Source organism: Pseudomonas sp. RL_5y_Pfl2_73 (assembly GCF_963970515.1).
Classification (GTDB): domain Bacteria; phylum Pseudomonadota; class Gammaproteobacteria; order Pseudomonadales; family Pseudomonadaceae; genus Aquipseudomonas.
In genome coordinates this window covers 1-42,029 of the sequence record NZ_CAXAPD010000039.1, presented here as the reverse complement: position 1 = coordinate 42,029, position 42,029 = coordinate 1, and the positions used below count along the sequence as shown (strand labels likewise).

Sequence of the window (42,029 nt, the reverse complement as noted above, 5' to 3'; positions counted from 1 at the left end):
CGCGGGTGCTGACACACCAGTGATAGCTACGGCCTCTTTCCCCGCGCGCACCCAATCTTAAGCCGAGCACTTGTTTGCTGCGCGACAGCGCAGCGTCGAAGACGCGGCGGGGACTCCCTCGCCACAATGAATCGAACAACTTCCCGCACGTCGGGCCTGTCATTGGCTGGGCGCTAAAGCCACGTCTCCACCACCCGCCGGTCCAGCTCCTCCCAATCGGCCATGCCCAACACCCGAGTGGTGTTCAGCCCGCGCAAATAGCCGCGCAGTTGATTGGCCGTGGCGCGCCTGAGTTCCGGGTCGGGTTCGGTGCTGCTCAACAGCACGCTTTCGTACTGGATCAGGTAATCAGCCACCCGCTCACGGAAGTCGGGCAATACCGCGTCGCGAATCAGATCAAACGTTCTCATGGCTATACCTCATCAATCTTTCTCGGCTTGCAACTATTGCTAGGAGTAATAGTGACCATTACCAAATGCAAGTTTTGCTTTGCCAGCAATCATTGGAAAATCAGCGCCATCGAACACGCAGCCCACTCTTTTTATTTTCAGGACCTCGCCCATGCGCCCTTTATTTTTGCTTCCCCTGGCGTTTTCCCCGTTGTTGCTGGCCGGGTGTGTCTCGGCGCCGAACGATCCGACGCTGACCTTGCAAACCAGCAAGACGCCGGCCCAATACGCTGAATGCGTCGTGCCGAAATTGCAGGGCAATGCCTTGAACCCGATGGTCTCGCAGACCCAGCGCAGCTACCGCATCGTGGTGCCGAGCAAAGTCTCGGCGGATAACGTGCTGGAAGCCTACAAGGCCGGCAACGGCGGCAAAGTGTTCATCTACGAGCGGCATTTGCTGGCCTCCAACCTCCTGCCATCGAGTTTTGAACGCGCCGCAGAGGAATGCATCTGACCGGCCCGTAAACGTTTTTCACTGTGCTCCTTTGGTTGGCCGCAACCAACCAATTCCCTTGCCCCGCACCGTCCTCGGTCGTGGGGCTTTTTTTGCCTGCCGGTTTCAGATTGATCCATCATCCGTCCGGATGAACTCGATGAGTGCTTTCAGGGCCGGTGGCACATGGCGTCGGCTGGGGTAGTAGAGAAAAAACCGGCTTGGCGGTGCTTTCCATTGCGCAAGCAGTTCCGTGAGCTGCCCATTGCGGATGTCATCGCGCACCAGCTCCTCGTAGACGTAGGCAATCCCGGCGCCATCTTTTGCGGCCTGGATCATCAGCGCATCGTCTTCAAGAATGAGCGGGCCGGTGACGGACAAGCGCATCGGTTGCCCTTGTGCCTGATACTCCCAGGCATAGAGTTTGCCGCTGGGAAAACGTCGGGCGATACAGGCATGGTCGAGCAAGTCGCGTGGGGCCTGGACGACCCCCTTTGCGGCCAGGTAAGCCTGTGAAGCGACAGTCACGAACGATTGAGGAGGGCCGACAGGGACAGCGATCATGTCGCCGGCCAGGCTTTCGCCAAAACGCACGCCAGCGTCAAACCCGCCGTTCACGATGTCGGTCAAGCCATCATCGGTGACCAGGTCCAGTTGAATACGTGGATACCTGGCCACGAATGGCGCGAGCACTTTCGCAAACACCGCCCGCGCCGCCGGACGCGCCACGTTGAGGCGAAGCTTGCCGGCGGGCACTTCCTGCATTGAGGTCAGTTGCGCCAGTGCATCGGCAACCTGCTGCAGGGTCGGGGCCAGCGTTGCCAATAGCTGGTGGCCGGCCTCGGTCGGGGTAACGCTGCGTGTGGTTCGATTGAGCAGCCTGACACCCAGGCGTGCTTCCAGTGCACGCATCGCGTGACTCAATGCAGAAGCCGAAACGCCACGCTCCTCGGCGGCCTTGCGAAAGCTGCGGTGGCGAGCGACGGCCGCGAAGGCATCCAGTTCGGAAAGATCGGGGTGCTGACTCATGAGTACAGTTCAGTAGTTCAAATACGATTACCCATCTTATCGTCATGAGATCACTCGCGGATACTGGCCCACATCATCTGTGGAGAACTCGCTATGCAAAAGAATCGTCTTGGATCATCGGATCTTCTGATTTCGCCCATTGGCCTGGGAACCTGGGCCATTGCCGGCACCGGCTGGGAATACAGTTGGGGCGCGCAGGATGACGAGGACAGCCTCGGTGCGCTTGAATATGCCGTCGAACGCGGTGTGAACTGGATCGATACCGCGGCGGTTTATGGCTTGGGCCACGCCGAGCAGCTGGTTGGGCAATTGTTGCGTCGGGTGCCAGCTTCACGGCGTCCGTTGGTGTTCACCAAGGGCAGTCTGGTGTGGGACCCGGTCACCAAAGCGATCTCGCACTCGCTGGCGCCTCAATCGCTGCTCGCCGAGGTCGAGGCAAGCTTGCGCCGGTTGCAAGTCGAAACGATCGATCTTTATCAGATCCACTGGCCGGCCTTTCCTGCCGACGGCAGTAGCGAAGGAATCGAGAGTGCGCTATCGGCGTTGGCCACCGCGCGCGAACAGGGGAAAATTCGCGCTATCGGCGTGTCCAATTTCGATGTCGCGCAACTCCAGCGGGCCCAGGCGGTGACCGAGATCGTCTCTCTCCAACCGCCTTATTCAGCCCTGATGCGAGACATCGAAAAGGACGTCCTGCCATTTTGCGAGGAGGTGGGAATGGGGGTCCTGGCTTATTCCACCCTTCAATCGGGACTGCTTAGCGGGAGCATGACGCGCGAGCGCATCGCCCAATTACCCGATGACGATTGGCGCAAGGCCCGAAGCGCGGATTTCCAGGAGCCTCGTTTGAGCGCGAACCTGGCGCTGGTCGAGGTTTTGGCGGGTATCGGTGAACGACACGGGGTGAGCGCGGCGGCAGTCGCCATCGCCTGGGTGCTGCGCAAGCCGGTGGTGACCGGCGCCATCGTCGGAGCCCGCCATCCCGGGCAGGTCGATGGACTGATTGCCGGCGCACAACTGCGCCTCAGCGCCGAGGAAATCGACAAAATTCAACCTTTCCTGCCCTTGGGAATGGGCACGAATGTCCCTGGGGCCGCATGACCTTTATGGTTTGGCCGCCCGCTTGAACGAGCGGGTTTGACGCCTCGCTGCATAAGCGGCACTATTTGCTCGTTTGTGATCATTAGTGCTCGTTTATGCAGGTTACAGCGTCATGACTTCTCCTCACGAAGCGTTCCCCGGCGAACGCCAGCAATTGATCAGCCAGCGTCTCGCCCGATATGGCCGGGTGATCGCGGCAGACCTGGCCTGCGAATTCAATGTGTCCGAGCACTCGATACGGCGTGATCTGGGGGCATTGGCAGCGGCGGGAATGTGCAAGCGCGTTTATGGCGGCGCGATACTCGTGCCCGCTGCCGAAGGACCGATGGAGGTACGCGTGCGCAAAGACCCGGCGCGCAAGGGCAGTCTCGGTCAAGCGGCCGCCGCACTGTTGCGTGCGGGCCAACATGTGTTCATCGACGCCGGGTCGACCAACCTGGCCGTGGCCTGCGCCATCGATCCGCAACTTCAGTTGACCCTCACCACCAATTCGCCGCTGATTGCGGTTCAGTTGATGAAGCTGCCCCGCGCCGAGGTCATCCTGCTGGGTGGCCGCTTGAATCCAATCGCCGGTGGCGTGATCGGGTTGACGGCTGTCCAGCAATTGCGTCAGTTCAGTTTTGACGTGTGCTTGCTCGGTGCCTGCGCCATCGATCCGGACAATGGCGTCACGGCATTTGGCCTGGATGACGCGGAGTTCAAACGCGCGGTGGTCGCGGCAAGCGGGCAGGTGATCGCGGCGGTGACCAACGAGAAACTCTCCAGCGTCGCCCACTATCAGGTGGTCTCCTGCGAAGAAGTCGCCGCCCTGGTGGTGGAGCACGATGCGCCGCGTGAGCGGCTGGAGCCCTTCTTCGGCCGGGTGACCAACGTCGTGACGGCGGCCAGTGAGTCGCGACAGAGCTGAGGTCTTTGCTGCACGGCTGTTGCCCAATTGCGCAGGACAATCGTCTAGATACTGCACGGCCCCATTGTCCGCCGGGCGATTTGCGTCTAGTTTGCTGCCCGATCACAAGTACAAAAAATCAGGAGTCATCGATGCAACCGATTCGTCTCGGGCTGGTGGGCTACGGCAAGATTGCCCAGGATCAGCACGTTCCAGCCATCCATGCCAACCCCGCGTTCCAATTGGTGGCGGTCGCCACGCAAGGGCAGCCTTGCGCCGGGGTGGAGAACTTCCGGTCCCTGGGCGAGTTGCTCGAAAACGGCCCGCACGTCGATGCGATTGCGTTTTGCACACCGCCCCAAGGTCGATTCGCCCTGGTACAACAGGCACTGGCGGCCGGCAAACACGTCCTGGTGGAAAAGCCGCCGTGCGCCACGCTGGGTGAAGCCATGGCGTTGGTGGAGCAGGTTCGCGAGCAAGGCATCAGCGGCCTGTTCGCCTGGCATTCGCGTTACGCGCCGGGCATCGAAGCGGCCCGTGACTGGCTGGCGAGTCGCACCTTGCAGAGCGTGCAGATCGACTGGAAGGAAGACGTGCGCAAGTGGCACCCTGGCCAGGCATGGATCTGGCAACCCGGTGGCCTGGGCGTCTTCGATCCGGGTATCAATGCCTTGTCGATTGTGACCCATCTGCTGGCACTGCCGCTGTTCGTGGAATCCGCCGAGTTGCGCGTGCCGGACAATTGCCAGTCGCCGATTGCCGCCAGCATCAAGATGGCCGACGCGTGCCACCTCGATATTCGTGCGGAGTTCGATTTCGACCATGGCCATGACGAGCTCTGGAGTATCGAGATTCGCTGCGCCGAAGGCGTCCTGCGCCTGGACAACGGCGGTGCGCTGTTGAGCATCGACGGCGTGCGCCAGGCCGTCTCCGAGGAGGGCGAGTACGCGGCGGTGTATCGACATTTCCAGCAACTGATCAACGACAAAGCCAGCGACATGGACCTGCAGCCACTGCGGTTGGTCGCAGACAGCTTCTTTGTCGGCAGTCGGACGGCAGTCGAGCCGTTCTACGATTAACCCAGGGAACTGCAGTTGAACGAATACACATTGTCCATGCGCCTGGAGCGCGTGGCGGCGCATATGCCGGCGGGTGCGCACCTGGCCGATATCGGCTCGGATCACGCTTACCTGCCGGTGGTCTTGCTGCGCCGCGGCGCCATCGCCATGGCGGTGGCTGGCGAAGTGGCGCTGACGCCGTTTCGCGCCGCCGAACGCACCGTGGGCGAGAATGGCCTGGAACAGCAGATCAGCGTACGCCTGGCCAATGGCCTGGCGGCGATCGAGCCGGAAGACGGGATCACGGCGATCAGCCTCTGTGGCATGGGCGGCGAGACGATCCGCGACATCCTGGACAGCGGCAAAGCGCGGTTGAGCGGCCAGGAACGCCTGATCCTGCAGCCCAATGGCGGTGAGCAACCGCTGCGCCAATGGCTGATGGAACACGACTACCGCATCCTCTGCGAGGAGGTGCTGCGGGAAAACCGTTTCTACTACGAGATCATCGTCGCCGAGCGCACCGGGCCGGTGACGTACACCGCCGAGGAGCTGTACTTCGGCCCGCTGCAACTGCAAGCCCGCACCCCGGCCTTCCTGGCCAAGTGGCAGCACCTGCTACGCCAGAAGCAAAAGACCCTCACCAGCTTCGCCAAGGCGCGGCAAGCCGTACCGGAAGAGAAGCTGCAAGACACTGCCCGGCAGGCCCGCTGGATCACTGAGTTGTTGGCTTAAGTCGCTGAGGTGGGCTTTACCGACGTCATCGCGAGCAGGCTCGCACACAAGGGGTTGCGCCAGTCCTTTTTGTGGGGGCAAGTTTGCTCGCGATGAGGCCATCAGCTGAATGCCACGGTCTCCAGCCGCCTGATTATCGACCCACCACCGGGTAGTGCTTGATGCGACACGCATACGAGTTGCCGTCGCCTTTACAGACGCCATCCAGGTAGCGATAGTCGACCTGTAGTGACTGTCCTTTGCGGGGCCATTGCCGGCGGGGCAGCGTGGCTTGGTAGTCCGGGGTTTCCGGGGTGAAGGTCAGCATTGAGCCTTGCGCCGGACACTCCACCAAGGAGGACTTCGGCCTGGCCTTCACGATCTGCGCCTGCAACTGCGGATAGGGTTGTTTCAGGACCTGGACGATACGCAGCTCCAGGTGGCAGATCTGCCACGTCGAGGCCTGGACCGGCTCGCATAGGAAGGCGAGCGTCAAGGCAGACAGTCCGAGGCATGCTGTGTGAGTGTTCATGGTTGCCCTTGTTCGAGGTGCTGACGTTTGCGCGATCATAGCGTGGCATTGCGCCTTTGCCTGGCTCAACCGTCCTCGCGGCGTGGGGCGATCGCCAGGATGATGAGGCGCTGGCCTTTGATCTATTGCTTGCGACTCAAGTGTCTGGGACAAGATCGCAGCCTCGCTTCGCTCGACAGCTCCTACGGACGTAGCCCAGCGGTAGCAGGTTCCCTGGCAATGGTTGTTCCGCGGGTCGGTGCTGAAGGAACAATGTCGATAAAAAGTTTTATTGACTAAAGAATTACATCGAGTAATTATTCTCCTGCATCTGCTTTCACGCAGAGTCATTTTGCAGGGGCAACCCGATGAATCAGAACACCGTGCCTTCACTGGCCAGTCTTTACGTCGAGACTCACGAATCGCCATCTGACGCACGCCTGGCACCTTCCCTCATGCAAGGCTTTCCCGCCGACCCCCAGCGCCGCGTCACCTGGCACAACTGGATGAGCCCGCCGTTCAACCAGTGGGGCTTCCGCAACCTGGCGCGCTTGCGTCCTTCCATCGACGTGCAGGCCGGCAGCGGGCCGGTCAGCGCGTTCAAGCAGGCGCTCCAGCCGCTGGATGCACTGCACTTTGACAGCGAGTGTGGCTTGAGCATCAGCGTGATCGATCACCTGGTCGCCAGCCAGACCGATGCTTTTCTGGTCTTGCAGGGCGACACCGTATTGTTTGAGCGCTACTTCAACGGCCAGCATCCCCAGGACCGGCACATCATGTTTTCGGTGACCAAGTCGCTGATCGGTGCCCTGGGCGAGCAACTGGTCTGCGAAGGCCTGCTGGACCCGATTTTGACGGCGGCCCATTACGTACCGGAACTGACCGGTAGCGCGTTCGGCGATGCGACCGTGCGCCAATTGTTCGACATGGCCGTGGCCGTCGATTACAACGAGGTCTATGAGGATCCGGATTCGGAGAGTTCCCAATACGGCTACGCCTGCGGTTTCCAGCCGGCCCCGGCGCAGTACACGACGTTCGAATCCCTGTACCAGTACTTGCCGTCACTGAGGAAACGCGGCAATCACGGCGGCTTTTTCCATTACGTGACGGCCACCACCGAGGCGTTGGCCTGGGTCATGGAGCGGGCGTCTGGCAAGGCCTGTCACCAATTGCTGCAGGAGGTCTGGAGCCAGTTGGGCTGTGAACGTGACGGCTATTTCCTGGCGGATCCCTGGGGCCGCAGCGTGGCCGGTGCCGGGTTCAGCGCGACCTTGCGTGACATGGCGCGCTTCGGCCGCCTGCTGGCCAACGAGGGCCGTCAGGACGGGCGACAACTGCTCTCGGCCGAGGCCATCGCCGGCATCGCCGCCGGTGCCGACCCCGCGATCTATGGCGCATGCGCCGACTTTTCGAGCTGGACCCCCGGCGCGTCCTACCGCAGTCAGTGGTATGTCTTCAATGACCACAGTCAGGCGCTCATGGCCGGTGGCATCCATGGCCAATACCTGTTCGTCGACAAACCGTCCGGCGTGGTGATCGTCAAGCAGTCGTCCCTGGGTGAGGCCGTCAGCCCGTTCGACGGCGACAGCGTGCGCATGCTGCGGGCCATCGCGGCGCAACTGACGCCCTGACTTCATCCGATAAACACAAGAATTTCGTTCCGCTCACCTGGCCCAGCCAGGTGTTGGCGCGGGTTTGCGCCGCCATTCACTGCCCTGTAACAACAATAATCAACAGGAGCTCCATATGGTTTCCATGATGCGTTTGTCCCGAGCGTTTCTCGTGCTCGGGTTACCCTTGACCGCCCAGGTTGCCTGGGCGGGCTACACCTTCGAGGAGGGCAACCTCAAGGGCGAAGTCAACTTAACGGCCGGTGGCGCAGTCTTGTCCACCCGCAACGTCAACTTTGGCGGCGGCGTGGTGGACATGCGCAGCGGCAAGAATGGCGGCACGAAAATCGACTGGCAGGAGTTCTACGTCAAGCCGGGCATCAAGTTGGAATACGCCGTGCAGCCGGATTTCAGCCTGTTGGCTGGCGGCTCCCTGGTGGGCGCGACCACCTTCGGTGATGGCGATGCCGGTGGCTTCACCCGTAGCTCCGACGGCAAGGTGTCGACCGAAGAGTTCTATGGTGGTTTGCGCGCTGGCGAATGGACGGTCACCGGCGGTCGCCAGAACTACATGATCGGCAACGGTTTCATCGTGATGGATGGCAACCTCGACCAATTGAACGACGGTGCCTATTGGCTCGCCCCACGCACTGCCTTCAAGGATTCGGCGGTGGTCGCCTGGGACCATGGCGCGTTGAAGGTCCAGGGCTTCAGCCTGGGCACCGACAGCGACCTGGGTGACTTTCGCATGAGCGGCGTGAACCTGGACTACAACCTCGACGACCAGGTGACGCTGGGCGCCACCGCGTTGAAGGTCAAGGCCATGGGGCCCAAGGGCAGCACGTTGCCGCGCCGCCGCGATGGCATGCTGGTTTACAACGTCAGGGCGCTGAATGCCAAGCTCCCGGGTATCCCGGACCTGACCCTCAATGCCGAATATGCCCTGGAACGGGGCAGCGGCGAAGGCGTGGACTACGATGCCAAGGCCTGGTATGGCCAGGCGGATTACACCTTCAGCACGCTGCCGTTGACCCCGGTGATCGGCTACCGCTACGCGAGTTTTTCCGGCGACGACAACCTTACAGACAACCGGCAGAAAGCCTGGGACCCGTTGAGCAAGGGCTTCGTCGACTGGAGCACCTGGCTGATCGGCGATGTCGTCGGCAACTACCTGATGTTCAACAGCAACGAAAACGTCCAGCAGTTCTCGCTCAAGACTCACCTCAACGAAACCCTCACCCTCGGTGCGATCCACTACCAGTTCTGGCTCGACGAAAAAAACTACATGGGCACCGCCGTCAGCGACAAACGCTTTGCCGACGAGAGTGTAGTCTTCCTGGATTGGGCGCCTTCGAAGTCGTTGTCCACCTCGCTGTCCTACAACTGGGTCAAGCCCATGGCAGCGGCCAAACAGGTCTTCGGCGACGATCGGAAATTCAGCGCGCTGGAACTCTACTTCACCTACCGCTATTAAGTGCCGCGAGCCTTCGCGGCCGCGCTGGAGTGTTAGATCATGAACATGTTTTTGCGCAACACCTTGCTGGGCGCTGTCGTTTCGATGCTGGTCAGTGGCGCAAGCCTGGCCGAAGAGCGGACGGTGCGAATCTACAACTGGATCGAGTACCTGCCGCCAGAAATCCTCAAGAGTTTCCAGGAGGAAACCGGCATCCGTCCCATCTACGACGTCTTCGACAGCGTTGAGACATTGGAGTCCAAACTGCTGACCGGCAACTCCGGGTATGACGTGGTGTACCCGAGCAGTTCCAACGTCAGTCACCTGATTGCCGCCGGCGCCGTCCAACCCCTGGACCGCAGCCAGTTACCGAACTGGGAGCATCTGGAACCCGAGTTCATGAAGTCCCTGGAGGCGGTGGGCGATCCCGGCAACCGCTATGCAGCGCCGTATCTGTGGGGCACGACCCTGATCGGCTACAACGTCGACAAGGTGCGCCAGGTATTGGGGCCTGATGTGCAAATGAACACCTGGGACATCCTGTTCAAGGAAGAGAACATGGCCAAGCTGGCCAGTTGTGGCGTCGGTCTGCTGGACGCCGCCAACGAGATCGTGCCCATTGCCTTGCACTACGAAGGGCTGGACCCCAACAGCCAGAAACGTGGGGACTACGCAAAGGCGCAGGCGGCCATGCTCAAGGTGCGGCCGTACATCACCTACTTCAATTCATCGCGCTATGGCATGGACCTGGCCAACGGTGATATCTGTGTCGGGGTGGGTTGGTCCGGTGGTGTGGCACTGGCCAAGCGACTGGCCGAAGACGCAGGGAAGGGGGTGAAGGTTGAGCTGGCGCTGCCCAAGGAAGGTGCGCCGATGTGGTCGGACGTCATGATGGTCCCCACCAATGCGCCTCATGCCAAGGAGGCCTACGCGTTCATCAACTACATCTTGCGTCCAGACGTCATCGCGAGGATCAGCAACAAGATCGGCTACCCCAACCCGAACAAGGAAGCCACGGCGTTGGTCAATGCCGACATTCGCAATAACCCCGCCATGTATGTGCCGGACGAGGCGCGCAAGACCCTGTTCGCCTTGGAGCCGGTGCCGGCCGCCGTGGAGCGGATCCGCACCCGCACCTGGACCGGCATCAAGACCCATCGCTGATCGGCGTGACCCGGCGTTGCGGCGCCGGGTCCCTCGTTGGATCAGGCGCGCATGCCCAGAAAGAGCAATTCAGTGATGCGTCTGACCTGAGCGGAATGTGCCTCGATGTCCGGTTGCTCCTGGTTGACCAACCTGAACAACTGCAAGTGCGAATAGTCGTTCAACAGGAACGCGGCGAGGTCGACGTCCAGGTCGGCGCGTAGTTTGCCGGCCTGTTGCAATTCCCTGATCAGCCCACTGATTTCGGCCCTGAGCGCATCGTTCATGGCGCGATACCCCTCGGGCAGCCCGTTGTCGCCGCCAAACAGGATCAGCGGCAGCAACTCGCGCCACAGGCTCGGGTGCATGACCTCCAGTGCGTAGCCGGTCAACAGCCGCTCCAGATAACACAGCGCTTCGACCGGGTCTTCGATTTCAGGCATCTGGCTGCGGGTGTCCGTGAGCGCGCGCTGGTCGGCGTCGTGCAGGATCTCCAGGATGATTTCCTGCTTGTTGCCGAAGTACTTGAACACGGTGGGCGCCGATACGCCGGCCTGGCTGGCGATTTGTTCGATGGTGGTGTTCTGGAAACCCTGGCGCTCGAACAGCTCGACCGCCGCCTTGCTGATGGCTTGGCGGCGTTCGGCTTTTTGACGTTCACGCAGTCCGCTCACGGGTGGTCCTTGTCGTTGGGAAGATGAGGATAGAGGGCCGGCGCTCCCACAGGGTTTGTCGTTGCCATCGGCGCTCAGGTATCACGCAAAATACTTAACTGAGTAAAACTTTTAAAGCAGTCATTTCGATCGTGTCGTTCTCAAGAGCAGCCTTCCACTGGTCATGGAGGTGAAAACACTCACCTCGGGCGGGCACTTACCTAAGCTTACGTTGTCAGTACTTGGCGTCCGTAGCGACGACGATCGGCTCAGATGGCTGCACGTCAGCAACATGACGCTCTTTTTTTTGACGCCTTCGGGCACGTAACTCGCGATGGATTGCGCCGGGACCGACTATTCCTATTGCGGGTTAATTCTCTATGCGCTTTCTACTCGATCCGCGTCATGACATTGATGCTGCCTTATTGAGCTACCGTCGGGTGTTCTGGGCCCTGGCATTGTTCAGTGGCGTGATCAATCTGTTGGTGCTGGTGCCTTCGCTTTACATGATGCAGGTCTACGACCGGGTCCTGACCAGTCGCAACGAAATCACCTTGTTCATGCTCACCTTGATGGCTTTGGGGCTGTTCATGTTCAGCGCCCTGATCGAGTGGGTGCGCGGCGAGGTGATGATTCGCATGAGCGCGGGGCTGGACGATGCCTTGGGCGAGCGGATTTTCGACGCGGCCTTCGCCCGCAGCCTGCGCGAGCACAACGCCAACCCGGCGCAGGTGCTCACCGACCTGGCCACGCTGCGCCAGCTGATTACCGGGCAAGGCCTGATTGCCTTGCTCGATGCACCCTGGCTGCCGATCTTCCTGCTGGTGGCGTTCATCTTTCATCCCTGGTTTGGCGTGCTGACGCTGGTGCTTGCCCTGGTGCTGATCGGCCTGGCGCTGTGGGGCGAACTGGCGACGCGCACGCGCCTGGGCGAAGCCAATAGCCTGGGGGTGCAGTCGTCTATCTATGTGAACAGCACGCTGCACAATGCCGAAGTCATCCAGGCCCTGGGCATGCTCGGGCCGCTGCGCCAGCGCTGGAGCCTGTTGCAACAACGGATCATTGCCGCCCAGGCCCATGCCAGCGACCGCAGCGCGCGTATCACCTCGACGACCCGTTTCGTGCGTATCTCCGGGCAGTCCCTGGCGCTGGGGCTGGGCGCCTTGCTGGTGCTTGAAGGCCAACTGTCGGCAGGCATGATGATTGCGATGTCGTTGTTGCTGGGGCGAGCCCTGGCGCCCGTGGAAATCGCCATCGGCTCGTGGAAGCAATTCAACGCCGGACGTCAGAGCTACCAGCGCCTGAGCCAATTGCTGGCCGAGCATCCGCGCAAGCGCCTGCGCATGCCGTTGCCGCCACCTACCGGCGCGGTGCGCCTGGAACAGTTGTATGTCGGCCCGCCGGGTGCTTCGCAGCCGATCCTGCGGGGGATCAATTTCAGCCTCGTCAAGGGCGACGTGCTGGCCGTGGTTGGGCCCAGTGCCAGTGGTAAATCGACACTGGCCCGTGCCCTGGTCGGGGTCTGGCCGGCCATGGGTGGGTCGGTGCGCCTGGACGATGCCGAGATCAGCCAGTGGTCCCACGACGCCCTGGGCCCGCACCTCGGCTACCTGCCCCAAGACATCGAGTTGTTCGACGGCACGGTCGCCGACAACATCGCCCGTTTCCATGAGCAGGATGCTGACCAGATCATCGCCGCCGGACGGCATGCCGGCATCCACGAAATGATCCTGCGCTTTCCCAAGGGCTACGACACGCCGTTGGGCCCCGGTGGGCTTGGCTTGTCCGGTGGGCAGAAACAACGCCTGGGCCTGGCTCGCGCGCTCTACGGACGGCCAACGCTGATCGTGCTCGACGAGCCCAACTCCAATCTCGATGATGCCGGTGAGCTGGCGCTGGTGCAGGCCATCAATGCGCTCAAGGCGACTGGCAGCACCGTGGTGTTGATTACTCACCGACCCAATGTGCTGGCGGTGGTCGATCACATCCTGGTGCTCAAGGACGGTACTCAACAAGCATTCGGCCCACGGGACCGGGTGCTCAAGGCATTGATGCCGGGGCCGAGACCGGCCGCGGTCAGGGAGGCGGGCGGCGATGCGTGATCTGACTCCGGAGACACAAGCGCGCAGCGACCAGGGGCTGAGCGTGTGCAGCACCACGACGCTGCCCAGCGCCAGCACCGACGCCGGGAGCGCGGCGCGTTATGGCGTGGGATTCCTGGTCCTGACGCTGGGTGGTTTCCTGCTCTGGGCCTGCCTGGCGCCACTCGACCAGGGGGTGGTGGGCAGCGGCACCGTGGTGGTGGCGGGGGAGCGCAAGGCCGTGCAGTCGTTGGTCGGCGGAGTGGTGGAAAAGCTGCTGGTCAGCGATGGCGACCGCGTCACCCAGGGGCAATTGCTTGTGCAACTCAACACGGTGCAGGCGCAGTCGCAACTGGACGTGACCCTGGGCAAGCTGCTCAACGATCGCAGCATCGAGGCGCGCTTGATTGCCGAGCGCCTGGGCAGCGCCGAGATCCAATGGCCCGCGGAACTGCTGGCCCACGCCGACGAGCCACGGGTCAAGGCGGCGATGGCCTTGCAGAGCCAGTTGTTCCTTACCCGCCGCGCGGAGCTGGGCAGCCGCTTGCAGATCATCGAGCACGAAGCCGCGGCGTTGCAGCAACAACTGCTTGGCTACGAAGGCGTCAAGCGCAACTACGACGCGCAGATGCGCTTTCAGCAGCAGGAGCTTGAAGGCCTGCGTGACCTGGCTCGGGAAGGCTACGTTCCGCGCAACAAACTGTTCGAGGCCGAGCGCAACGCGGCCCAGTTGGCGGGGCAGATCGCCTCCGGCGTGGGCGATGTCGGCAGGACTCGCCAGGCGATCAACGAAAGCCGGCTCAAGGCCTTGCAGGCGCAGCAGCAATTCCGCCGCGATGCCGAAACCCAGCTCAGCGAAGTCTCGGCCGAGGCGGCCGGTTATGCCGATCAGATTCGGGCCTTGCAATTTGAAGTCGACAACGGTGCGATCCGCGCGCCAGTGGCCGGGCAGGTCATGGATGTGAGCATTCATACGGTCGGCGGCGTTGCCCAGGCCGGCCAGACCCTGATGCAGGTGGTGCCGCTGGATGCGCCGATGGCGATCACCGCGCGCTTCGAGCCGCTGATGGCCAACAAGCTGCGCCCGGGCCTGCCGGTGCATGTGCATTTCACCGCGCTGCAACGGGTGGATACGCCGACGGTCACCGGCACGGTGACGACGGTGTCGGCGGACCAGTTGATCAATGAACAGACGCACCAACCGTACTTCTCCGCCAAGGTCGAGATTCCCGCCGACACCGTGGCCGCGTTGCAGAGCGCCGGCCTGCTGGTGCGCCCCGGCATGCTCGCCGATGTCACGGTGGTGACGGGCGAACGCACCTTGATGAATTACCTGATGAAACCTTTGCGTGAACGCTTGCTGGCAGCCTTCAAGGAGGAATGAGCATGGTCGACCGTTGCCCCTACCGTTTGCGTGTGCTGATGGGCTTGTGTGCGGCTTGGGCGATGCTCAATCCGGTGTGGGCCGCTGAGACTGGCCTGAGCCTGACCGCCGCCTACGATGCTTCGCGCCTCAACGATCCGACCGTGCAGTCGGCGGCCCACGCTTTTGAAGCTTCGCGGCATGAAGAGGACATCGGTCGTGGCGGCCTTTACCCGCAAGTGTCGCTGACTTCGCGCTACGGCTACGGCGGGCGGACCGACGGCGGCGACGACAGCACCTACGTCAACAGCAACGATTACCAGGCGAACAACGTGACCCTGGTGGCGCAGCAACCGCTCTATGACAAGGCCCGCTGGGCGGCGTATCAGGAGGGCAAGGCACGCGGTCAACTGGGCACCCAGGTGTTCGATGTGGCCGGCCAAACCCTGTATGACCGGGTGGCGAAGGGCTATTTCGACGTCGCCCGGGCGGAGAACGAGATCAAGTTGATCACCCAGCAAAAGTCCGCCATCCAAGGCCTGGTCATTCAGAGTAAAAAGCTTTATGAGGGCGGTCAGGGCGCGATCACCGATATCGACGAAGCCCAGGCGCGGCTCGATCTGGTGCAAGCTCAGGAGGCTGAAGCCCAGTCGCGCCGCGTGGCGGCTTTGCGGGCCTTGTCCGGGCGAGCCAGTGTGCTCATCGATGACATCTTGCCGATGCGCGAAGAATTGGCCGCCGGTAGTCCGATCCCGCCGGAGCAGGACTTGCCGTACTGGACGGCGATTGCCCGTGAAGCCAGCCCCGAGCTGGCTGCTCGGCTGGCGGCGGTGAAAGTGGCCGAAGCTCAGGCTGACAGTCAGCGCGCCGGGCATTATCCAACCTTGTCGCTGACCACCCAGTTGACCCGCCGGGAAACCCGTCAATACCAGGAACTCGACCCGCGCCAGGACACCTACTACGTGGGTGTGCAATTGGATATCCCGTTGTATCGCGGCGGGGTGGTACGGGCGTCGGTGGCCAAGGCCGAAGCGCAACTGGCCGGCGCCCAGTCTGACTACGACGTGCAACGCCAGCAACTGGCCGAGGATATCGAGGCCGATTACCTGGGCGTCGTCGCCGGGTTTGCCAAGAGCAAGGCGATGCAGCGGGCGGTGGCGTCCAATCAGCGAGCACTGGCCTCGACGGAAAAAGGCTTCCAGGGCGGCGTGCGTTCCACGGTGGATATTCTTGACGCACAGCAGCGGGTGTTCCAGGCCCGTCGAGACCTGCTCAACACCAAGCTCGACATGCTGCAAAGCTATGTGAGCCTGCACACCCACACCGGCCAGATGAACCGCGCGGTGCTGGAGCAGGTGCAAAGCTTGTTCTAGACAATCCAGGGCTCAAGTTTGCAACTTATCCCTGTGGCGAGGGAGCTTGCTCCCGCTGGGCTGCGGTAGGTGCTGGCGAAGGCTGCGATCTTTTGATCTTTCACTTAACACTCAACAAGGCCTGAAAAGATCGCAGCCTCGCTTCGCTCGACAGCTCCTACAGCGCAGCCGAGCGGGAGCAAGCTCCCTTGCCACAAAAACGGTCTAGGCCCAGTGCTTGCCTTCAAGCACAACACGCCCCCTGTGGGAGCGGACTTGCTCGCGATAGCGGTGGGTCAGTCAGCATCCATGCTGAATGTGCCGCAGCTACTGCGGGCAAGTCTGCTCAGGAGGGCAATCAGGCGGTGAAGTCGCTGGCGTGCAGCTCCTTGACGCCGACCAGTTCGAATTCGAACTCGGGGGTGGCGTCGGCGTTGGTGCTGCCGGAGAGGATGCCATCGACGAAGCGCAGCTGGCCGGTGGCGTTGGTGGCGTCGAAGGCGTTGCTGCCGATGAAGGTGAAGGCATCGACTGTGGCCGTCAACGGGTTGGCGTCCAGGCCGGTGAGGTCCAACGTGTCGAACTCCGCGCTCTTGAAGCCGCTGATCACATCGCGCAAGGCCCCGACGCCCATGTCCGACAACGCACCAAACACGTAGGTGTCGGCGCCGGTGCCACCGGTGAGGTTGTCGGTGCCTGCGCCGCCGATCAATCGGTCATCGCCGGAACCACCTACCAACGTATCGTTGCCGGCCCCCCCGTCGAGGACGTTCGCCGCACTGTTCCCCGACAGGGTGTCGGCGTAGGCACTTCCCTTCAGGTTCTCGATGAACTTCAAGGTGTCCAACCCGGACCCCACGGTGTTCTGTTGCGCCGACGTCGAGAGGTTGACGGTCACGCCGGACAGGGCGCGCTCAAAGCTGGCCGTGTCGATGCCATCGCGTCCATCCAGTACATTGTTGCCGGCGCCGGCGAACAGCGTATTGTCCAGCGCGTTGCCGGTGCCATTGGCGGCGCCGGTGCTATCGATATACAGGTTCTCGACGTTGCTGCCCAAGGTATAGGCCGCCAGGTTGCTGTGCACGCTGTCGATTCCGCCGGTCACGGTATTGCTGTTGGTTTCGATCACGCTGTCGTCGGCATTGTCGACAAAGTAGCTGTCGTTGCCATCGCCACCGCTCAGGCTGTCGGCCCCTGCGGCGCCGTCCAGCACGTTATTGGCGGCATTGCCGGTGATGAAATTGCGTCGTTCATTGCCGGTGCCGTCGATGTCCGACACACCGGTGAGCACCAGGTTTTCCAGATTGGTGCCCAGGGTCCAACTGACCGAGGCTTGCACCGTGTCGATCTGCGAGGTTGAGGTGTTGGTTTCCACCACGCTATCGAAGGCATTGTCGACCACGTAGATGTCGTTGCCATCACCACCGCTCATGCTGTCGGCACCCAGGTCACCATCCAGCGTGTCGTTGCCTGAACTGCCCAGCAGGGTGTCGTCCTGGTCGGTACCGGAGATCATCCCGCCCTGGTTCTGGGCGTTGTCGAAGATGTCCTGCACGCTGTTATTGTCGTTGGGGTTGCCCTGGAAACCGAGGTCATCGGCAATGTAGTCCGCCAGGCGTTGGCCAACGATTTCCGCCGATTCCTCGTGCAGGTGCCAGACGTCATCGGGGTACACCAGGGGATCGACTTCGTAGCGCAAGGGCAGGTCGGTGTAATCCACCGCCAGCTTGACGTCGGCGCGCTCGGCGGCGATGGCTTCCTGAGTGGCGCGCACATAACCGACGCCCTCGACGATGGACGCGATTTTCTCTTGCGAATAACCACGGGCCCGGGCCGCATCCTCCTCGTAGTGACCGGTTTCCATCAGGTACACGCTGAAATTGCCGAACTGGGCGTGCAAGTAGTCGAACACTTTCAGGGTCGCAGCCTTATAGGCCGCTGCTGCCGCCGCTTTGTCGGTGGCGCGGGCGATTTCCTGGGCGGCTTCCTCGCCCTGGCCCCAGATGATGCCCATGGTGACGTTATCGATCGACTGCAGTTCGGTGAGCTGGTCGCGCAACAACGTCACCGCCCGCAACAGTGCCGGCCCGGGCTGGTTGGTGTCTGTCAGCCACCAGCACAGCTTGAGCGCCTCGGCGCTGAGTGTGGACAGGCCGTTGACCGTGCTGCCGCCCACCGCGATGTCGATGCCGTTGCCATCGGCATCGGTGAACTGGCTGCGCACGTCGTAGGGGGTGTAGCGGTCCAGGTCATTGACCAGCATCGAGGTGCCGGACTGGTTGTCGTCCTCGGTCATGCGCAGCAGGCGCGCATTGGATTGGCCGAGGGTTGGCAGGTAGAGGATGTCCTGCTGGGCGCGCTCGCCGAAGACAAAGTCGCTGGCGGTGAGGGTATTGAGGTAGTTGCCACTGAGGGCGATCTCGAAACGATTGCCGTCGGCATCGGCTTCGGCGGACTTGATGTAGGTCTTGTCGCCGGCCGCGTTCAGGGTCATGTACAGCGTGCCGTTGCTGCCATTGCCGAGGCCGAGAAAACCCAGCCCCGAGACATCGATTTTGTCGACGCCGACGGTGAAGTCATAAATCGTGTCGGTGGCCGTGACGCCTCCGGTGTCGTAGTCGCGGTAGCTGTCCAGCACGTTGGTATAGCGGAACGTGTCGGCACCGTCGCCGCCGTACAGCGAGTCGCGTCCAGCACCGCCGTCGACGATGTCCGCGCCGGTGCCGGCCTTGATCGTGTCGTTGCCGCCCAGGCCAAGGATCAGGTCCGCGCCTGTCGTGCCATTGAGGGTTTCGGCGTTGTTGGTGCCGGTGATGGTGTTGGCGGGCGTGTCGGCCACCACCAGGGCGAAGCTGTCACTGACCGAGGCGCCCGAGGGATCGGTGGCCTTGACCAACACGTCGTAGTTGCCCGCCGCGGTGCTGGTTGGGGTGCCACTGAAGGTCAGGCTGGTGGCATTGAAACTCAACCACGCGGGCAGGGCGTTGCCGTTGGCGAGGGTGGCGGTGTAGGTCAGTACATCCTGGTTGGCGTCTGTGAAGCTGTTGCTGGCCAGGGTGTAGCTCAAGGGGGTGTTTTCACTGGCGCTCTGGTCCAGCAGCGCGATAGCCACGACCGGCGCCACGTTGGTGGTGGGGTTCTGATCGGCGAAGATAAAGTGACTGGCCGTCAGGCTGCCGGTCAGGTTACCTGCTAGCGACACTTCGAAGCGATTGCCGTTGGCGTCGATCGTGAAGTCCTTGAGATAGGTGCGGTTGGTCGAGGCGCTGTAGGTCACCTGCAGCGTGCCGTCGCGGCCATTACCCAGGCCGGTGTAGCCGAGCGTCGAGACGTCGATCTTGTCCGCCGCTACGTCGAAGTCGAGGATCTGGTCACTGGCGCTGGTGGAGCTGGTGCGGTAGCTGTCGAGTTTCGAGGTGTAGCGGAACACATCGGCCCCGGTGCCACCGGTGAGTTTGTCCACCCCGGTGCCGCCGACCAGGATGTCGTTGCCGGCGTCGCCATCGAGGGTGTCGTTGCCCGCGCCCCCGAACAATTGCTCATTGTCCGCGGTGCCGGTCAGCGTGTCGTTGTTCGGCGTGCCATTGATCACAATGGCGATGGGGACGTCCTGCACGGCGAGGGTAAAGCTATCGCTGACGGTGGCGTTACTGCCGTCGGTTGCGGTGACCTGGATGGCGTAGGTGCCCGACGCGGTGTCGGGCGGCGTGCCGCTGAAGGTGCGGGTGGCGGCGTCGAAGATCAGCCAGCTGGGCAGGGCACTGCCATTGGCGAGTTTGGCGGTGTAGCTCAGGCTGTCGTTATCCGGATCGGTGAAGCTGGTAGCCGGCACCACGTAGCTGAACGGGGTGTTTTCGGTGGCGTTCTGGTCCAGCAACGGCGTCGCCACCACGGGCGCCTGGTTGGTCGGCGACGACGTGGCGAAGACGAAGTTGGCGCTGGTCAGGGTGTTGAGGTAATTGCCGTCCAGCGCCACTTCGAAGCGGTTGCCGTTGGCGTCGGCCTCCAGGGACTTGATGTAGGTCTTGGTGCCGGCACTGTTGAGCACCAGGTACACGGTGTTGTTTTTGCCGTCCCCCAGGCCGGTGAAACCCATGGCGGAGAGCTCGATCTTGTCGGCGCTGATGTCGAAGTCGGTGATCAGGTCGCCCAGGTTGGCGCCGCCGGTGTTGTAGTTGCGGTAGCTGTCCAGGCGGTTGGAGAACACCAAGGTGTCCGCCCCGGCGCCACCGGTGAGGGTGTCCTTGCCAGCACCGCCGTCGAGCTTGTCGTCGCCGGCGCCGCCGCTGAGGCTGTCATTGCCCGCCAGACCAAGCAGGGTGTCGGCCGCATCGCTGCCCAGCAGCGAGTCGTTACCGCTGGTGCCGGTGATCACGCGATTGAAGATGAAGTTGCTGGCGGTCAGGGTGCTGGCCAGGTTGCCTGAGAGAATCAGCTCGAAGCGATTGCCGTTGGCGTCGGCGTCGTAGTCCTTGATGTAGGTGCGGTCACTGCTGGCGCTGTAGCGGACCTGCAGGGTGCCACCACGGCCATTGCCCAGGCCGGTGTAACCGAGGCCAGCGAGGTCGATCTTGTCCTGGGTGACGTCGAAATCGGTGATGGTGTCATCGAAGCTGGTGGTGGCGTTGCGGTAACTGTCCGATTGCGCGACGAACCGGAACGTATCGGCACCGGTGCCACCGGTGAGTTTGTCGATGCCGGCGCCGCCGACGAGGGTGTCGCTACCGGCCGCGCCATTGATGGTGTCGTTGCCTGCGCCGCCGTAGAAGATCTCGTTGGCGGCGCTGCCCAGCAGCGTGTCGTTGCCCGCCGTGCCTTGCACGGTGGTCATGGGCACCGTGGCGCTGACGTAGCTACCGTCGCCATAGACCAGCGTGGCGCCCTTGCTCGTGTGGCTGATGGTGTTGGCGATGATGGCGTTGCTGTCGGTGCCGTCTTCGTTGCGCTCTGCCACGCCATAGGTCGACAGGTCGCTGCCGCTGATGGTGTTGCCCTGGATGAGGTTGTCGCTGCCGTTGAAGTACTTGCCGGACACGCCCTGGGTGTCGTCGTAGGACTGGATGATGATCTCTGGTACGGCACCGCCCAGGGAATTGTTGTTGAGGGTGTTGTCGATGATTTCGACGTGGTTGCTGCCGTAGATGCGGATCCCGGCGCTGTTGTTGTCGTGAATGTCGATGCCGCTGACGGTCACCACGCTGGAGAGCTTGATCAGCACCCCTTCGGCGCCGTTGCCATACACCTCGCCCCCGGTGATGGTGATGTTGTTGGGCGAGGGGATGTCCTCGCTACCGCGCTGGACCACGATGCCATTGCCGCCGTTGTCGTAGGCGACGTTATTGGTCATGGTGAAATCGTGGGTGCTGGTGACGACGTTGAAACCGTGGCGGTCGTTGTCGTAGGCGATGTTGTTTTCGAAGGTGCTGTCACTGAGGAAGTCGGCGACGAAGCCGTCCAGGCCGTTGCCGTGGGACACGCTGTTCTTGATGATCATGTTGACGGTTTGCTCGTGGGGGTCGAAACCGTACCCGGAGCAATCCTTGATCTCGACGCTGTCGAGGGTGACGTTGGAGTCGTAGCCTTCTTCGCCGGGAATATAGCCGTTGAACCAGCCGTCGACCTTGCCGGTGGTGTTGCCCCGGTTGCCGTCGATGGTGAGGTTGCTGACGCCGAAATCGTGGGTTTCCTCACCGTAGGCCGAGCGGATAATGCCGGTGATCTTGGTGTCGGAGCCATCGGCCACTTTGACCGTGGTTTCGCCTATGCCGTCGCCGTACAGGTAGACGTTGCTCTTGAGCATCAGGCAGCCATCGGAAGGTTCCTCTCCTGCCGAAACGATGTAGGTGCCGGTGGGCATGTACACCTGCCCACCGCCGGCCGCGGCCGCCGCATCAATCGCACTCTGGATGGCTGCCGTGTCGTCTGTGATGCCATCTCCTTTGGCGCCAAAATTTTGTACGTTGAAAATCATAAGCTTATCTCCGTATCAGACTTCAACCTAGGTAGACGTCAACATTCCATCGACGACCTCCGAGTTATGACCCAGCGGCGCGCAAAAGTTGTGACCACATATCGGGGAAAGTGTCAAAAAGTCGGACTAACTGATCAGTGGTATTGTCGGGATGAGCAAAAAACAACGTTCCGTTGACGCTTTCAAGGCCGAATGACGTTCTTTTGTAGGAGCGGGCTTGCTCGCGAAGGCGGCGAATCAGTCGACATTGCCGTGACTGACACACCGCTTTCGCGAGCAAGCCCGCTCCCACAGGTTCTGTGGCGACTGATAGGGGGTTCCTTGATTGACATCAACCTCACTTTCGGGACAGCGCGATAACCTCGAATAAACCATCGCCCCGCTGCAGAGGGCGACCGAGGACGCTCATGAGTTATCCGTTGTTTCTGACCTTGCATCTGTTTGCCGCGCTGGTTTTCATCGGCACGGTTTTCTTCGAAGTCCTGTTCCTGGAGAGCATTCGCAAGCAACTGCCCGCCAAGGTCATGGTGTTGCTGGAGCAAGGCATCAGCCAACGCGCTCGGCAGTTGATGCCGTGGGTGCTGCTGGTGCTGTTCGGCGCGGGCATTGGCATGGTCTGGCTGCGCTATTGGCCGGTGCTGTCGTCGCCGCTGCAGTCATCCTTCGGGTTGCTGCTGGGGTTCAAGGTCCTGTTGGCGGGCAGTGTGCTGGGGCATTTCCTCTGGGCCATGTGGCTGTTCAGGAGCGGGCGCATGAACGCTCGCTACGTGCGCATCATTCATACCAGCGTGTTCCTGCATATGGTCGCGATCGTGCTGCTGGCCAAGGCCATGTTCTACGTCACCTGGTAAGCGCTGGCGGGTGGTTCCAAGGCGCTTGATACAGGTCAAGGTGCCCCGGCGGGTTACCCCGCAAACTGCTCCCGCACAGCCACTCGGAGATTGTCATGTTCGACCCGTTCCATACCCTCAGTGAGCGACCCTCGGGACGTGCCCCTGTGGTGGCTGATTTCGATTGTCCGGTCGGTACGCGTAGATTCCACACAGGCATCGGTTCGCTCGACCTGCTTCGAGGGTTACGCAGCAGCCGGCAGACACGACGGCCCTTGTCCCTGGCGGTGCACCTGCCTTCGCGTTTGCGGCTGGCGTCGTGTTCGCCCCTGGCCAGCGACTGCCGGTGCGGTGAGATCGAGGGCTATCTGCAACGGTTGACGCATGAGCTGGGGTTGGTTGGGTGCCACCTGGGGGCAGGGCGACGCGTCGAGCAGTTTTGCCTGACCGGTGGCACACCGGTGATCGCTCACCTGCAGAAGCTGATGGGTGATCTGCGCAAGCGCTTCGACTTCAATGAGTACGACGGCGGCGATCACAGCATCGAGGTGGACCTGCACCACACGGATTGGTCGACCATGGGGCTGATCCGTGACCAGGGTTTCACCCATGTCAGCATCGGTGTCCCCGACATTGGCGTCGACAGCGATCTGTCGGTCGATTGCTACCAGAACCCGGCACCGATCCATTCGTTGATCGATGCGGCGCGCACGTTTGGTTTTCGCTCCATCAACATTGACCTGGGCTATGGCCACGCTTGGCAGACGCCCAGCAGTTTCGCCCTGAAACTGGCGACGCTGATCGAACTGGAACCGGACCGGTTGCACGTTTTCGACTATGCCCGCGCACCATATCGTTATCGCTCGAAAAACGCCGGGGTCGCTGGCGCCTTTTGCAGCACGGTCGACAAAGACGCCATGCGGCGGATCTGCTGTGAGCAACTGACTGACGCCGGTTATCACTACATCGGCCTGGGCCAGTTCGTCAGGGCCGACGATGACCTGGCGGTGGCCCAGGAGCACGGACGCCTGCATCGCAATTGCCAGGGTTTTAGCCGTCACGGTTGCTGTGATCATGTGGGCTTCGGTTTGTCGGCCATCACGCAGATCGAGCACCTGTATGTACAGAACACCGATGACCTGCATCAATATTGCCAACAGCTGGACGCCGGGCAGTTGCCGGTGTGTCGCGGCTGGCGCTGCGAAGCGCAGGATCAGGTCAAGGCGAGCGTGACCGAGCAGCTTTCCTGTGACCTGGAGCTGGATATCCTGGCCATCGAGGCACGTTTCGGCCTGGTGTTTCGCGAGCATTTCGCGTCTGCCTGGCCGTCGCTGGAAGCGTTGCATGACCAGGGATTGATCGAACTGTCGAGCCGGTTTATCGGCATCCTGCCCGCCGGGCGCTTGAACGTCGATGCGATCTGCAATCTGTTCGACTCAGGACTGGATGACGCAGGCCCACACCCTTTTGAAAAGTTGAACCCATCATGAGTGCTGCATCCGGTTTCAATCGTACCCTGGTGGAGAAATACGACCGCCCAGGGCCGCGCTACACCTCCTATCCGACGGCGCCGCAGTTCCACCAGGCCTTTGCCATGGACGAATACCAGCAGGCTGCCCAACGCAGTAACCAGGCGCCATCGCCCAAGTCGATATCGGTGTACATCCATATCCCGTTCTGCCAGAGCCTCTGCTATTACTGCGCGTGCAACAAAATCATCACGCGCAAGACCCATCGCGCCGTCGAATACCTGAGCTATCTCAAGCGCGAAATTGCCCTGCAGGCGGCCTTGTTCGACCGCTCGCGCAAACTGACTCAACTGCACCTGGGCGGGGGCACGCCGACGTACCTGACCCATGAGCAACTGGCCGACCTGATGGACTGCCTACACCAGTCGTTCGACATGGACGACAGCGATGCCCATGAGTTTTCCATCGAGGTCGACCCGCGGACCATCGATGCGCAACAGATCCAAGGCCTGCGCCAGCTGGGGTTCAACCGTCTGAGCTTTGGCGTCCAGGATTTCGATGCCCAGGTGCAGATCGCTGTCAATCGAGTGCAAAGCGAAGCCCAGGTTGTCGAGCTGGTGGAAGCCGCACGCCTGGCGCGCTTCAGGTCGGTCAGCGTCGATCTGATCTACGGCCTGCCCTTGCAGACCATTGCCAGTTTCGATGTCACCTTGAGCAAGATCATCGCCCTGCGTCCGGACCGGATCGCGGCCTACAGCTACGCCCACCTGCCGCAACGGGTGCGGGCGCAACGGATGATCCGACCAGAAGACATGCCGCCGCCAGAGCGCAAGCTGGAGTTGCTGGAACTGACCATCAATCGCCTGACTGAAGCCGGCTACGTCTACATCGGCATGGATCACTTTGCCTTGCCGGATGACGAACTGGTACGCGCCCGCGCCCAGGGCAGCCTGCAGCGTAACTTCCAGGGTTATTCCACCCACGCCGACTGTGACTTGATAGGCCTGGGGGTGTCCTCGATCGGCAAGGTGGGCGACAGCTACAACCAGAACGTCAAGGAGCTTTCCCAGTATTACGCCCGGTTGGATCAAGGCTTGCTGGCGGTGCAACGTGGTTATCGGCTGAGCGACGACGATCGCCTGCGGCGCGAGGTCATCAGCGAATTGATGTGTCACGGCCGCATCGATTTCGCGCGGATCGAGAGCGCCCATCGCATTCGGTTTACCGAGTACTTCGCCGATGCCCTGGACCGGCTCCAGGAGCTGGTGCGCGATGGGTTGCTGGACCTTCGCGACGATGAGCTGGTGTTGTTGCCCCAGGGACAATTGATGATGCGCAACGTGGCCATGGCCTTCGACGCGTACCTGGGCGCGAACCAGACGGTTCAGTACTCGCGCACGGTCTGATGTGGCATTTGTGGCAAGGGGATTTACTCCCTCGTCACAGCGGTCTATTTCGTCCGCTACGACCGCTCCGTATCCGAACCGGCGACGGCTGGGATCAGGTCGCGTGTCGCATAGAAGCCTTGCACCAGGCGATTCTTGGCCCGGTACTCGCACAGGAGCAGCAAGGTATCCGGCACCTGGGAGATGGACGAGGAATGTTTGACCACCATCGTCTTACCTCCCGAGCGCAAGCGCACCAGGGTCCCGGGTTCGAATGTGCCCATCTGCAGTCACCTCACAGTCACGTTGCTTGTGCGTTCTACCCACCCCCCGCCCAGGGCCTTGTACAGGTTGACTTCAGCGAGCAGTTGCGAGAGCCGGTCGACGATCAGGGTTTGCTGGGCGTTGAACAGCGAGCGTTGGGCATCAAGGAACGTCAGGCTGCTATCCACGCCAATGCGATAGCGCCGCTCCGCCAGGCGGTAGTAGTCCTGGTTGGCTTGCACCAGGTCGCGCTGGGCGATCAATTGGTCTTTATAGGTCTTGCGCGCCGCGAGGCCATCGGACACTTCCTGGAAGGCGGTCTGGATGGCTTTCTCGTATTGCGCCACGCGGATGTCTTTCTGGACTTTCGAGTAGTTCAGGCTCGCCCGAAGGCTGCCGGCGTTGAAAATCGGCAGGTTGATCTGCGGTTGAAACATCCAGCTGCCCGACCCGCCCTTGAATAGCCCGGACAGTTCTTTGCTGGAACTGCCTGCGTTGGCGGTCAGGCTGATGCTCGGGAAAAACGCGGCACGGGCCGCGCCGATATTGGCATTGGCCGATTGCAACAGGTACTCGGCCCCAAGGATGTCCGGCCGGCGTTGCAGCAAGTCCGACGGCAGGCCCGCCGGTACTTCGCTGAGCAGGTCCGATGACAATGGGCGGCCGGGCAGGTCATCGGCAACCGACGTGCCCACCAGCAACGTGAGGTTGTTGCGGTCCTGGGCGACCTGGCGCTGGAACCTGGCCAGGCTGGCCCTGGCGCTTTCCACCGAGGTTCGCGATTGGCTCAGGTTCAAGGCCGAGGCGGTACCGACCTGGTTGCTGCGTTCGGTCAGGCGCAGGCTTTGCTCGTAGGATTGCAGCGTGTCCTGGGTCAACGCCAGCAGCTCCTGATCGGCACGCCAGGTCAGGTAGGCACTGGCGACGCTGGCCACCAGGCTCAATTGGCTGCTGCGCCGGGCTTCTTCACTGGACAGATAGGTCAGCGACGCCTGGTCGCTGAGGCTGCGTATGCGCCCGAACAGGTCCAGCTCATAGGCGCTGATCCCCAGTGTGGCGGAATACGAACGGCTGATGGCGGCGTCGCCGGTTCCGCTGAGGCTGGCCGGCAGGCGCTGGTGCGAACCGGTGCCGTTGGCACTGATTGCCGGGAAGAGGTCCGCCCGTTGAATCCGATACTGCGCCTGGTAGGCCTCGACGTTCAGGGCCGCTACCCGCAAGTCGCGGTTGTTGGCCAGCGCGCTTTCGATCAGTTGTGCCAGCACCGGATCCTGGAACAGGTCACGCCAACCCTGTTCGGCCGCCAGGGGCCCCGACAAGGCCGGGGCATAGGCCGAGGTTTGCGGATACTGCCCGGCGATCGGTGCGGCGGGGCGTTGGTAGTCCGGGATAAGCGAACAACCGCCCAGCATGAACGCCGCGGCGGCCAGGGGACTCAAGAGTTTATGCATCGACCTGTTGTCTCATTGTGGTGCCTGGCCAGGCACCACAGGCGCAGGCAGGCGGGTTGCGGCGGGCCGTCATGATCCGATCATCCACTTCGCCAGCCCATGCCGCCCGCTCACGCCCAGCTTGGCGGCGGCACGCTTGAGGTAGGTTTCGATGGAGCTGTTCTTGACCTGTAGCTTTTCCGCGATCTCCGGCACGGTACCCCCGGCCAGCAGGCCCAGGCAGACCTCTTTTTCCCGCACGGAAAGGGTCACATCGCAGGGGCTCAGTCGATCGTTGAAATCACGCTGCAGTTGGCTCTGATCGGCGGCATCGAGCGGATGGCTCGAGGCGCTGCCAGGGGCTTTGAAACATTGACGATTGAGGTGCGCGTGACGCTCGGCCAGGGGTAACAGCGTTTCGGAAAGGTACTTCAAAAAGGACAGTTCCTGGAGGGAAAAGTCGCGCTGTACCTGGGGGCGTTGCAACGAAATCACACAACGGCGGTTGGCCTTGCGTGAAATCAGAATGCATTGGTGGGAGGTGCCGAGGCAGTCGTTGCCTCTTTCGTCCTTCATCCGTGCGTTCAGATGGATCAGCAGGGCGTCATCCACCTCCAACACTCTTTTCACCAACGGATGATCGTTGCGCTCTATCGCCGTGGTGGGGCAGGGGGATTGCATGTGCACGTTTTTTTCCGAACCTGCATACCCCAGCAGCTGTACATCGAGGACATTCGACTGGGGGGCGTCGGCTGTCCATTCACTCAATTCGAGTCGACTGACAGGCACTGATGTTTCGATCATCTGGTGCATGTTAGTCAAGAAACTCTCGTGTCCGACACTTGAAATCAGCTTTCCTAGCTCTACGTAGAGGTGCGATTTTTCCGCCCCCTCAATACACGCATGTCGATTCATTGTCCTTATCCTGCTGACTCGAAAAAACTCCGCATCTCTGACCGTTGACGGAAGAAATCCGACCGCATTCTAAAATGCTGAAGCCTCTTCTGAAGTTGATACTTGGCGTCAATATCGGTCTTGTGAACCTATTGACATAAACGGTTTAGCCGGTAGGGCTATTAGGCGTTTCCATGTAGGAAAAGTCTGTAAGGGAAAACAGGGACATTCCGGTTCAGTCGTTGGGTGCTGGTTTTTTGATACCTGCGGGCAAAAAAAACACGTTGGGTCAAAGATTTTTTCCTCGGCGGTGATCGCTGCGGGGACAGGTTTCAGCGCGATCTTAGAAAAAATATCCAGTTAAATTAAAGGGTTGTGTTCGTATGCTGGTGCTTGAACGGCTGTGTTTTTCATGGCCGTCATTGTAGGAGTTGTCTGGCAGTAGTCTCCCGAACCTGGGTTCCCAGTATGGTGAAGACTTCTCATTTCGCGATTTTTATCCCGATGTGTGTCGTTTTTTGTCTGTATGGGAGTCGCTTTCTGTCATTGACGCTCTCTGGGCGTGGGTGGTCGGACGGGGTTCCGCGCCGTCCAGCCTGGTCGCCCAGTGGCCGTTCTGGCGGTTTACGCGCAGGGCTTGAACGAGAGGATATCGATGTTCTTTTTACGCAGGCTGCGCTGTGGCGTCAGGCGCAAATACCATTCTCGAAGCCAGCAGGCGAGGGTCGACTCGGCTTGCTCGATGCCGCTCATGAAGCGAGCTGCATTGACGATCCCGTTGGCCCGGGGGTGTCTATGGGCCTGGTAATGCAGCAGTGCGGTGCGCAGGTCCGGCGTTCGCGCGAGCAGGTCGGCCAGGACTACGGCATCCTCGATCGCCTGCGCCGCGCCTTGACCCAGACTGGGCAGCATGGGGTGAGCCGCATCGCCCAAGAGCGCCACGTGTCCATCGCAGAATTGCTCGACGGGATGGCGATCCCGAGCATGCATTTTCAGTAGGGCACTCTCAGGGGTGGCCTCGATGGCGGCCACGACTTCCGGCGCCCAGCCAGCGTAGGCCGCGAGCACTTCCTGCTTGCTGATGCTCAAGGCGGCATCCGCCGCGTTCTCGTGATTGCAGGTGCCCCACCAATACGCCTGGCCGTCCCCGACATCGCAGAGCCCGAAGCGCTTGCCGCGTCCCCAGTAATGCGCCACGTAGCCTTCGGTCATGACCGGATGGCTGAAGGGCGCCACCGCCAGCCAGGCGACATAGCCCGAGGGGCGTGTGGGGGTTTCGCCGAGCATCTGCTGGCGGATCACCGAGTTCAGGCCATCGGCGCCAATCAACAGATCCGCTTCCTGCAGGCTGCCGTCTTCGAACCGCACCATGACGCCATCGGGAAGAGGGTCATACCCGGCGCAGCGCAACCCGGTTCGCAAGGTGTCGGGTGCGAGCTGTTGTGCCAATGCACGTAGCAACAGCGGGCGCTGGATATTCACACTGGGATGACCCAGCTGTTCGCCGATCTCGTGGATCGGCATGCGGGTGATGGCATCGCCCTGGTGTTTCTTGAAGAAGAAGTCGCGGATCACCTGGCCTGCCTGTTCCACCGGAATATGGGCGTCAATCGAATGCAACGCGGCCATGGCATTGGCCATGACGGACAAGCCGGTACCACCGGTGCGCAGCGTCTGGGCCGCTTCGAAGACCTTGACCTGCCAACCCGCACGCTGCAGCGCGATGGCGGCGGTCAGCCCGCCGATCCCGGCGCCGGCGACAATGGCTTTTTTGGGTGCTGTCATGCTGTTTCACCTGTATCGAGCCCGGAATGACCAGGCGATGGAGTCAAGCGGGGCCGTCAATCCGGCCCCGTGATCGTTGGTCACGGTTAAGCCAATGCGCCCACGGACTCGACGCTCCTGACCCGGGCCAGGTCGATCCGCGACCGGATGAATTGACCCACACGCTCGATGTGCGGCTCACGCATCATGGTCAGATGGTCACCCTCCACGGCGACTCGTTGTACCTGGGGCGCAATCGAGCGCCAGCCGCGGTATGGGTCGCGGAAGGCGGTGCCCACCAGTTCATGAGGGGCTTGCAGCACATCGGGCAGCTCGACATCCGCCGCGAACAACGTGATGGGCAGGTCCAGTGGCGCAAAGCGATAGTCCAGCAGCCCTTGCCAGTTGGCATGGAACACGCGGAACAACTGATCGAGCGTCGCCAGGGTGATGGTCTCGTCGAAAATGCCCTGGTCGATGCCGTGCTGCCGGATCGCCGCGAAGGCCTGTGGGTCGTCCAGGGAGGAGAAGTCCAGGGCGTGGTAGGCGTAGTCCTTCTGTCCGTCGCCGCTGAGCAATTCCCACATGAACCAGTTCATGAACTCGCTGCGTTCTATCTGCACCTCGCCCTGCCTGACGCGCACGATAGTGTCCAGCAGGAATACGTTATGCAGGCACCGTCCGCGTCGCTGCAACTCGCTCGCCAGCTCATACGCCACGACGCCCCCATAAGACCAGCCGCCGATGTTCAAGGGGCCATCAGGTGCGACCTGTTCAATGGCGTCCGCGTAGTACACCGCCTGGGCCTGCACCGATTGCAACGGCTCGCGGGCATCCCATGTGCCCGGCGCTTGCAGGGCATACAGGTGGACCTGGTCCTTGAGCACCCGTGCCAATGCCGCATAGCACAGCACGTGTCCGCCGATGGGGTGGACCAGGAACAACGTCGGACGGCGCGTGGCATTCCTGAAGTCCACCAGCGCGCTGGTGCCGGGGTGTCCGGTTTCGGTCTGTTGCAGCACTTGGGCGAACTCGGCGATGGTCGGCGCCTGGATGAAGTCGGACAGCGAAGGTTCCAGGCGTTGATGCCTGGCGAGCATGGCCACCAGTTGTACTGCCTTGAGCGAATTGCCCCCCAACTCGAAGAAGTTGTCGTGGATGCTGATGCTGTCCAGGTCCAGGGTTTCCTGCCAGTAGGCTTGCAGCAGATCCTCCATGGCATTGCGAGGGCCGATGAAGGGACGCTGCAAGGTGGTCTGGACTTCGATCTTCTGCAAGCGCTGCCGGTCGATCTTGCCCGTGGGCCCGAGCGGTAGCTTCGCGATCCTGACCAGTGTGTTCGGCACCATATAGTCGGGCAGTGCCAGGCGCATTTCCGCCTTGAATTGGTCCAGGTCCGGCTCGCACCCCGGCAGTGCCTGGACGAACCCCACCAGATAACGGCTGCCATCGGTTGCTGTCTTGTCGATGACCGCCACCTGCTCGATGTCGGCCCTGAACCGGGCAGAGCCGAGCATGGCCACTTCGATCTCGCCGAGCTCGACGCGGTAACCGCGGATCTTGACTTGGGCGTCGCTGCGGCCTTGGTACACGAGATCGCCCCCTGGCAAGTAGAAGCCGATGTCTGCGGTTTCATACAAGCGCCTGGTCTGGCCTTCGAGCTGGCGATAGATAAAGCGTTCGTCGGTCAGGTCGGGACGGTTCCAGTAGCCATTGGCAAGGCAGACCCCTTCGATGAACAGATCGCCCGTCACGCCGACCGGGCAGGAGTTGCCCGCCGCGTCGAGGACATGCATGCGCACCCCGTCGATGGGCGTGCCGATGGGCGGCATGCTCGGCCAGGTCGCCGTCACGCCTTCAAGTCGCAGGCTCGTGACCACATGGGCCTCGGTCGGGCCATAGTGGTTCTCGATCCGACAAATGCCGAGGCGGTCAATCAGGGCACGGATTTCGGCGGTGATTTTCAGCTGCTCACCAGCGACGTTGATCTGGCGCAACGAGGTGGGGTGGATACCGAGCTGTGTGGCGACTTCAGCCAAACCCTGGAAGGCGACATAGGGCAGGAACAGGCGATTGACCTCTTGCGCGCCAATAAACTTCAGCAAGCGGATGAAGTCATAGCGCAACCCTTCGTCAATCATCACCAGCTCATGCCCGCTGGACAAGGTCGAGAAAATTTCCTGGAACGAAACGTCGAACGAAATGGGCGCGTATTGCAGCGTCTTCAGCGGTTGCGCCGCGTTGACGTCCTGCGCCTGCTGACGGTTCTGCCAGAGGATCATATTGGTCAATGCCTGGTGCGGCATGGCCACGCCTTTGGGGCGGCCGGTCGAGCCCGAGGTATAGAGCAAGTAGGCGTTGTCTTCGGCCATGACGCCGGCGGCAATGGCGGCCACCCGTTGGTGGCTGCCCGCCAGATCGTTGTCGAAGCCGGCGACCACGCTGTCCCAATGGCGCGTATCGGCCTGGCCCGCCAGGGTCATCGCCAGGTCCGCAGACGCATCGGCGAATAGCACCAGGCGTGGTTGCGAGTCTTCGAGAATCAGCTGGATACGCTCGTTCGGATAGCTCAGGTCGATGGGGACGTACGCGGCGCCAGCCTGTACGACACCCAACAACGCGACGATCAGGTCGGGCGAGCGGGGCATCATGATCGCGACCCGGTCACCCTGGCCGATACCGTGCCGCTGCAGCCAGCTCACCAGTTGCGCGCAAGTGTCGTGCAATTGACCATAGGACAGACGCACCTGGCCCAGACTCACGGCAGTCTGCTCGCCATGGCGCGCGAAACTGTCCAATAACAAGCTCGAGAGGTTGTCGTGGGGCGAGGCGGCAGTGGCGCTTGACGTGGTTCGTTCGACGGGGGGCTGCCAGGCCGGTATGGCCGGTTTGGCGTCAGGCGCGGCGATCATCAGTTCCAGCGTGCGCAGCAGGTAATCGGCATAGGCTTCGACCTGACAGGTGGGGACACGCGCGGTGCAGTAGTCCATCTTCACCATCAGCGAACCGTTGGCTGGGTGGCGGCCCAGGGTGGTCAGCAAGTCGTAGTTGCTCGCTTCCGTGGTTTCCCACTCGGTGAGGATTTCTTCGCCTTGGGTCAGCAGGTCCTTGAGCACGTAAAAGTCGACGTAGTTGAACACCACGTTCAAGGCCACGTCGGTCTCGCGATGAATCAATGCGAACGGATAGCGCCGATGGGCGAATACCTGTTGTTCCTGGGCAATCGTTGCCTGGATCATCGCCAGCCAGCTCTGGCCCTGGCTGCTGAACCGTACCGGCAAGGTATTGAGGAACAGCCCCAGGATCGAGGCGGCATCTTCGAACGCCGGCCGGCCATGGCTGATCACGCCACACAGCACTTCCTTTTGATTGGACATGATCGCCTGGGCGAAGCCGTGGGCCGTCAGCAGGACCGCGCGCAAGGGCAGGTCCCGCGCCTGGCAGAACGCTTCGAGGCGGGCCAGGTCCGCGGCGGGCAGTTCACGGTAGGCCGAGCGGTGTGGCGTCGGGTCTGGCGCCACTGCATGAACCCAGCTGGTCATGGCGGCGGCGGGGGCCTCGTGCAAGTAGTCGCGCCAGAACCGGCGGTGGGTATCCGTTGCCGTGGCCTCTTGCTCCAGGGCCACGAAGTCGGCCGGTGTGGTGGTCAGGGCCGGCAGTGCGTCGGTGCCAGGCGCCGAGGTGTAGAGCGTGACCAGGTCGCGCATCAAGGTGGCGACGCTCCAACCGTCGAGAATCGCATGGTGGAAGCTGAAGATCAGGTCGATTTCGCTCTGTGCGACGAACACGCAAAACTGATACAGCGGCGCCCGATGCCAGTCTTCGCGGTAACGCTTGCGTTTCTCCACGTAGCTGGCAATGGCTTGTGTCCGGGCGTCGGGGCTCAGCGAGCAGACATCAATGACGTGCACGGGGGGCTCGACCGTCGAGTGCACCCGGGCCATGGGCACCTCGGCGTGACCGATATCGAACGACATGCGCAAGGCCGGGTGACGCCAGATCAATGCCTTGCAGGCTCGCTCAAAGGCGGGGGCATTCCAACGCAGGCGCAAGCGGTAGCGGAAGATGTCGTGATAGATCGCCGAATCCGGGTGCATCATCGAGTGATAAATCATCCCGACCTGCAGCTGCGAGGCGGCAAACACGTCATCGAACACGCCTTCGCTGGCCAGACGGATCGCCGACGGAACCTGGGCGAAAGCCTCTACATGGGTCAAGGGCTCAAGGCTGGCGGCCGACGTTGGCCCGGACTCCAGGGCCTCGGCCAACTGGGCGATGGTCGGGGACTGGTAGACCTGCGCCAGGGTCAGCGCAATGCCTTGTTCACGGGCGTTGATCTGCAAGTGGATGACTTTCAGGGAGTCGCCGCCCAGCATGAAGTAGTTGTCATGAATGCCCAGTGACGAGCGCATGAGGTTTTCCTGCCACAGCTCGACGAGTGCCTGCTCCAAGGCCGTGCGAGGCGCTGTCGTATCGGTGCCCTGGGTGGCTGTTGGCTCGGGCAGGGCCTTGCGGTCCAGCTTGCCGTTGACACTTAACGGGAACTGCTCAAGCTCAATCAGGTGCCTGGGCACCATGTAGTCAGGCACCTGTTGGCGCAAGGTCCTCTGCAGCGCTTGCGCAGAAGGCGTGCATCCGGGCTCGCTCACCCAATAGGCGCTGAGGTATGCATCCCCGGCGTCCTGGCGGGCGATCACGACCACGTCCTTGACACCGTCGCACGCGAGCAGGTGGGCTTCTATCTCGCCCAATTCGATGCGCAGGCCGCGAATTTTTACCTGGAAATCGTTGCGTCCCAGGTATTCGAGGCTGCCATCGGGCAGCCAACGCCCAAGGTCGCCGGTCTTGTACAGCCGGGCCTGGGGCTCGCTGCGCAAAGGGTCATGGATAAACCGTTCGGCCGTCAGTTCGGGACGGTTCAGGTAACCTCGCGCGACCCCGAGGCCTGCGATATGCAGTTCGCCGGCCACCCCCGGGGGCAGTGGTTTCAGGTTCGCGTCGAGGACATGCATCTGGATGTTCGCGATTGGCCGTCCGATCGGTACGATGCCGTCGTGCACATCCGGCCGGCAATGCCATGCCGTCACGTCAATGGCCGCTTCGGTGGGGCCGTAGAGATTGTGCAACTGCACCGTTGGCAAGTATTCGAAAAAGCGCTTCTGCAAGGCATGGGGCAAGGCCTCGCCGCTGCACAGGATCTGCCGGAGCGCGGGCAACCGCTGCGGCTCCACCTGGTCGAGAAAGACCTGCAACATCGACGGGACAAAGTGCAGCAGCGTGATGCCGGCGCTCGCCATGATGTCCATCAAATAGCTTGGGTCCTTGTGCCCGTCGGGGGCGGCGACGATCAGTTGCGCGCCACTGAGCAACGGCAGGAAAAACTCCCAGACCGACACATCGAAACTGAACGGGGTTTTTTGCAGGATCCGGCTGTGTTCATCGACCCCATAGGCATCGCGCGCCCAGAGCAATCGATTCACGACCCCGTCATGCTGGTTCATCACGCCTTTGGGCAAGCCGGTGGAGCCCGAGGTGTAGATCACGTAGACCAGGTGCCGAGGCGTCAGCCCGAGCGCAGCGGCGTCCGGGTTGTGCGCCGGTTGTCGGGACAATGCTTGAGCCTCGGTATCCAGGCACAGCACGGGCATCGTCACGGCGGGCAGGTTCGCCAATAACCCTTGGGTGGTGATCAGGGCGCTGGGTGCGCTGTCGCTGAGCATATGGCTCAAGCGGTCGGCCGGATAGCCCGGGTCGAGCGGCACGTAGGCGGCACCCGCTTTGAGAATGCCCAGCAAGCCGACCACCATCTCCAGGCTGCGCTCCATGCAGATGGCGACGCGATCGTCCCGGCCAAGCCCGGTCTCCAGCAGGGCGTGGGCCAGGCGGTTGGCCTGGCGGTTCAGCGCCTCATAGGTTAGCGCCTGGTCGGCGAAACGTACCGCGATCGCGTCGGGGCGAGCGGCGACCTGGGCTTCGATCAACTGATGCAGCAGCACATCCTTGGGGTAGTCGACGTCGGTGCGATTCCATTCCTGCAGCAGTTGGCGCTCAGCGGGTGGCAGTGGGTCGAGAGCCATGACCGACACGTCGAAATTGGCGGCCACGCATTCCAGGATGTTCATGAAGCGTTGTTGCAAGGCCTCGATCTGCGGCGCGTCGAAATAGGCCTCGTTGTAGATGAAGTGCATCCACACATCGTCTTCTGGTGCGGACTCCCGAACGTGCATTGCCAATGGCATCTGTTCGTAGCCATTGCTGAGCTTGACCGGTTGTGCCGGCGCAGGTCCGTACCAGGTGTCCTGGTCCTGTTCGAAGGACACCACCACGTCGAACAACTGGCGCCGGCCCAGGTTCTGCAAGCCGAGCTCGCGGTTCAATTCGCTCAGCGGGAAGCGCTGGTAGCGATAATCCTGCTTGAGCGTCAGGGCAATCTTGCCCACCAGATCGCTGAAACTCAGGTCGGTGCCCAGGCTAAGGCGGACCGGGCTCATGCCGACGAACATGCCCATCGTGGCCTTGTGAGCGGCATTGGCCCGGTTGAGGATGGGCAGGCCGATCACGATTTCATCCCGTTGCTCGGTGCGCGCAAAGTAGCTATACAGCACCCCGAGCATGACGTGGAAGACCGTTGCCTGTCCCGCCGCCTTGGCTTTTTCGCCAAGACGGTTGTAAAGCGCCCGAGGCAAGCGCCAGGCATGGTTCTGGCTGGGTGCCAGGCGCTGGTCGAATCGACCCGGCTGACGGGGCGCGAGCAGGGGCTCGGGCAGCGTGCGGTATTTCTCCAACCAGTATTGGCGTTGGCGCTGGAACGAAACCGAGTCTTTGCTGGCAACTTGCTGCTCGACATACGCTTGATAGGTCGGTGCCGGTGCCGCGTTTTGCACCTGGTCGTGCAGGGCCGTATAGGCCTGGCTGAGTGTTCGGCCAATCATGGCAAAGGACCAGCCATCGATGATCAGGTGATGGCAATTGACGAAGCAGTAGTGGAGGTCTTCCCGGACCTTGACCAGGTCCGCGCGCACCAGCAGTCCATCATCAAAGGAAAACGGGGTTTGCAGCTTGGCCTGCAGCAAGGCCAGTGCGCTGGCCTCTGGATCGGCATGGCCCGATACGTCGTGCACCGCCAGCGGGACGTCGACCGGCCCCTGGAAACGTTGGCGCGGCAGAGGGTGCTCGCTGGAGCCGGGCACCAGTTGGATCCGCAGGGCATCGTGTCCGTTGACGACCTGGTTGAAGGCCGTCTGCAGCAGCGTGGCGTCGACCGCGCCATTGATGCGGGCATAGCCGCCGATGTTGTACAACGGACTGTCGGCATGCAGCACCTGGTCCAGCCAGATGTCCAGTTGCGGGGTGGTGAGGGGATAAAGCACGTGCTCTGCGTTTGATGCGGGCAGGGTCTGGGTCATGGTGTTCTCCGTGGGCCGATCCGCTGGCCCGATGAAACGAATGAAAAATAGGCCGTGGGGCCAGGCCATGGGCAGCGCAGAGTCAATCGCCAATCAATTCGTGATTACGCGACGCGATACATGGCGGTGCGGGCGACGGCCTCGACTTGCAGCGCTGCTGCTGTGCGGGCGCTGGCACCACTGGGCATCAGCTTGCTGTAGCGGTCACAACTGGCGCGCACGTCAGGACTGTTCAGCACTTTGTCCAGGGCCGTGGCCAGTGATTCGGCGGTGGCCGGGGTGGAAACCTGCAAGCCGCATCCCAAACGTTGCATTCGCGCTGCGTTGTCGAAATGGTCGTGCGCAAAGGGTGTGGTGATCTGTGGCACCCCGGCGGCGATTGCCAGGGCCGTGGTCCCGACGCCGCCGTGATGCACCAGGGCCGAGGTGTGGGGCAGGATTTGGCTCATGGGGACGTAAGGCCTTACCAGGATCCTGCCGTCGCTGGACAACGACGGGTCTACCGGTTGGCTGGTCAGGAACACGCCGCGGCGGTCGATCAACTTCAGCGTTTGAGCCGCAGCGGCAAAATATTGTTCGGCATTGACCGTCGTCGAACCCGGAGTAAACACCACGGGTGGGGCCACGCTCAAAAAGTCCTGCAGTTCGGCGTCTAGCGCCTCGAAGCCGGATTCATCGAATAATGGGAACCCAGTGAGTACCGTCTGGGCAGGCCAGTCCTGTTGGATCGGTGCGAACCAGTCGGGGAACAGTCCCAATACCCGCTCAGGCGAGGAGATCCACTGACTGATGATGCGTTTGACCGGGGGCAAACCCAACTCGCGGCGAAAACCGTTGAGTTCAGGCTTCATAAGCCGATCGAGGACGGTGTGCTCGACGACCCCTAGCAGCAGGCGTCTCAAGGGATACGGCAAGAAGGCCGGCAGGTTCGTTCCAGGTGGATGGACGGGGCGCGCGAGGGGCGACCAGATGGCAAACGGTGTGACCTGGCCTGTGACCAGTGGGATGCCGTGTCTTTCCTGCAGCAGGCGAGCGGAAAACGCCCACAACGAACCCAGCATGACGGTGTCGTCGTCACACGCTTGCTCCAGTAGCCGATACTGTTCGCGCAGTGTGCCGGCAACGGTTTTCCATAGGGTGGGCAGTGACGTGCGCGGGTGCCACAACGCCGGGTCAGCCATGACCGCTTGATACTCCTCACGGGTCCCCAAGGGCAGGAACTTGAAGCCGCAGCGCTCGATCACCGGCGCGAATGCCGCGCTGGCGCAGAACGTTATCCGATGCCCGCGTGCTGCAAGGGTGCGGCCGATCCCGACGAATGGGTGAACGTCACCGGCTGAGCCGATGGCGGTAATGATCACATGCATAAAGCTCCTTTTTTAGAGTGATCGTGCGGTGGGTATCAGTCCTGATCGGCGGGCGATCGGACATCGTCTGTGGACTCCATCCACAAAAAACGATTCAGCTTGGGGGGTATTTAAGCGGTGCAGGTAGGAAACGTCTGTAGCGGAAAACAGGGACAATTCGGCCCGCAGATTGGGAGTGAAATTTGTGCGAGCGAGCCTGCTCGCGATAGCGGTGGGTCAGTTTCCACACCATGGGCTGCCCAGCGAATTGCTCGCAGGACAGCCCAAGACGGTCTATGACGTGGTGACGGTTTTCAAGGCCAGGGAAATTGCCTCCCCCAGCCGGGCCACATGGGGGGGCTTGACCAGTGTGTTGTGGGTGCCGGGCAGTGGCGTCACGCTCACCTGATCGGGCAGCAACGCACGCCAGCCCAGGGTCGGATCGCTACGTTGCTGTTCGCTCGCGGTGAACAGCGACACCTTGAGCGCACTGGGTGGGCTGACGTAGGCGCCAATGGCCAGTCGCATCCGATAAGCCACTTCCAAATGAGTGCGCAGCAGGGCGGCGTCGATGTCGTTGGGTAACTCCTCCGGGAGCAGACGGTTGCTCGTGCACAGCGCCAGCATGGCGTCGATGTCCGAATGTTCCGCCAGCATGGTCAGTTGCCGCAACAGATCAGGGTCGACCTGCTGGGGTAGCCAGGCCATCAGGAACTGCGCTTCGCTGATCGATTGTTCCAGCACCGGATCCGGACGGGCCGACGCATCGATGATGCCGAGGAACTCCACGACTTCACCGTCGGCCTGCAGTTGACGCGCCATTTCATAGGCGATCAGACCACCGGCCGACCAACCGGCGATCCGGTACGGACCTTGCGGCTGGACCTGGCGGATGGCTGTCAGGTACCGCGTTGCAATGGCCGGCACATCGCCCAGCGGTGCCTCGCCCGCCACCAAGCCACTGGCTGCCAAGCCATAGACCGGTATCTGGGGATCGAGCACCGGCGCCAAATCCCGCGCATATTGCACTTCGCCGCCCAGGGGGTGGACCAGATACAGCGGCCGCTGGGAACCGGTACGGCGGATCGGCACCAGATTGCGCTGGGCTCCCGGCCGGGATTGGCCATCAAGAGTCCTGGCGAAACCGGCAAGGGTCGGCTCGACGAACAGGTCGCGCACGGCGATCGGTTTACCAAGAATTTTGCGCAAGCGAGAGGCCATTTGCACCGCCATCAGCGAAATGCCGCCGAGGCTGAAGAAGTCGTCATGGCGGCTGATCCGCTGCTGTTTGAACAGGTCCTGCCAGAGGGTCGCGATGGCAATCTCGGTGTCACCTTGAGGCGCTTCGTAAGGCAGCGGCGTAGAGCCGTCTTCGACGATGGAGGGCTGGACGACGGCATTGGCCGAGCGCACCAGCGTTGGGGTGCGCTGCAACAACTGACCGATGGATTGCTGAGGGTCGGTCACCAGGTTTTCCAGGACCGTGGCAAACAATCCGGCGATGTTCTGCACGGTGGCGATATCGAACAGGTCGTTGGCGTATTGCAGACTGCCACCGATGCGCTCGCCATTGTCGATCAGGGACAGCGACAGGTCGAACTGCGTGGTGTTGTGCGGGCTCGCGAGGGTTTGCACCTCAAGCCCGGGCAATTGCAACGGTGCCGGCGGCGTGTTGTCCAGGCTCAACATCACCTGGAACAACGGGCTGTGGCTCATGCTACGAGTCGGCTGCAGGGCGCTCACCACCTGTTCGAAAGGCAGGTCCTGGTGATTGTAGGCGGCCAAGGTCAGATCCTTGATTCGCCCCAGCAGTTCGTCGATGCGGGTGTCGCGCCTGGTGGTGACTCTCAACGCCAGGGTATTGGCGAAGAAACCGATCAACGCCTCCAGCTCCGGACGCTGACGATTGGCCACCGGCGTGCCAACCACCACATCCGTCTGGTCGCTCAGGTGACTCATCAACACCGACCAGCCCGCCAGCAGCACCATGAACAAGGTGGTGCCCCGGGCCTGGCTGAACGCGCGCAGATCGGCGCTGAGGGCTGGCGAAAAGCTGCACTCGATGATGCCGCCGGTATACCGCTGTATCGTCGGTCGCGGACGATCCAGCGGCAGGTTCAGCAGCACGGGCGCCCCCTCAAGGTGTTGCCGCCAGAAGTCGATCTGCGCTTGCAGCGCCGGGCCTTCAAGGGATTGCCGTTGCCAGGCGGCATAGTCGACATACTGCAGCGCCAGGGGCGGCAACGGATCTTTCTGGCTTTGGGTGAAGGCGTTGTAGAGCACGCTGACCTCACGGGCCAGCACGCTGTTGGACCAACCGTCGGAAACGATGTGGTGCAAGGTGATGAACAGCACATGTTCCTCATCGGCCAGTTGCACCAGGTGGCCGCGCAGCAGTGGCCCTCTGTGCAAGTCGAACAGCTGCGTGGCGTTGATGTGGCCGAGGTGCTCAAGCGTGGCCTGGCGTTCAGCGGGGGCGATTGCGCGCAGGTCCTGTTGCTCCAGTCGGAAGCCATAGTCGGCGGGGGCGATTTTTTGCAGTGGCTCGTCGTCCACCAGTTCGAAGCGCGTGCGCAAGGTTTCGTGACGTGCTACCAGGCGGTCGAGGGTGGCTTGCAGTGCCCCTTTATCCAGCGCTCCCTTCAGGCTCAAGGCCAGTGGCAAGTGATAGGCCGCGCCTGCCGCGTGGTCCAGATGATCGAGGAACCACAACCGCTGTTGCGAGAAAGACAACGGTAGGCGTCCCGCGCGATTGGCCAAGGGAATCGCCACGGCCTCGGTGGGCGCGGCCGCTTGCACCAGCGCAGCGAGGCCGCGCACGGTCGGCGCGTCGAACAGTTCGCGCAGGGTCAGTCGCGCGCCCAGCTTGCGCCGCAGCCGCGATAGCAGTTGCACGGCAAGCAACGAGTGGCCGCCGAGTTCAAGGAAGCCGTCATGGCGGCCGACCTGGTCCAGGTGCAGCAAACCTTTCCAGATTTCGGCAATGGCGATTTCGGTGTCGCCCTGGGGCGACTCGTAGGTTTTGCTGGCCAGGGAATCCTGGCCAGGGGCCGGCAGGGCGCGACGATCAAGCTTGCCATTGGCGGTCAGGGGCAGGGCATCGAGGTGGACGAAGGCGCTGGGCACCATGTACTCCGGCAGGCTACTCAACAACGCGCTACGCAGTTGCTCGGCCGGGACCGGTTCGCCGCAGACGTAGGCGACCAGACGCTTGCTCTCCACATCGCCTTGGCTATCCTCCCGCGCGATCACCACGGCCTCGCGGATACCCGGGTAGGCCACCAGGGCATTCTCAATCTCACCCAACTCAATGCGGAAGCCACGAATCTTCACCTGGAAGTCATTGCGGCCCAGGTATTCCAGCGTGCCATCGGCCAGCCAGCGACCGAGGTCGCCGGTCTTGTACAGGCGCGCGTTCGGCTCAGTGCTGAACGGGT

Annotated in this window: 26 protein-coding genes; 14 read left to right on the top strand and 12 right to left on the bottom strand. The window is 62.0% G+C overall.

The window, feature by feature from the left end:
* Positions 1–173: 173 nt before the first annotated feature.
* Positions 174–410 (bottom strand): hypothetical protein, encoded by a 237-nt coding sequence (locus AACY42_RS25720; protein ID WP_339483204.1) that lies wholly within the window; start codon positions 408–410, stop codon positions 174–176.
* A 151-nt stretch (positions 411–561) separates the two neighbouring features.
* Here AACY42_RS25720 and AACY42_RS25715 point away from each other — a divergent pair, with 151 nt between their 5' ends.
* Positions 562–903, top strand: a complete 342-nt coding sequence (locus tag AACY42_RS25715) for a hypothetical protein (protein WP_339483202.1) — start codon at positions 562–564, stop codon at positions 901–903.
* Positions 904–1,008: 105 nt separating this feature from the next.
* Here AACY42_RS25715 and AACY42_RS25710 read toward each other — a convergent pair whose 3' ends face one another.
* On the bottom strand, positions 1,009–1,911 hold the full coding sequence (locus tag AACY42_RS25710) for a LysR family transcriptional regulator (protein WP_339483200.1): 903 nt from the start codon (positions 1,909–1,911) through the stop codon (positions 1,009–1,011).
* A gap of 93 nt (positions 1,912–2,004) precedes the next feature.
* On the opposite strand from AACY42_RS25710, the gene AACY42_RS25705 reads away from it, so the two are divergent.
* The 4 genes from AACY42_RS25705 to AACY42_RS25690 all read left to right on the top strand — a co-directional run bounded on the left by AACY42_RS25705 (position 2,005) and on the right by AACY42_RS25690 (position 5,688).
* Positions 2,005–3,012, top strand: coding sequence for an aldo/keto reductase (locus tag AACY42_RS25705; protein ID WP_339483198.1), 1,008 nt, complete (start codon positions 2,005–2,007; stop codon positions 3,010–3,012).
* A gap of 112 nt (positions 3,013–3,124) precedes the next feature.
* Positions 3,125–3,919 carry a DeoR/GlpR family DNA-binding transcription regulator gene (locus AACY42_RS25700; RefSeq protein ID WP_339483196.1) on the top strand — a complete coding sequence of 265 codons (795 nt, stop codon included), beginning with the start codon at positions 3,125–3,127 and terminating at the stop codon, positions 3,917–3,919.
* Positions 3,920–4,050: 131 nt separating this feature from the next.
* Complete coding sequence (locus AACY42_RS25695; RefSeq protein WP_339483194.1) at positions 4,051–4,977, top strand: Gfo/Idh/MocA family protein; 927 nt, start codon at positions 4,051–4,053, stop codon at positions 4,975–4,977.
* Positions 4,978–4,992: 15 nt separating this feature from the next.
* Complete coding sequence (locus tag AACY42_RS25690; protein WP_339483192.1) at positions 4,993–5,688, top strand: tRNA (adenine(22)-N(1))-methyltransferase; 696 nt, start codon at positions 4,993–4,995, stop codon at positions 5,686–5,688.
* Positions 5,689–5,821: 133 nt separating this feature from the next.
* Here the strand turns inward: AACY42_RS25690 and AACY42_RS25685 are convergent, their stop codons facing one another.
* Positions 5,822–6,199, bottom strand: a complete 378-nt coding sequence (locus AACY42_RS25685) for a hypothetical protein (protein ID WP_339483190.1) — start codon at positions 6,197–6,199, stop codon at positions 5,822–5,824.
* 347 nt (positions 6,200–6,546) lie between these two features.
* On the opposite strand from AACY42_RS25685, the gene AACY42_RS25680 reads away from it, so the two are divergent.
* The 3 genes from AACY42_RS25680 (at position 6,547) to AACY42_RS25670 (ending at position 10,405) form a co-directional block, all read left to right on the top strand.
* Entirely contained in the window at positions 6,547–7,809 is a 1,263-nt protein-coding gene (locus tag AACY42_RS25680; RefSeq protein ID WP_339483188.1) for a serine hydrolase domain-containing protein, read from the top strand.
* Between the two features lie 115 nt (positions 7,810–7,924).
* Positions 7,925–9,262, top strand: a complete 1,338-nt coding sequence (locus AACY42_RS25675) for an alginate export family protein (RefSeq protein WP_339483187.1) — start codon at positions 7,925–7,927, stop codon at positions 9,260–9,262.
* Between the two features lie 39 nt (positions 9,263–9,301).
* The gene (locus AACY42_RS25670) at positions 9,302–10,405 is read left to right on the top strand and encodes a polyamine ABC transporter substrate-binding protein (protein ID WP_339483186.1); all 1,104 of its coding nucleotides are present in this window, start codon (positions 9,302–9,304) and stop codon (positions 10,403–10,405) included.
* A 41-nt stretch (positions 10,406–10,446) separates the two neighbouring features.
* Here AACY42_RS25670 and AACY42_RS25665 read toward each other — a convergent pair whose 3' ends face one another.
* The gene (locus AACY42_RS25665; protein WP_339483184.1) at positions 10,447–11,058 is read right to left on the bottom strand and encodes a TetR/AcrR family transcriptional regulator; all 612 of its coding nucleotides are present in this window, start codon (positions 11,056–11,058) and stop codon (positions 10,447–10,449) included.
* Between the two features lie 359 nt (positions 11,059–11,417).
* Between AACY42_RS25665 and AACY42_RS25660 the strand changes: the two genes are divergently transcribed.
* The 3 genes from AACY42_RS25660 to AACY42_RS25650 are packed head-to-tail and all read left to right on the top strand — an operon-like array spanning position 11,418 to position 15,854.
* Complete coding sequence (locus tag AACY42_RS25660; protein WP_339483182.1) at positions 11,418–13,139, top strand: type I secretion system permease/ATPase; 1,722 nt, start codon at positions 11,418–11,420, stop codon at positions 13,137–13,139.
* Positions 13,132–14,502 (top strand): HlyD family type I secretion periplasmic adaptor subunit, encoded by a 1,371-nt coding sequence (locus AACY42_RS25655; protein ID WP_339483180.1) that lies wholly within the window; start codon positions 13,132–13,134, stop codon positions 14,500–14,502. Before AACY42_RS25660 ends, AACY42_RS25655 begins: the two co-directional genes overlap by 8 nt.
* A gap of 2 nt (positions 14,503–14,504) precedes the next feature.
* Positions 14,505–15,854: a TolC family outer membrane protein gene (locus AACY42_RS25650; RefSeq protein ID WP_339483178.1), complete on the top strand. Its 1,350-nt coding sequence runs from the start codon at positions 14,505–14,507 to the stop codon at positions 15,852–15,854.
* A 337-nt stretch (positions 15,855–16,191) separates the two neighbouring features.
* Here the strand turns inward: AACY42_RS25650 and AACY42_RS25645 are convergent, their stop codons facing one another.
* Positions 16,192–21,804: a putative Ig domain-containing protein gene (locus tag AACY42_RS25645; RefSeq protein ID WP_339483177.1), complete on the bottom strand. Its 5,613-nt coding sequence runs from the start codon at positions 21,802–21,804 to the stop codon at positions 16,192–16,194.
* Between the two features lie 407 nt (positions 21,805–22,211).
* On the opposite strand from AACY42_RS25645, the gene AACY42_RS25640 reads away from it, so the two are divergent.
* The 3 genes from AACY42_RS25640 (at position 22,212) to hemN (ending at position 25,509) form a co-directional block, all read left to right on the top strand.
* Positions 22,212–22,655 carry a CopD family copper resistance protein gene (locus AACY42_RS25640; protein WP_339483175.1) on the top strand — a complete coding sequence of 148 codons (444 nt, stop codon included), beginning with the start codon at positions 22,212–22,214 and terminating at the stop codon, positions 22,653–22,655.
* A 95-nt stretch (positions 22,656–22,750) separates the two neighbouring features.
* Positions 22,751–24,124 (top strand): coproporphyrinogen III oxidase, encoded by a 1,374-nt coding sequence (locus AACY42_RS25635; RefSeq protein ID WP_339483173.1) that lies wholly within the window; start codon positions 22,751–22,753, stop codon positions 24,122–24,124.
* Positions 24,121–25,509, top strand: coding sequence for an oxygen-independent coproporphyrinogen III oxidase (gene hemN / locus AACY42_RS25630; RefSeq protein ID WP_339483171.1), 1,389 nt, complete (start codon positions 24,121–24,123; stop codon positions 25,507–25,509). Before AACY42_RS25635 ends, hemN begins: the two co-directional genes overlap by 4 nt.
* Positions 25,510–25,565: 56 nt before the next feature.
* Here the strand turns inward: hemN and AACY42_RS25625 are convergent, their stop codons facing one another.
* The 7 genes from AACY42_RS25625 to AACY42_RS25595 all read right to left on the bottom strand — a co-directional run.
* A complete protein-coding gene (locus AACY42_RS25625; protein WP_339483169.1) occupies positions 25,566–25,772 on the bottom strand; it encodes a hypothetical protein in 207 nt (68 codons plus the stop codon).
* A gap of 6 nt (positions 25,773–25,778) precedes the next feature.
* On the bottom strand, positions 25,779–27,203 hold the full coding sequence (adeC, locus tag AACY42_RS25620) for an AdeC/AdeK/OprM family multidrug efflux complex outer membrane factor (RefSeq protein ID WP_339483167.1): 1,425 nt from the start codon (positions 27,201–27,203) through the stop codon (positions 25,779–25,781).
* 69 nt (positions 27,204–27,272) lie between these two features.
* Positions 27,273–28,097 carry a helix-turn-helix transcriptional regulator gene (locus AACY42_RS25615; protein WP_339483165.1) on the bottom strand — a complete coding sequence of 275 codons (825 nt, stop codon included), beginning with the start codon at positions 28,095–28,097 and terminating at the stop codon, positions 27,273–27,275.
* Between the two features lie 603 nt (positions 28,098–28,700).
* Positions 28,701–29,861 carry an FAD-dependent monooxygenase gene (locus AACY42_RS25610; RefSeq protein WP_339483163.1) on the bottom strand — a complete coding sequence of 387 codons (1,161 nt, stop codon included), beginning with the start codon at positions 29,859–29,861 and terminating at the stop codon, positions 28,701–28,703.
* An 86-nt stretch (positions 29,862–29,947) separates the two neighbouring features.
* Positions 29,948–37,246, bottom strand: a complete 7,299-nt coding sequence (locus AACY42_RS25605) for an amino acid adenylation domain-containing protein (protein WP_339483161.1) — start codon at positions 37,244–37,246, stop codon at positions 29,948–29,950.
* A gap of 104 nt (positions 37,247–37,350) precedes the next feature.
* Positions 37,351–38,613, bottom strand: a complete 1,263-nt coding sequence (locus tag AACY42_RS25600; protein WP_339483159.1) for a glycosyltransferase — start codon at positions 38,611–38,613, stop codon at positions 37,351–37,353.
* Positions 38,614–38,886: 273 nt separating this feature from the next.
* Positions 38,887–42,029 (bottom strand): condensation domain-containing protein (locus tag AACY42_RS25595; RefSeq protein WP_339483157.1); only part of this gene is annotated, 3,143 nt, incomplete at its 5' end.

Excerpts from the sequence above, each read along its gene's own strand:
- AACY42_RS25615 (WP_339483165.1), bottom strand. The coding sequence starts at position 28,097 with ATGAATCGACATGCGTGTATTGAGGGGGCGGAAAAATCGCACCTCTAC.
- AACY42_RS25635 (WP_339483173.1), top strand. The coding sequence starts at position 22,751 with ATGTTCGACCCGTTCCATACCCTCAGTGAGCGACCCTCGGGACGTGCC.
- AACY42_RS25710 (WP_339483200.1), bottom strand. The coding sequence starts at position 1,911 with ATGAGTCAGCACCCCGATCTTTCCGAACTGGATGCCTTCGCGGCCGTC.
- AACY42_RS25695 (WP_339483194.1), top strand. The coding sequence starts at position 4,051 with ATGCAACCGATTCGTCTCGGGCTGGTGGGCTACGGCAAGATTGCCCAG.
- AACY42_RS25700 (WP_339483196.1), top strand. The coding sequence starts at position 3,125 with ATGACTTCTCCTCACGAAGCGTTCCCCGGCGAACGCCAGCAATTGATC.
- AACY42_RS25610 (WP_339483163.1), bottom strand. The coding sequence starts at position 29,861 with ATGACAGCACCCAAAAAAGCCATTGTCGCCGGCGCCGGGATCGGCGGG.
- AACY42_RS25715 (WP_339483202.1), top strand. The coding sequence starts at position 562 with ATGCGCCCTTTATTTTTGCTTCCCCTGGCGTTTTCCCCGTTGTTGCTG.
- AACY42_RS25660 (WP_339483182.1), top strand. The coding sequence starts at position 11,418 with ATGCGCTTTCTACTCGATCCGCGTCATGACATTGATGCTGCCTTATTG.
- AACY42_RS25645 (WP_339483177.1), bottom strand. The coding sequence starts at position 21,804 with ATGATTTTCAACGTACAAAATTTTGGCGCCAAAGGAGATGGCATCACA.
- AACY42_RS25650 (WP_339483178.1), top strand. The coding sequence starts at position 14,505 with ATGGTCGACCGTTGCCCCTACCGTTTGCGTGTGCTGATGGGCTTGTGT.
- AACY42_RS25670 (WP_339483186.1), top strand. The coding sequence starts at position 9,302 with ATGAACATGTTTTTGCGCAACACCTTGCTGGGCGCTGTCGTTTCGATG.
- AACY42_RS25655 (WP_339483180.1), top strand. The coding sequence starts at position 13,132 with ATGCGTGATCTGACTCCGGAGACACAAGCGCGCAGCGACCAGGGGCTG.
- AACY42_RS25600 (WP_339483159.1), bottom strand. The coding sequence starts at position 38,613 with ATGCATGTGATCATTACCGCCATCGGCTCAGCCGGTGACGTTCACCCA.
- AACY42_RS25640 (WP_339483175.1), top strand. The coding sequence starts at position 22,212 with ATGAGTTATCCGTTGTTTCTGACCTTGCATCTGTTTGCCGCGCTGGTT.
- AACY42_RS25675 (WP_339483187.1), top strand. The coding sequence starts at position 7,925 with ATGGTTTCCATGATGCGTTTGTCCCGAGCGTTTCTCGTGCTCGGGTTA.
- AACY42_RS25705 (WP_339483198.1), top strand. The coding sequence starts at position 2,005 with ATGCAAAAGAATCGTCTTGGATCATCGGATCTTCTGATTTCGCCCATT.
- hemN (WP_339483171.1), top strand. The coding sequence starts at position 24,121 with ATGAGTGCTGCATCCGGTTTCAATCGTACCCTGGTGGAGAAATACGAC.
- AACY42_RS25720 (WP_339483204.1), bottom strand. The coding sequence starts at position 410 with ATGAGAACGTTTGATCTGATTCGCGACGCGGTATTGCCCGACTTCCGT.
- adeC (WP_339483167.1), bottom strand. The coding sequence starts at position 27,203 with ATGCATAAACTCTTGAGTCCCCTGGCCGCCGCGGCGTTCATGCTGGGC.
- AACY42_RS25685 (WP_339483190.1), bottom strand. The coding sequence starts at position 6,199 with ATGAACACTCACACAGCATGCCTCGGACTGTCTGCCTTGACGCTCGCC.
- AACY42_RS25625 (WP_339483169.1), bottom strand. The coding sequence starts at position 25,772 with ATGGGCACATTCGAACCCGGGACCCTGGTGCGCTTGCGCTCGGGAGGT.
- AACY42_RS25680 (WP_339483188.1), top strand. The coding sequence starts at position 6,547 with ATGAATCAGAACACCGTGCCTTCACTGGCCAGTCTTTACGTCGAGACT.
- AACY42_RS25605 (WP_339483161.1), bottom strand. The coding sequence starts at position 37,246 with ATGACCCAGACCCTGCCCGCATCAAACGCAGAGCACGTGCTTTATCCC.